A 40,656-nucleotide genomic window follows, 5' to 3' on the forward strand; every position below is an offset into this window, starting at 1 on the left:
CGACAAGGTGATCCAGGAGGGCAAGGAGCTCGTCATCATCGCCGAGGACGTCGAGGGTGAGGCTCTCGCGACCCTCGTTCTCAACAAGATCCGCGGCATCTTCAAGTCGGTCGCCGTCAAGGCTCCCGGCTTCGGTGACCGTCGCAAGGCGCAGCTCCAGGACATCGCCATCCTCACCGGCGGCCAGGTCATCACGGAGGAGGTCGGCCTCAAGCTCGAGAACGCCACCACCGACCTGCTCGGCAAGGCGCGCAAGGTCATCGTCACCAAGGACGAGACCACGATCGTCGAGGGTGCGGGCGAGTCGGCGCAGATCGAGGGTCGCGTGACCCAGATCAAGCGCGAGATCGAGAACACCGACAGCGACTACGACCGCGAGAAGCTGCAGGAGCGCCTCGCAAAGCTCGCCGGCGGCGTCGCCGTCATCAAGGCGGGTGCGGCCACCGAGGTCGAGCTCAAGGAGCGCAAGCACCGCATCGAGGACGCCGTTCGCAACGCGAAGGCCGCCGTCGAGGAGGGCATCGTCCCCGGTGGCGGTGTCGCCCTCATCCAGGCCGGCAAGCGTGCGTTCGAGAAGCTCGCACTCACGGGCGACGAGGCGACGGGTGCCAACATCGTCAAGGTCGCCATCGAAGCGCCCCTGAAGCAGATCGCCCTCAACGCCGGCCTCGAGCCGGGTGTCGTCGCCAACAAGGTGTCGGAGCTTCCCGTCGGCCAGGGCCTGAACGCCGCGACCGGTGAGTACGTCGACATGTTCGCCGCGGGCATCATCGACCCGGCCAAGGTGACGCGCTCGGCGCTGCAGAACGCCGCGTCGATCGCGGGTCTGTTCCTCACCACCGAGGTCGTCGTCGCCGACAAGCCCGAGAAGGCCGCCGCTCCCGCGGGCGACCCCACGGGTGGCATGGACTTCTGAGTCCGGATCTCCACGGAAAGGCCCCTCTTCGGAGGGGCCTTTCTGCGTGGAGCGGTGCTCAGTCGGGCGGGCTCAGCGGAACATGCTCGCGGCGGCGCTCTCGGTCTGCGCGTACTGTGCGCCGGCGTGCCCCAGCGCGGTGCCGATGTCTCCGAGCGCGCTCTCCAGCTCGGTCTGTGCGGCCCGCCACCGATCGACCAACCCTTGGAAGGCAACGGCCGCGCTGCCCGTCCACGCACCCTGGAGCTGGGTGAGTTGGCCGAGCATCGCGGCGGTCTCTGACTGCAGGCGATCGGCGGTGGTGCGAATCGCCCCGGTGGCACTGAGTACGGCTTCCGAGTCCACACTGAACGCGGTCATGGTGACGTCCTTTCGTCGGTGTGGGTTCACGCTAGCCAGCGGTGGGCAGGCCCGAGATGGCCCGGAGCGCGGGTGTGCACTATGCGGTCGCGGAGGGGCTCCGGGGAGGAAGCCTCGAGCGGAGCTCGCAGCCTCGGTGCCTCAGGAGTCGATGTGCAGCCGAGGCAGGGGCTGCGTCTCGATGAAGAGATGCTCCGCGGCGTCGCGGCGCTGCGCGAGCGGGAACGCGACGCGGAAGGTGGCACCCCCGCCGGGCGTCTCGCTGACCACGATCGATCCGTGCAGCGCGTCGACCACCGACGCCACGATCGACAGACCCAGGCCGGAGCCGCCCGTCTCACGCGTGCGCGAGGTGTCGGCGCGCCAGAACCGCTGGAAGATCTTCTCCCGCAGCTGCGGAGCGATGCCTTCGCCGTGATCGATGACCGAGATCCATCCCATTCCACCGGGTTCGTCGACGCCCACGGCGAGCTCGATGGGCGAGCCCGCCGGCGTGTACCGGCGCGCGTTGCCGAGCAGGTTCGCGACGACCTGACGGATGCGGTTCTCGTCGCCCAGGACGATGGGTTCCCGCTCGGAGGGCAGGGGCATCGCAGGGGCGGGGGAAGGTGCCGTGACCGTCTCGCCGTCGGCGCGCGGCCGGCGTCGCAGCAGTGCACCGATCGCCGCGGTCGGGGGCCGTCGACGCGTCGGGGCGCTGGCCGTCGGCGGCGCGGATGCCGGACGCCGCACCGCCGGGCGTGGGTCGTCGTCGATGAACGAGACGGTCCGTTCCGGCGAGGTCGCGCGCGCATCCAGCACCGCGTCGCGGGCGATCGGGCGCAGGTCTACGGGAGCGACGACGATGTCACGGCGCTCGTCGAGGCGGGCGAGGGCGAGCAGGTCTTCGACGAGGCCGCCCATGCGGATGGCCTCTTTCTCGATGCGTTCCATCGATTGCGCCGTCTGCTCGTCGCCCGAGATGGCGCCCATCCGGTACAGCTCCGCGTATCCGCGCACGGTCACCAGGGGTGTGCGCAATTCATGACTGGCGTCGCCGATGAAGCGTCGCATCTGCAGCACGGTGGCGTCGCGCTGGCCGAGCGCCTGATCCACGCGGTCGAGCATGGCGTTGATCGCCGTCTTGAGCTTGCCGACTTCGGTGCCGGGAGCGATGTCGCCCATGCGCTGGCCGAAGTCGCCCCGCGCGATGGACATCGCCGTCTGCTCCACCTGCCCGAGGCTCCGGAACGCCAGCGTGACGAGCCAGCGGGTGAGCAGGGCGCTCACCAGGATCGTCATGAGCGCCAGAATCGTGTAGATGCCGACGAAGCTCGCCACCGTCTGATTCACGGGCGTCAACGGCAGGGCGAGCAGCTGGACGTTGTTCTCGCGTGCTCCCGGGATCTGCAGGATGTCGACGGCGGCATGGAAGGTCGTCTTGCCGTCGGCCGAGGTGAGATCGAACGGAGTCGTTCCCTGCATGAGGGTGCTGTCGAGACCGAACGTGGTCGGGAACACCGGCGGATTGTCGGACGGCGGGCCTCCGGTGGCCAGCCTCGTGCCGTCGGGCCCGTAGACGGCGATGTAGAAGGATGTCAGCGGCGGATAGTCGGCGGGCTCGAATTTGGCGACCCCGTCGACGACCGCGACGTTGAGCAGACTGCTGGCCTGATCGAGCGTCACCGTCTGGCTGATCGACTGGTCGCGCTCGGAGATCTGGGCGTTGCGCAGGAACACCGCCGTACCGAACCCGGCGACGAGCAGTCCGCCGGTCAGCACGGCCACGGTGACGCCCGTGACCTTGGCCCGCAGGCTGATGCCGCGCCACCACGAGGTGAGGCGGTCGTTCTTCTTCGCGTGTGCCGCGTACACGCCGTCCGCCGTCATCGTCCCGCGATCAGGCGGTCTTGCCGGCCTTCAGCATGTAGCCGAAGCCGCGCTTGGTCTGGATGAGCGGCTCCGAGGAGTACGGGTCGATCTTGCGGCGCAGGTACGAGATGTAGCTTTCCACGATGCCGGCGTCGCCGTTGAAGTCGTACTCCCAGACGTGATCGAGGATCTGCGCCTTGCTGAGCACCCGGTTGGGGTTGAGCATGAGGTAGCGCAGGAGCTTGAACTCGGTGGGGGACAGGTCGATCGAGACGTCTCCCACCGTGACGTCGTGCGTGTCCTGGTCCATGGTCAGCTCGCCGGCGCGGATGGTCGACTCCTCGTTGGCCTGCATGGTGCGTCGGAGAATCGCCTGGAGTCGCGCGACGATCTCGTCGAGGGAGAAGGGCTTGGTGACGTAGTCGTCGCCACCGGCGTTCAGCCCTTCGATCTTGTCCTCGGTCTCGTCCTTCGCCGTGAGGAAGAGGATGGGGGCCGTGTACCCTGCGCCGCGGAGGCGCTTGGTGACGCTGAACCCGTTCATGTCGGGGAGCATCACGTCGAGGATGATGAGGTCTGGTTCCTCTTCGAGCACGGCCGAGATGGTCTGCGCGCCGTTCGCGACGGCGCGCACCTGGTAGCCGGCGAACCTGAGGCTCGTGACCAGCAGGTCCCGGATGTTCGGTTCGTCGTCCACGACGAGGATGCGCGGTGCGGTCATAGCCCCATCCTGGCATCGCAACCCTTCCCTTTGCTGGATATCGGAGAAGATGGATGGATGACGACGCCCGCGCCGCAGGTCCCCGTCCCCCCGTCGGCACCGCTGTTCGCTCCCGCGATGCCGCCCGTCCCGCCCACGATCGTCCGGACGGCCCGCGCCCTCCCGGTCGACGCCGTGATCGGTGGTCTCGCCTTCCACCGCCTGAACTTCGCGCGCCGTCGGTCGGGATGGTGGACCCCGCTGGTGACCGGCATCCTGGGCCTCGCGATCTACCTCGGGTTGCTGGTGGTCGTCATGGTCGTCATCGGCATCGCGCTCTTCCGCGACCCGGAGCGCCTGGACGACCTCGCACGCCTCGGTCAGTCGGGCGGCGTCGACATGGGCGACCCGCTCATGGTCGCGATCCTGCTCGGCACGATCGCCCTCATGCTTCCGGCCTACATCCTCGCGTCACTGATCGTGAACGGACGCCGGGTCGGGCTCGTCTCCTCGGCCGCGGGACGGCTGCGCTGGCGCTGGATGCTGCTGTGCGGTGCGCTCGCCGTCGGCGTGTCGGTCGTGCTGACCGCGGTGGGCTTTCTCCTTCCCGGCGCAATGGAGGAGCCCGGGATGCCCGTCTCGACCTCGACCTGGCCGATCACGCTCGTGGTCGTGCTGCTGCTCGTTCCCGTGCAGGCGGCGGCGGAGGAGTACATCTTCCGCGGTTACCTCATGCAGAGCATCGGACGCTGGCTGCGGCATCCGGCGTTCGCGATCCTCCTGCCGGTGCCGCTGTTCGTCCTCGGCCACGGCTACGACCTGCTCGGCCAGATCGGCGTCGGGCTGTTCGCCGTCGCTGCCGGCTGGCTCACGTGGCGCACCGGAGGACTGGAGGCGGCGATCGCCCTGCACGTCGTGAACAACCTCTCGGCGTTCCTGCTCTCGCTCGCCTCCGGCTCCAGCCCCACCAAGAGCACGACGGGACTGGTCAGCTTTCTGTGGTCGTTCCTGCTGATCGCCGGGTACGTCGCGCTCGTCGAGTGGATGCTGGCGCGTCGGCCGCTGCCGCGCACGCTCGTCCTGCCGCCACCGGCTCCGGTGTGGTGAGCTACGCGGCGGCGATGCCCTCGGCATCCAGGATCGTGTAGCTGTAGCCCTGCTCGGCGAGGAAGCGCTGCCGGTTCTGGGCGAAGTCCTGGTCGACGGTGTCGCGTGCGATGAGCGTGTAGAAGCTCGCCGTGTGCCCGTTCGACTTGGGACGAAGCAGCCGGCCGAGCCGCTGCGCCTCCTCCTGACGTGAGCCGAACGACCCCGACACCTGGATCGCGACCGAGGCGTCGGGCAGATCGATCGAGAAGTTCGCGACTTTCGAGACGACGAGGACAGGCAGGCGCGCCTCGCGGAAGGCGGCGAACAGCTCCTCGCGCTCGTCCACGGGCGTCGCTCCGGTGATCTTCGGTGCGTCCAGAGCCTCGGACAGCACGTCGATCTGATCGAGATACTGGCCGATGACGAGGATTTGCTCTCCCGCGTGACGGGCGACGAGATCCTTCACCACACCGATCTTCGCGTGAGCCGTGGCGGCGAGACGGTAGCGTTCGTCGTCGGCGGATGCCGCGTATTCCATGCGGTCGGAGGGCGGGAGGTCGACGCGCACCTCGTAGCAGACGGCCGGAGAGATGAAGCCCTGGGCCTCGATCTCCTTCCACGGGGCGTCGAAGCGCTTGGGGCCGATGAGGCTGAACACGTCCCCCTCGCGGCCGTCCTCCCGGACGAGCGTCGCGGTCAGTCCGAGGCGGCGACGTGCCTGCAGATCGGCGGTGAGCTTGAAAACCGGAGCGGGAAGCAGATGCACCTCGTCGTAGACGATGAGGCCCCAATCCAGCGCGTCCAGCAACGCCAGGTGCGCGTACTGGCCTTTCCGCTTGGCCGTGAGGATCTGATAGGTCGCGATGGTGACCGGCTTGATCTCCTTGGTCTGACCCGAGTACTCGCCGATCTCCTCCGGGGTCAGCGTGGTGCGCTTGAGCAGCTCGTCGCGCCACTGGCGCGCGCTGACGGTGTTGGTGACGAGGATGAGGGTCGTCGTCTTCGTCGCGGCCATCGCCGCAGCGCCCACGAGCGTTTTGCCGGCGCCGCAGGGGAGCACGACGACACCCGAGCCGCCCTCGCTGAAGATGTCGACGGCGTGGCGCTGGTACGGACGCAAGGTCCACCCGTCCTCGTGCAGGTCGATCTCGTGCGGGGTGCCGGGGGTGTAGCCGGCGTGATCCTCCGCCGGCCACCCGATCTTCAGCAGCTCCTGCTTGATGTGACCGCGCGCCCAGGCGTCGATCACGTAGGTGTCGGGGGAGGGGTGGCCGATCAGCAGCGGCTGAATGCGCTTGTTCTTGGCCATCTCGGCGAGAACGGCGGGATCGGAGCCCCGCAGCACGAGCGCGCCCTCGGCATCCCGCTCGATGACCAGACGCCCGTAGCGGTTGACGGTCTCGCGGATGTCGATCGACACCGAGGCGGGCACCGGGAAGCGGGACCAGCGGTCGAGCGTGGCGAGCATGTCGTCGGCGCTGTGGCCGGCGGCGCGTGCGTTCCAGAGCCCCAGCCGGGTGACCCGGTAGGTGTGGATGTGCTCGGGTGCGCGCTCGAGCTCGGCGAAGATCGCGAGCTCGTGCCGCGCTGTCTCCGCCTGGGGGTGAGCGACTTCGAGCAGCACGGTGCGGTCGCTTTGCACGATGAGGGGGCCGTCAGCCATAGCGTCCCAGTCTACCGACCTCGCAGCGGCGGGGGCTCGCGTCGCCAGCCGTGCGTGCGCGGGGGCCCGGTCAGAGGGGGCGGATGCCGCTGATGCTGGATACCGGCAGGGTGCGCTCCACATCGACCGCCCGGTCGAGTCCCCGCAGGCGTCCGCCGCCGAGGCCGGTCGCCTCGATCGTGAACTCGCGCTCGGTGCCGTCGGGCATGCGGACGGCGACGACGATGGTGGCGCGCGCCTTGACCGCGTGATCCAGTTCGCGGCCGAGCCAGGCCGCGTCGGCATCGTCAGCGGGCGCGGCGCGCAGCCGTGCGAGGAGCGCGGCATACGTGTCGCGCGCGGGCGCGGGCTGCGACGGCGACGGTGCCAGGCGGTGGCGGTCGAGTCGTCGGCGCTCGCCGTCGGCATCCACCGCGACGACCGGATATCGGGCGTCGGCGATCATCCAGAACGCCGTGTCGGCCCCGCTGCGGGTCACGAGGCCGTCGCCGTCCGGCACGAGCCCGAGGGGACGAAGAGCCTGATCGACGGCGAGGGTGCGCAGCAGCGCCTCGTCGTCGCTCCAGACCCGGGTGCGGCCCTCGTCGTCGGGACCGACGCGGACCATGCCGTGCGTGCGAGAGGTGCGTTCGATCTCGTACGCCAGCGGCTGGGGCAGGCCGGTGAGCGAAAGCTCGGTGAGAAAGGCGCGCAGCGACTCGGCGCTCTCGCCCGCCGTGAGGGCGTCGGCGATGCTCTCGGTCGTGAAGCGGTAGCTCGACGCCTGCGCGCGCGACTCCCGCCGCGCCATCGACCGCAGCCGCATGTCGAGGTGCGGCGACAGCGGCCCGGGCGCGATGGCGGTCAGATCGTTCTGCAGGTACACCCGGTCGACCTCGCTGGGCAGCAGCCGCGCGAGGGTGTCGAGGGCGGCGGCCGGGAACGGCGATCCCGCGCCGTCGAGGAATGCACCCCGCGCCCACGAGGTGGGGCGCCCAGCGTCGTCGAGGACGCCCCAGCGTCGCAGGAGCCCACGAAGATCCGCCGCTGTCTCTGGCCAGAGCACGTCCCACGGGTAGGCCTGCGCCCACGCGGCGGGCGCGATCCAGCCGCCGGTCGGTCGCCGCAGTCCGCGCGGCAGCCCTTCGAGGAACGCGGTGGCGACGGCGCTCCACCGTGCGATCGTGTCGGAGTGCAGCCACTGAACACCCGCGGGCGTCACGAGCCAGCTCTTGTCCTGACCCGACAGCAGACCCGTCCGCTCGGCGATCTTGACGAGGTCATCGGCGGTGGCGCCGTCGTCGACGATCCCGTCCTCCATCAGTCGGCGGCGGTCGGCGGCCCCGAGCGCTCCGGAACCGATGCGGCCGAACGGGTGCGTGAGCGCAGCATGCAGGATGTCGCCGAGTGAGCCGAGCGAGGAGAGCGCCCGCTCGGCGGCAGCGGCGTCGTCCGGCCGTGCCGCGGCATCCGGGTCCTCGGCTTCGTCGACGTCGGCCGCGGGCGTCGATGCCGCGGTGAGGGCCGTCAGTGCGGACGACACCGCCTCGTACATCGTTCCCTGCTCGTCGACGAGCGCCAGCTGCTGCAGCCGCGAGCGGGCAGCGTCGTCCGTGTCGAGGGCGGCGTCGGCGAGGGCGGAGATCTCGCCCGAGGTCAGGCCCCGCAGGGCGCGCTCGATCGACGAGGGCTCCAGAAGCGCCTCGGCCGCGTCGAAGGCGTCGTTCCATACGACGGTCGGCGACACCTGTCGCGCCGCGAACAGGGCCGTCAGGGCGTCGTCGCTGCGCTGCACGAGATGCTGTGCGAGAGCGCGCGCGTCCGACCCGGTCACGTCAGCGGCCCTTGCCGACCCGGGCCTTCCGCACGAAGGTCATGATGAGCACTGCCATGAGCAGGATGAACGCGACGATCGGCGCGATATAGACGAGCGTGCCGACAAGCGGCCACATGCCCTGCCCGAAGTCGTCGTGCTTCATGCCGGCGGCGGAGCCGATCATGATCGCGACGAAGCAGATCACCGACAGCAGCAGCAGGCCCAGGGACATGAACGCGAGGACGCGGTCGATGCGGCGGACGGGCAGATCGTCGGCCGAGCCCGGTGTGCGTGAGGACGAAGATGGCATCGGGATCACCCTACTGCGTCCCCGCCTCCGGCGTGACGGTGCCGTAGGCTGGAAGAGGGCACGATGCCCACCACGTGCCCTCACGGCACATGTCACCATGTCACCGCGCCCGTAGGGCGCCGACGAGCGAGGTTTGTGCGATGCCCACCGGCAAGGTCAGGTTCTACGACGACGAGAAGGGGTTCGGCTTCATCACCACCGATGACGGCCAGGACGTCTTCCTGCACGCCACGGCCCTCCCCGCGGGCACGGAGGGACTGAAGGCCGGGACGCGCCTCGACTTCGGCGTGGCCGACGGCAAGCGCGGGCTGCAGGCGCTGGCGGTGCGGGTGCTCGACGCTCCCGTCAGCCTCGCCAAGCGCAACCGCATGAAGCCCGACGACATGGCCGTCGTGGTCGAAGACCTCGTCAAGCTGCTCGACAAGGTGGGCGGCGACTTGCGCCACGGTCATTACCCGAACGCGGGACAGGGCAAGAAGGTCGCCGCGATCCTGCGTAAGGTCGCCGATGAACTCGACGCCTGAGTCGGTCGACTCCGGCGCGGATGCCGAGGGCGAGGCGCCGGCGCTCGTCGCCGACGACCGCCTGCTCGCGGCCCACGACCTGGCACTGTCCGCGCTGCGCGAGATCACGCCGGCGGCGACGATCGGCGACCCCGCCGGATACACGCTCGAGGCCGACGGCGTCGTGTCGTTGCGCTTCGCCACGACGATGGAGGGCTATCCCGGCTGGTTCTGGACGGTGAGTCTCGCTGTCGTCGACGACGCCGAGCCGACCGTGCTCGAGGCCGAGCTCCTTCCGGGCGAGGGTGCGCTCCTGGCTCCGGAGTGGGTGCCGTGGGCGGTGCGTCTGGCCGAGTACCAGGCCGCGCAGGCGGCGCTCGCCGCCGAGCGCGGCGTCGAGGCCGAGGACGCTGCCGACGCCGATGACGAGTCGGACGATGATCTCGACGACGACGACCTCGACGACGTGGACGATCTGGATGCCGCCGACTTCGACGACGACGGCTCGCCGATTCTGCACGCCGGCGACGTCGACGGCGTCGACATCGACGTGCTGGACGACGACACCGAGGACGACGACGCCGACGACGAGGACGACGATACCGACGAGGATTAGCGGCGTTTCGACTCGCGCCGGCGGCGCGCGCTCAACGACCGGGTGTCAGAACGCGACGGTGAACCGCGCGGACTGCAAGACCTCCTCGCGCGACGCCGCGATCCTCGCCGTCATGGACGGCTTGCAGGTGCAGTGGCTGCTCGAGCCCGATGCGCTCGATCTCGGGACGGCCTCCGAGTTCGCGATCGAGGCCATCGTCTCGGCCGTCCTCGATCCGCGACCGTCGCCGCTGGCCTGAGCCGGCGGCGCGGCCCTGCGGGCCTCAGGCCTGCATGTGCTCGATGGTGTAGTCGATCGCCTTGATGAGCTGGCGGACGTCGTCCGGCTCGATCGAGACGAACGTCGCGATGCGCAGCTGGTTGCGGCCGAGCTTGCGGTACGGCTCGGTGTCGACGATGCCGTTGGCGCGCAGGCTCGCCGCGACGGCCGCGGCATCCACCGTCTCGTCGAAGTCGACGGTGACCACGACGGGGGAGCGGTCGGCGGGATCGGCGACGAACGGGGTGGCCACCGCGGAGCCTTCGGCCCACTGATACAGGGCCTGCGACGACTCCGCCGTGCGGCCCGCCGCCCAGCCGAGGCCACCGTTGCCGTTGATCCACTCGAGCTGCTTGTCGAGCAGCACGAGAGTGGCGACCGCCGGGGTGTTCAGCGTCTGGTTGAGTCGCGAGTTGTCGAGAGCGTTCTTCAGGCTGAGGAACTCGGGGATGTAGCGACCGGATGCCGCGACGCGCTCGATGCGCTCGATCGCGGCGGGGGAGACCGCCGCGAACCACAGTCCGCCGTCGGAGCCGAGGTTCTTCTGCGGGGCGAAGTAGTAGACATCGGTCTGCGAGACGGCGACGTTGATGCCGCCGGCCGCGCTCGTCGCATCGATCACCGTGAGGGCACCCTCGTCACCGGAGACACGGGAGATGGGTGCCGCGACGCCGGTGGAGGTCTCGTTGTGCGGCCAGGCGTACACGTCGATGCCCTCGACCGCCTCGGCGACCGTGCGCGTTCCGGCATCCGCCTTGCGCACGTCGGGCGCGTCGAGCCACGGCGCGGCGGCAGCAGCCGCGAACTTGCCGCCGAACTCGCCGAAGACGAGGTTCTGCGCTCGACGTTCGATGAGACCGAACGCGGCCGCGTCCCAGAATGCCGTCGAGCCGCCGTTGCCGAGGATGATCTCGTAGCCGTCGGGAAGACGCAGCAGGTCGCTGAGGCCCATCCGCACCTGGCCGACGAGGTTCTTGATCGGAGCCTGTCGGTGCGAGGTTCCCATCAGCACCGCACCGGGGCCCGCCAGGGCAGCGAGCTGCTCCGGCCGGATCTTGGACGGGCCGCAACCGAAGCGACCGTCGGCGGGCAGGATCTCGCGGGGCAGCGTGACGTGGGCCATGCTCCCGATTCTAGGGTCAGCGCCGCCGGCGCCCCGCCGCGTCGCCGTAAGAAACGGATAGGCTGAGAACACACCCACGAACGTGCACGAGGCCTGCCCATGACGGATCTGATCGACACCACCGAGATGTACCTGCGTACCATCCTCGAGCTCGAGGAGGAAGGCATCGTCCCCCTGCGTGCGCGCATCTCGGAGCGTCTCGGCCACTCCGGTCCGACGGTGTCGCAGACGATCGGGCGCATGGAGCGCGACGGTCTGGTCGTGGTCTCCGACGACCGCTCGCTGGAGCTCACGACGCCCGGGCGGCAGAAGGCCGTCGACGTCATGCGCAAGCACCGCCTCGCGGAGCGACTGCTCAGTGACGTGATCGGTCTCGACTGGGCGTACGTGCACGAAGAGGCCTGCCGCTGGGAGCACGTGATGAGCGAGCTCGTCGAGCGTCGCCTCATCGAGCTGCTGGGCCATCCCACCGAGTCGCCCTACGGCAACCCGATCCCGGGCCTCGACCAGCTGGGCGACGTGCCGGCCCGCACCTTCGATGACGGCGTGGTGGGTCTCGTGCGCCTGCTGAATGAGACCGGCGGCCCGGTGCACGGCACCGTTCGGCGCCTCGCTGAGCCGGTGCAGGTCGACCCCGAACTCCTCGAGCAGCTGCGCGACGCCGGCGTCATGCCGGGAGGCGTCGGCGACTTCCGGTTCAGTGAGGGCTACGTCCTCGTGCAGATGGCGGACAAGGCGGATGGGCTGGAGCTGCCGGTCGAGGTCGCCTCGCACATCTTCCTCGTCGATGCCGTGCCCCACGCCTGAGCGTCACCCGGGAAGCGCCTGGGCATGAACACCTGTGCGTGACTTATTCGTTACCTTCCGGTAGCCTCGAAAAGTCCACGTGGCGAGAAGCCCGCCACGGACCTCCGCACGAGTTGCCTCATCGGTTCGTCGTTCGCGCGGTGACACCCGTACATCTGTGCCCTGACACCGAGTGCCGACGAACCAGCATCCCGTCCCGGACGGGGTCGCAGAGGCGCCGGAGGACAATTGGCTGAACAGTACGACCCGTCGCGGGAGATGCCCGAATCCGAAGCGACGACACCGACCCGGCGTAGCCGCGCGCAGCGCGGCGCGTTGACCCGCTCCACAGGCTCCGCCCCCGCTGTGCGAGGAACGGCTGTCTCGACGGCCGCCGCGACGCGCCGCTCACGCCGCACAGGCCATCCGGTCCGCAGCCTCATCACGGTCGCCGCCGTCGGCGGTCTGATCGCCACCGTCGCGATCGCGCCGGCCTTCGCCGCCTCGACCTCGAGCCCCGCCGAAGCGGTCACGCTGCAGCAGGTGGCCGCGGAGAACGCGCAGTCGCTCGTGATCGCGTCCGAAGCGACGCCGGCGGCCCTGGCCCGCGACAGCTATTCGGCGACGACGCCCGAAGAGATCCAGACCAAGAAGAACGAGGATGCCGCCAAAGCCGCGGCAGCTGCCCGCATCGCGGCGGCATCCACCGCGTCCGCCGATGCTTCGGTCTACTCCGGCTCGCTCGCCGAGACGATCGCTCCGGCCGGCTCGGTCGTGCGTCCCCTTCCTTTCTTCAACCACTTCGGTGAGCCGTACCCGGGCCACAAGGGCACCGACTACATGGTCGACCGCTACACCCCGATCTACGCGATCGCCGACGGCGTCGTGGTCGAGTCGAGCGAGGACGGTCCCGGATGGGGCGTCTACGTCAAGATCGCCCACAACATCGGCGGCAACACGGTGACCTCGCTGTACGCGCACATGTCGTACGGCACCCGTCGCGTGGTCGTCGGCGACACCGTGCGCGCCGGACAGATCATCGGTCAGGTCGGTGACACGGGCCGCGCGTTCGGCACCCACCTGCACCTCGAGATCTACGTCAACGGGTCGTGGACCAACGCCGAGGACTTCCTCGTCGCGAACGTCCGCTGACGCTGTCTGCGTCGACACGCGGCATTCGTTCACCTCTGATTCGCCCCGGCGGGCTCTGCGTGCATTAGCCTGATCCCGACGCTCGCACAGCCGAGGGGGAGCCGCATGGACACAGGATCTCGCATTCGAACCGTGAATGCGGTGGGCCGCTATGTCCTTCGGCATCGTGTGCACGACTGCCGCGACATTCGTCGTGGGTTCAAGGCGCTGTCTTCATGACAGCGCCTTTTTTCGTGCCTGCGCCGCCGTGCCTGCGCCGCGTCGACAACGGAGAGCCGTCGAAGCCATCGACGGCCGTTCGAGAGGAACGCGCATGCGCACACTGGTGCTGAACGCCGGATACGAACCCCTGGCCGTCGTCTCGTTCAAGAGAGCCCTTGTGCTCGTCATGAACGAGAAGGCGACCGTCATCGAACGCATGGACGGCAACCCCGTCTGGGGGATCCGGGGATCCTGCGACCGTCCGGCCGTCATCGTCCTCACGCGCTACGTGCGCGTGCCGGGGGCTCGGCGGGTGCCGGTCACGCGTCGCGGCGTGCTTCGCCGTGACGCCCACCGGTGCGCCTACTGCGGCAAGGGCGCCACCACGATCGACCACGTCCTGCCGCGTTCACGTGGCGGCGCCGACTCGTGGGAGAACCTGGTGGCCGCGTGTCTGCGCTGCAACAACATGAAGGGCGATCGGACCCCGCAGGAGATGGGGTGGGAGCTGCGGTGGGCACCGCAGCCGCCGCGCGGACCGCAGTGGACGGTGCGCGGCACCGAACGCTCTGAGCCGGCGTGGGAGCCGTACCTGTCGCTCGCCGCGTGACAGGCGTGCCCGCCCGCCACGCGGCGGCGGTCAGCCGGGCAGCGTCGTGAGGGTCCAGCCTGCAGCCTCGCGCGTGTAGGCGATGCGGCGGCTCGCGGCGAGCGGGTTGGAGACCCAGAACACCAGGCGGTGCGGGGTGACCGCGAATCCGGCCCACGCCTCGGGCGGCGTGAAGGAGGGGTCGTCGGGACCGCCGTGAGCCCGCAGGAACTCATCCCAGCGGGCGCGCCGTTCGGCCAGCGGCAGCTGCGCGAACGCGTCGGTGTTCTGCCAGGCGAGCTGCTGGAGGTAGGCAGAGCGCCGGCGGTAGGCCTCGTCGGACTCGGCGCGCGACGAGCGCGCCGCCGTACCCTGCACGACCAGCTGGCGTGTGAACGCGGGCCACAGGATCGTCAGCGCGACGCCGGGCTGGGCGGCGAGTTCGGCGGCCTTACGGCTGAGAGCGTCGGTGTGGAAGAAGAACCGTTCGCCGTCGAAGTCGCTCAGCATGGTCGTGCGGGCATCGGGCAGCCCGTCGAGGCCGATCGTCGACACGGTCATCAGCAGACGGTCCTCGCCGGGACCGGGAAGCCAGGCCCCGGCGAGGGCCAGGGGATCGTCGACGGGGGTGTCGGACTGCACCGGGTCGCTGTCGTGATCGATCACGACGGGCGCGGGCGGGATGCCGGGAGTGTATGACGCCGTCACCCGAACACGAACCCGTCGATCTCGGCGAGCGCCTCGCACACGAAGTCGACGCCGCGCTCGTAGAGCTCCTTGCCGTGCGCGGCGTTCGCGCCGGTCGCGTCGCCGATAACGCCTTCCGGGCCGAAGTCGTCGCTCGTCCAGCCGAACATCACCGGCTTGCGGTTGAAGCCGATGTGGGTGAGGCCGGCGATGTGCTCGGGGATGTTGCGCGCCGGCATCTCGGGGGCCACGAGGTGCGGCGCCAGGTGCATGACCAGGGAGGTCTCCGAGAAGCCGCCGTGGATGCCCTGGCCCTTCTCGTCGGGGCGTCCGTCCAGGCCGTCGCCGGCCCCGGCGGCGGTCGCGGGCATCGAGAACGTGCGCAGGCCGAAGCGGCGGCGCAGCTCGCGGTTCGCCCATCCGAGCAGCATGACGTTGCCGCCGTGACCGTTGACGAACACGACGGTCTTGGCGGGGGTCATCGCGATGGATCGACCGATGTCCACCAGCGTGTCCAGCACCGTGGTGCCCTCGAGCCAGACGGTCCCGGGCGCCCAGTGGTGCTCGTCGGACTTCGCGTAGCTGATCGTCGGCAGCACCCATGCGTCGATCCCGTCGGCGGCAACGCGTTCGACCGCCGCGGTGGCGATCGTCTCGGCGACCAGGGCGTCGGTGCGCAGCGGCAGATGGGGCCCGTGGTGCTCGATCGCACCGATGGGCACGACAGCGATCGAACGCTCCGTGAGTGCAGCCGTGAGCGCCGGACCGGACAGATCGGCCCAGTGGCGGGAGGTCGGGGTGAACGGGGGCGTGAACGCGGCGGTCATCGGATCGATCCCTTCACCGGACCGGTGTAGTCCGGGTTGAGCTTGCCGGGGTTCAGCAGGCCCCGGGGGTCGGTGGTGCGGGCGAGGGCGACCGTCTCGGGCAGGCGGAAGTCCACGTTCCACTGGTGCGGGCTGTGCACGCCGACGCCGAGGGCGGTGAGCGCTGCGATGCCGTCGACGACCTGCTCCGGGCTCTCGTACACGCCGGCGAGCATGCCGATCGGACGCAGCGCGGTCGCTTCGATGTGCAGGTGCGCACCGGGATAGACGGCCATGACCTCATCGTGGCGATCGATGAGCGCGTCGCCGCCCACCTCGACGTGGAAGTAGACGCCCGGTTCGGACTTCTGCAGCCACTCGATCGGATGGTTGTAGCTGAGCACCGAGATCGCGGCCGACACCTGGGGGCCCTCGCGCACGTCTTCGATGCGTCCGCCGGCGCCGGTGATGATCATCGACGCCTCTTCGACGAGGCTCGCATCGATGATCGTCCGCAGCGAGCTGCGGCCCTCGGGGAAGGCCGGGTCGGGCGGCAGCTGGGCGCTCACGTGCGGGTCATCGGCGGAGACGAGGCGCGGCGTCGGGGTGAGCGCCGCGAGGCGCTGCAGCACCGACATCGAGCCGGTGAAGTCGTCGAAGGACGCGTAGAGCCCGCGCCAGTCGTTCATCGGCTCCAGCCGCACCGTGGCGCGCGCGATGATGCCGGCCGTGCCGTAGTTGTGGACGTACCCGAGCGCCTCATCGCCCTCCACCCGGACGAGCTCGCCCTCGGATGCCGGGGTCACGACGTCCAGCGCGAGGACGAAACCCTCGTGGTTGGCGCCATGCGCGATCGAGCCGGTGCCGCCGGATCCGCCGGAGAGGAACCCGCCGAGGGTCGAATGGACGGTGGAGGGGTACATCCACAGCTGCTGGCCGTGCTGGCGAGCGGCGAGCTCGAGGGTCGCCATCGGTGCTCCCGCCTCCGCGGTGATCCAGCCGTCGCCCACCTCGACGACGGCCCGTGCGCGCGAGGTGTCCAGGACGAGTCCGCCCGGCATGGGGATCGCCTGACCGTAGTTGCCCGTGCCCTTGCCGCGCGGGGTCACCGGCGCGCCGTGGGCGACGGCGATGCGGACGGTCTCGGCGATCTGAGCGGCATCGGCGGGAAACGCGACCAGGTCGGCCACCCCGAGCGGCAGCTGCTCGGCGATGATCGGCGACATGCGCGCGCCGTCGACCGACGCCTTCTCGCGCTGACGCGGGTCGCTGGAGACGCCGCGGGGCCCGAGCGCGGTGGCCAGCTCCGCTTCGAGGGCGGCGTAGTCGGGGGCGGAAGCGGCGCCGGTCGCCGCGGGATCGAGGACGTCGGTAGGGGTCGCGCCGGTCATCTCGGTTTCCTTTCGTGTGTCATAGTCTTCAGTCATGTCGGATGCCGTCTCCTCGCGCCGTGGCGCCAAGGGCGACGACGGGCCCGCGTCCGCGTCGCGTGCGCTGGGCGCTCGGATCCGGGCGCTGCGCCAGAGCCGCGGGATGACGCTCACCCAGGTCGCGGTGCAGGCGGAGCTGTCGCACTCGTTCCTGAGCCAGGTCGAGCGCGGGCTGGAACGGATGAGCATGACGTCGCTGTTCCGCGTCGCGCAGGCGTTGGGCACGACCCAGCAGGCGCTGCTGACCGACGACGCCGACGCGGCGCCGCGAGGGGCGGGCAGCTTCCACGTCTTCCGGGCGAGCGAAGCGACGCCGCTGGATGCCGGGGGCAGCCCGATGCGGGTCCTCGCCCGCGACCATCCGCGCTTCGTGCCGATGGTGATGTCGGGAACCTTCACCGATGATCTGTGGTGGGTGCACGACGAGGAGGAGTTCGTCTACGTGCTCCAGGGCCGCCTCGTGGTGGTGCTGGACACCGACGAGTTCGCCCTCGAAGCCGGGGACGCGGTGTATTACCAGGGCGGCATACGTCACCGGTGGCGCACCGAACCGGGCGAGAGCGTGCAGGTCCTCACCGTGAAGGAAGGCAGCGCCGGCGCGCACTGACCGGCCGATCACGATCCGCCTCCGAGTTCCCGTGCGACCGTGGCGAGGTCGGCGGCGTACGCGGCCTCGCCTCCGGGGCGGGCTCCGCCGGCGATGACCACACCGCCGACGGCGCCCGTGGCGAGCAGCGCGCGCCCGTACGCAACAGCCAGACGAATGCCCTCCGCGCGCACGTCCCGCGCGGCGAAGAGGCGGTCGATGAAGCCGGAGGGCAGCTTCGCGGCGTGGAAGGACGCGAGCAGCTCTGCGCCCTCACGGTCGACGACGAGGGGCACGCCCGCGAGCACGGGCACGTCCGCGCCGGCCGCACGGCACAGCGCGACGAAGGCGGCGACCTCCTCGGCATCCCCGGCGTACTGCGTGAGACACATCCGTCCCCCGGCGCGCTGCTTCTCGGCGACGCGTGCGCCGCGTTCGGCGACGGGCGGGGCGGCGGGCGACTCGGCGAACGAGGGGAGAAGCCCGAGGGAGGCGGCCCGAGGCAGCGTCGTGGTGGATTCGAGGTCGAAGACGGGGCGGGCATCGGGCCGGTCGCCTGTCTGCGTGTGGTCGCCCGTGACGCAGTGCACCCCGGCGACGCCCAGCGCGCGTAGCGACAGCAGTTCGCGCTCCAGGGCGGTGCGGTTGCGGTCGCGGGCGTTGAATCCCATCCACACCCGCAGTCCGGTCGCGCCGATCAGCGCCGCACGGTACGACGGGGGGAACTGCACGCGGGAGCGTCCGGCGTCGCCGGAGAGGACGGCGTCGACGCTGCCGGCGAGCGCCTCGGCGGTCGGTCTCACGGCATCGGCGCGCAGGGCACGCACCGGAAAGCCGGTGAACACGAGCGGCCGGCGCGCGGCGATCTCGACCAGCTCGCGCCCGGCGGGCGTCGCCGGCCTGGAGGGGTGCTCGGAGACGGCGTCCGAAGGTGTCTCCTCGGTGGCCGGGCTCGTCCAGCGCACCGGGAGGTCGCGGGTCAGGAACACGCACGGGGTCGGGTGCACCTCGCACGTCCCGTCGGCGTTGACGCCGCCGCAGGGGCCGTAGGCCATCGACTTCGGGCACCCGGCGATGCGGCTGGCCGCTGCCGCGGGGGTCGCCGTCGCGACGCTCATGCGGTGCCCGCCGTCTCGGTGGCGATCGCGTCGGTGGCGATCGCGGTCCGCAGTCGCGCGGCCGCCGATGCCAACGCGTCGACCGCAGTGAGTTCTGCGGCATCCGCCGCCCCCGCGGTCGGAGCGGAGGCGGCAGCGGCGATCGCCGACAGGTGGATGCCGACGACGCCGGGGATCGCGAGCGCGCGGCGCGCCCAGGCGACCGCCGCGGCGATACCGGCGTCCACCGGGTCGTCGGCGCCGGCCACCGCCGTGACGAGCTCGTCCGGCAGGCCGACCCCGGGAAGCGCGGCCAGTCGTCGGGCCGTCGCGACGGACGTGAGCACCGGCACCGACACGAGTACCGGCACGGGGGCCGCCGTGGTCGCGAGGGCGGCGGTGAAGCGGCGGATCTCGGCGAGGTCGCCGCAGAGGTTCAGGATGCCGAGTTCCGCCCCGGCCTGCGCTTTGCGGGCGAGACGGACGGGCCGGTAGTCGACGGGCGGTGCGGAGGGCTGTTCGGCGACCGCGACGAAGAGCCCGGCCCGGCGGGCGAGAGCCGTCAGACGTGTCGCGTCGAGATCGAAGACCGGCTGCGCCTGCGGCAGGGCGGTGGAGGCCGGGTGGTCACCGGTCACGGCGAGCACGCCGGACACGCCCAGGTCGGCGAGGGCGGCGAGTTCTCCTTCGAGTGCGACCCGGTTGCGGTCGCGACAGGTGAGGCCGGCCACCACGCGCGATCCGGCGGCGGCGAGCAGGAGGGCCTTGTGGGTCAGGCTGAGCGCATCGCGTAGCCCCGGCGGCTCGCCGGCGATCACGGCGGTCAGCTCTCGCAGTCGCACGCCCGCCTCAGTGATGACGGCCGGGTCGGTGGAGCGCACCGGGAGGTCGGCCGTGATGACCGCATCGGCGTCGACGAGGGCCGCGAACGCCGTCGATGCTTCTCCCCGCGGGGAGACCGGCAGCGCGTCGCCGCTCGCGCGGGCCGCGTTCGGAGCATCCACTTCGGCGGCGGAGAACTCCAGATCGTGCAGTACCGCGGGGTCGTCGACGAATGAGCATCGGATGCCGGGCACTTCGCAGCCGCCGTCGATCGCGACACCGCCGCAGGGCCCGTGGACCATGCGCTTCGGGCAGCGCCGTGTTGCTTCGCGCAGGCGCAGGGGAGCGGTCACGGGTGCTCCTCTCGCGTTCGCGGATCGGTCCGGCGATGTTGGTGTCGCCAACAATGCCACTGTAGGAGCGCGCCGTTTCGCCGGTGTTACGGTCACGTGTGCGTCGATGTCGCCGCGGAATCACGCGGCGCGCGGGGCTCTAGAGTGAGGCCCATGCCGACGTCCGCGCTCGCCGCCTCCCGCATCGACGACTGGCTGCAGCAGTTGTCTGCGCCCGTCCCCGATCCCGGCGGCGGTGCCGCCGCGGGGATCGTGATCGCCACCGGTGCCGCGCTGGTCGCGATGGCCGCCGGCTACGCGCCGGCCGAGGCTGCGGCGGAGATCGCGGCCGCGGCGACCCGGGTGCGCGGCGATGCGCTCACCGCCGCGGAGCACGACGGGCGGATGTCGGGCCGGCTCGTCGCGGCCTTCCGACGCTCCATCGACGACCCCGAGCGCGGCGAGGCGCTGCGCACCGCCACCGTCGCTGCCGCGGACGCCGGCGCCGACCTGGTCGCACTCGCGGCATCCCTCGAGGGGCCCCTCCTCTGGCTGGAACGCTTCGGCGAGGATCGCCTGGCCCCCGATGTCGCCGTCGCCGCGCGGATGCTCGCCTGCGGCATCCGCTCGACTGCCGTGAACATCCGGGGAAACACGACCAGCGCCGCCGCCGCGGGAGTCGACGCCGTGACCCTCGAGCGCCTGCGTGATGCGTGGGATCAGGCGACGCACGCCGCCGGCGGCCTGGACGCGGTGGCAGAACGCGTGACCGCGGCGCTCTGAGAACACGGCGATGCCCTGACCCCCGCGGGGGAGTCAGGGCATCGCCGGTGAGGACGGTCAGTTCATCTTGATCGACGTGTCGATGAACTGGTTCGTGTAGAGCGCGGACGGATCGATCGCCGACGCGGCGGCCTGCGAGATGCTGCCGGCCGTGACGAGGAAGGGCGTGAAGTCCTTCACGATCGACGCCATGCGGGCGGGGTCGAACTGCCCGAACACGCCCGATGCCTTGTCGTTGGCGACGAGGCCCAGCTTCTTCTGCTGCTCGACGGAGAACTGCGCGACGCCCTCGGAGTAGGTCCAACCCGTGTCGTACTTCTCGACGAGGTCCAGGATCACGGCGTTGCCGTGCTCGGGGGAGTTGAGGAAGTCGATCTGCGACTGCTGCATGATCGGGACGAGCTTCTTCAGGCAGTCGGCCTTGTCGGTGACGTCGGCCTTTCGCACCGCGAGCGGCTCGGGGTAGATGTTGTAGCCCAGCTCGGACAGCAGCTGGTAGCCGACGTCCTTGCCCCACTGCGAGATCTCGTTCTTGTAGATGTAGGGCTCAGCGGTCGCGAAGCCCTGCTGCAGGATCTTCGGGTCGGAGACGAAGCGCTGCGGGGTGCCCTCGTAGCTCGTGTCGATCTGCGACGTCGTGATGATGCCCTGCGAGAGCAGGAGGTTCGGGATCACGTCGCCGGAGGTGACGATCGGGTCGCCGGCCGAGGCGGCCTCCTTGATCGTCGTGGCGCCGTTGTGGCTGGCCGGGTCCCACATGAGGATCTGCGGGCTGAAGGTCAGCTGCGAGGTCACGGCCACGGTGGGCTGGTCGGCGTTCGCGACGATCGCCGCGTCGGTGTTGACGGCGCCGATGAGGATGTCGGTGTCGAGGTACATGAGCGCCGGGACGGGCTGGAAATTGACCGCGGGGCCGCCGGAGCGCACCTCGATCTTGACGCCGGTGTCGGTGCCGTTGACGACGAGCGGGCCGGTGACCGTCTTCTTCTCGGTGTCGACGGTGTAGCCGTCGCCGACGAGGTTGTACATGGCGCCGTGCTCGGACTCGGGCTGCCAGTCCTGCTGCATGACGACGGTCGCCGGGCAGACGCTCGCGAGGTCGAGCGGGCCGCCCTTCTCGGCGACGTTCGCCGCCGAGGTGGTCGCCGGAGCCGCGGCGTCGGTGCTGGAACATCCCGCGACGGCGGCGACGGTGGCGGCGAGCGCTCCGATCGCGACGGTGCGTGCGATCACGCGGCGGGAGAGAAAGGCGGGCTGTGACACGGTGTCCTCCTGGAAGGCTTCGGGTGCGGTGTGGACAGACGGGTGGTGCGTGTTCGTGGTGCAGGGAGGGAAAGAAGAGGTGGTTCAGCGGGTGGCGACGCCGAACAGTCGACCGACGACGACGCGGTCCAGCGCGGCGAAGATCGAGAAGACGATCACGCCGAACAGTGCCGTGAAGATGATCGCGAGGAACAGCGGCTCCATGTTCAGACGCAGCGTGTAGGTGCGCAGCAGTCCGCCGATGCCCTGGCTGCCCTGCTGGAAGAAGAAGTCGCCGACGATCGCGCCGATGACGGCGAGGCCGGCCGACTGCCGCAGGCCCGTGAAGATCGACGGGATGGCGGCGGGCAGCATGAGCTTCGTCATCCGCTGCCACTTGGTGGCCTTCTGCAGCGTGAACAGGTCGTGGGCGGCGGGCGTGGCCGACTGCAGGCCGAACAACGTGTTGGAGATCATCGGGAACACCGCGATGATGACGCAGACCACGATGCGGGCGGGCAGTCCATAGCCCATCCAGATGCCGATCAGCGGGGTGAGGGCGAGGATCGGGATCGTCTGCAGGATGACGGCGTACGGGTAGAGGATCTTCTCGGCGAGGGTCCACTGCGACATGACGATCGCCCACCCCATGCCGATCGCGACGGCGATCGCGAGGCCGATGAGGGCGACGGTGATGGTCTGACCCAGTGCGGCGATCATCGGGCCGATCACCTTGTCGTTGCCGATCGTCTCGGCCAGCACCTGGTGGGGAGGCGGCAGCAGGAAGCGACGGCTCTCGCTGAGCAGCAGGTACGACACGGCGTACCAGATCGCGATGATGCCGATCAGGGCCGCGACGATCGGGAACGCACGCGACCAGGTGCGGCGGGCGACGCTCGCCGCACCGCTCGGGCGGGCCGGACGGGCGGCCATGGTCGCGGTCGCCGTCTCGGCGGATGCCGCGGCATCCCCGACGGACGCGGAGGATGCCGACTCGGCGAGCGATGCCGGGGCCTTCAGGGCGAGGTTCTGGCTCACGAGTGCGCCTCCAAAGCGTGCGAGAGGTGTCCGACGATGCGCCCGAACTCGGGTTCGTAGCGCAGCTCGGGGGATCGGGGATAGGACCAGGGCAGCTCGATGTCGTCGACGATGCGGCCGGGCCGTCCGCTCATCACGAGCACGCGGCTCGACAGGTAGACGGCTTCGGAGATCGAGTGCGTGATGAACATCGCGGCGAAGCCCTTGAGCTGGAACAGGCGCTGCAGTTCGGTCTGCATCTTCAGGCGGGTGATCTCGTCGAGGGCGCCGAACGGCTCGTCGAAGAGGGCCAGCTGCGGCTCGGCGACCAGCGCGCGGGCGATCGAGACGCGCATGCGCATGCCGCCGGACAGCGCACGCGGATGCTGGTTCTCGAAGCCCTTCAGGCCGACCAGTTCGAGGGCTTCGGCGGCGCGGCGGCGCCGCTCGGCTGCTCCCACGCCGGCGAGCTCGCCGACCAGCTCGACGTTGCGCTGGGCTGTGCGCCACTCGAGCAGCGTCGCCTCCTGGAAGACGAAGCTGGTCGTGTCGGCGCGGACGTCGACTGCTCCCTCGGTGGCGTCGTCGAGGCCGGCGGCCAGGCGCAGCAGGGTCGACTTTCCGCAGCCGGATGGGCCGACCACCGACACGAACTCGCCGGGACGGACGTCGATCGACACGCCCTCGAGGGCGCGGGTGCCGGTGGCGAACACCTTGGCGACGTCGGTGAAGGCGAGTGTCGGTGCGGTGGTGGGGTCCACCGCTGTCGCGGCGGTGGCCGGCGCGACAGCGGATTCGATGGTGGTGCTCATAGCAGGGCTCCCTCGGAGGTCGGGGCGGAGGGCGGGGTGGGCAGGGCGCGCAAGTCGAGCACGCTGCTGACCACGCGGCGGCGGACGGCGATCACGCGCCCGTCACGGATGACGATGCGGTCGGGGGCGCGCTCGGCGAGCGCCTCCGCGATGTGCGCGGCGCGCACGAGCACGACGTCGGCGACGTCGCCGACGCGTCCTCGTGCCGGTGGCAGTCCGAATGCCGCGCGTCCGCCGTGGGAGCTGACGTGCCAGGCTTCGGCGGGCGTGAGGTGACCGGCGACGACGAGCTCGGAGGCGACATCGACCATGTCGGCGTTGCCGAGCGGGTTGAAGGGGTCCTGCACGTTGTCGCCGCCGGCGGCCAGTGTGATGCCGGCGGCAAGGATCTCGCGCAGCGGCGGGATGCCGCGGGGTGTGGCGACCGGGTGCTGCCAGCCCTGCAGGTAGAGGTTGGTCAGCGGGTTGGTGATGATCGAGACGCCGGCCTCGGCGACGGCGGCGAGGGTGCGGGCGCGCGTGGCGGCATCCTGCGTGGACAGGCTCACGCAATGACCCGCCGAACGGATCACACCGGCCGGCCAGTGGCGTGTGCGGGCGGCGAGCTCGGCGAGACCCGTGGATGCCGGATCGAGCGTCTCGTCGGTGTGCAGGGCGATGCCGAGGCCGAACTCTTCGGCGAAGGCGGCGTTGCGCTCCAGGTCGGCGCTCGGGTCTTCGGCGAGGTGGGGGAAGCCGCCGATGAGGTCGATGCCGAGGGCCACCGCCGCGCGCCCGAGGTCGTCGGGGCCGTCGGAGGCGCCGGGGCTGGCGACGATCTGCAGGTCGACGATGCCGGCGAACTCGTCGCGCAGCTCGATGAGGGCGCGCACCCCGCGGAGGGGGTCGTCGCCCAGGTGGTAGTTCGTGTGCGAGCGCACGGCTGTGACACCGGCGTGCAGCGCGGCCATTAGGTGCCGCCGGGCGCCGGCCTTGATGTCGGCGGAGGAGTGGTTCTCGCCGTGGTCGATCCAGCACGCGATCGCGTCGTCGAGCGATCCCTCCGGCTGGCCGAACGAGGTCCAGGTGTAGCCCTTGTCGAGGTGGGCGTGCAGATCCGCCAGGGGCGGCAGGGCGATCCAGCCGGTCGCGTCGACCGTCTCGCCGACGGTGTCGCCCGTGAGGTCCGACGCGTGCGTATCGACCACGACGCCTCCCGCGAAGGCCAGGTTGTCGCCGATCTCGCCGCACGGGGTGAGGCCCGTCAGGGCGGCGATGCGCTGGCCCGGCTCCAGGAGTTCGGCATCCATCTGATCGTCCTCCTCGGGGTCTGCGGTGTCGCGTGGTGTTGTTGGTATGGCCAACATCGGGTGAGAATCAGTAAACGCTCGACGTGTTTCCTGCCAGGCCTGTCGGGATTGCGGCCGTGTTAAATCCGCGCGAAGAGTGCGGCCGGTCGGCGCCCCCGCGCACAGGCGGCGCTGTGCGAGCGGAGAGAGTGGGAGCATGAGCTACTTCAGTGACGTCGAACGCGACCTCGTGGTCGCCGCCCGCACCGTGCTGGCCGACGGGGTCGTGGCGCTGGACCTCGTCGCGCACAATGGCCGCGACCTGCCGGTCTGGGAGCCCGGGTCGCACGTCGATCTGATCTTCTCCGACGCGCGCGTGCCCGCGGCCGAGCGCGTCGAGCGGCAGTACTCGCTCTGCGGCGACGCGGCCGATCGTTCCACCTGGCGCGTCGCGGTGCTGCGCGAAGACGAGGGGCGGGGCGGATCGGTGCGGGTGCACGAGGAGGTGCAGGTCGGTCAGCGCCTGCGTGTGCGCGGACCGCGCAACCACTTCGCCTACGAGATCGCTCCCGCCGTCACTCACCGCTTCGTCGCCGGCGGCATCGGGATCACACCGATCCTCAGCATGGTCCGCGCGGCGGCGCAGGCCGGCGCGGAGTGGACCCTCGATTACGCCGGACGATCGCTGTCGACGATGGCGTTCGTCGACGAGCTGCGCGCCCTCGACGACGGCGCGGGCCGGGTGCGCCTGTACCCTGCCGATCGCGGTGCGCGTCTCGACGTGGCCGGGGTGGTGGATGCCGCGGGCGATGGCGGTCCGGTCTACGCGTGCGGGCCCGCCCGGCTGATCGCCGCCCTCGAGGACGGCTTCGAGGCCGCCGGACGCGCCGCGGCGCTGCACGTCGAGCGGTTCGAAGCGATCGAATACGGCGAGCCGGTCTGGCCGGATCCGTTCGAGGTTGAGCTCGCCCTGTCGGGCGACATCGTCACCGTGCAGCCGGGGCAGTCGGTGCTGGAGGCGATCGAAGAGCACAGTCCCACGACGATGGTGCTCTCCAGCTGCCGGCGCGGGACGTGCGGCACCTGCGAGGTGCCCGTGCTGGAGGGCGAGATCGAGCACCGCGACTCCGTGCTCACGCCGCTGGAGCGTGAGCAGAGCGCGGTCATGATGGTGTGCGTCTCGCGCGCAGCGTGCCCACGGATCGTGCTCGACGCCTGAGTCGATGTCTGAGTCGCGGCGCGGCGTTCAGCGGCCGACGCGCTCCCGGAGGGCGGCGGTGAGGGCGTCTTCGTCGGCGGTGACGAGCCGGTAGTCGCGGACGACGACGCGTCCCGCGACCACGACATGACGGGGCCGGCGCCCCGGGTGGGCCCAGAGCAGGCCCGCGACCGGGTCGGCCACTCCGGCGTCGGCGACCCCGGAGACGTCCCAGACGCAGAAGTCGCCCACCGCGCCCGGGGTCAGGATGCCGAGGTCGGCGCGACCGAGGCCGCTCGCGCCACCGGAGGTGGCCATGGCGAGCACATCGCGGGCCGGCAGGGCGGTGCCGACCAGGCCCGACACCTGCATCGCCAGGCGCGCGTCGGCGAGCAGGTGCCCGGCGTCGTTGGAGCCGCCGCCGGAGGTGCCTAGTCCCACGGTGATGCCGGCCTCCTGCAGGCGGCGCACCGGCGCGATGCCCCAGCCCATCGGCACGTCGCAGCCCGGGGCGTGGGTTGCGGTGATGCCGGCGGCGGCGAGCCGCGCGATCTCTTCGTCGGTGACGTCGCACAGGTGCGCGATCGTCACCCCGGACTCGAGCCAGCCCCATTCCTCGAGGAGGTCCAGGGGGCGCCGCCCGTAGCGGGCCAGGGCGATCTCGGTGTCGACCTGCTCGTTCGCCTGCGTGCGCCGGCGCAGACCGTAGCGCCGGGCGACCTCGCCCAGCGCGCGGAAGGTCTCCTCGCTGTCGGAGTGCACGCCGGCGGGGCCGACGGCGAGCTGCAGCATGCCGTCGGCGCTCGTGCCGCCGGGAGAGGACGCCGCAGCCTCGGGGAGTAGGGCACGCACGATCGCGTCCGCGCTCGCTGCCGCGGCATCCGGTGCATCGCGCGCCGAGCCGCGCACGAACACGAGCCGGGCGCCGAGCGCCGCGGAGGCGGCGGCGATCGCGCGGGCGATGTCCACGGTGTCGCCGACCGGGTCGTCGCTTCTGGCCGGGTCGGGCCAGTTGAGCTGATGGTCGGCGACCGTCGTCACCCCGCTCAGCAGTGACTCGGCCACGCCGACGCCGGCGGTCGCGCCGACCAGGGATGCGTCGATATGGGCGTCCGTGTAGGCGGCGGCCATGGCCGGCAGCCACTCGCGCATCGGCACCCCGCGGGTGCCCGGGAGGGTGCGAAAGCCCGACTGCAGCAGGTGGTGGTGCGCGTTGACGAGGCCGGGGGTGACGATCCCGCCGTCTGCGTCGAGGGTGTCGATGCTCTCCTCCGGCGAGGGCGCGGATGCCGTGCTCGCGACCCGTCCGCGTCGGATCACGAGGTCGCCGCCGCGGTCGCGGGCGGGGTCGTCGAAGCGTTCCACGATGCGCGCGGCGCCGGTGAGGATGAGCGATCCGGTCATGCCGTCCGTCCTATCAGCCGCATGTTTCGGGCAGATGTGCGGGCCGACGCGCAATGTCCGAACCCGTTCCTATCTTCGAGACAAGCACATTGAACTAGTCGAATACATGTTCTAATCTGTCGAAGTGAGGCCGATCGTGGGGACCGTTGCTGCCGCGGATGTCGCGGGCACCGTGAGCACCCTGCGCGCTCAGATGGAGCGTATGCAGGGGCGTCGCCTCGACGCGCCCGTGCTCCCCGTCGCCCCGGCGCTGGCGGAGCTGCTGCCCGGCGGCGGACTGCGAACGGGGGGAGCCTACGCGCTCGGGCGGTCGATGGCGCTGCTGTTCGCCCTGCTCGCCGAGCCCTCGCAGGCCGGGTCGTGGTGCGCCGTGGTCGGCATGCCGCACGTGGGCGTCGAAGCGGCTCGCGCCGCCGGGGTCGATCTGTCGCGGCTCGTGCTCGTGCCCGACCCGGGAGAGCGGTGGCTGGCCGTCGCCTCGACCCTCGCCGACGTGCTGTCGGTGGTCGCGGTACGCCCGCCGTCGCGGGCGAAGGATAGCGAGGTGGCCCGGCTGGCCGCCCGCATGCGCGAGCGGGAGGCGGTGCTGCTCGTGCAGGGACCGTGGCCGCAGACCGAGGCGATGATCGATGTGTCCGATCCGTCGTGGTCGGGCCTCGGCGAGGGGCACGGCATCCTGTCGGGGCGCGAGCTGACGGTCACCGTGACCAGCCGCCGTGCGCCGGTTCCGCGCTCGCGGCGCCTGATGCTGCCCGACGATCGGGGGCGCCTGGGCGGCGGGTCTCAGCCCGCCCGCACGCGCCTTCCCGAACCCCTGCCGATGAGACGGGCGGTGTGAGATGGGTGTCGTCCCTGCGGGCACCCCGCCGCGGAGCCTCGTCGTCTGGGTGCCCGACTGGCCGATCGTCGCGACCACCCGCGACGGCGATGAGCCCCTCGACGCCGCGGAGCCGATCGCCGTGTTCGAGAAGGGCGCGGTCGTCGCCTGTTCCGCGGCGGCGCGCGCCGCGGGTGTGCGCCGCCGCATGCGCCGCCGCGATGCCCAGGCGCGCTGCCCGCAGCTGACGGTGGTGGATGCCGACGCCGTGCGCGATCACCGCGCGTTCGCCCCCCTGATCGCGGCGATCGAGGAGGTCGCGCCGAACGTGCAGGTGATGCAGCCCGGGCTGTGCGCGCTGCGCGCCCGGGGTCCGGCGCGCTACTTCGGCGGCGAGGCGGCCGCCGCCACCGTGCTGGCCGGGGCGATCGCCGCGCTGGGCATCGACGACGTGCGCGTGGGCATCGCCGACGGCACCTTCACGGCCGAACAGGCGGCACGCTCCGGCACCCGGCGCGAGGATCCGGTGCGGATCGTGCCCGCAGGCACCGCGGCGGACTTCCTCGCACCGCTGCCGGTCGTCGTGCTCGATGAGGAGCTGGCCTCGCTGTTCGGCCGGCTCGGTGTGCAGACGGTCGGCGAGGTCGCCGCGCTCGGCGCCGACCGCCTGGTCGAGCGCTTCGGCACCCGTGGCCACTGGCTGTACGCCCTGTCATCCGGCCGCGATCCCCGGCCGGTCACCGCCCGCACGCCCCCGCCCGAGCTGCACCGCGAGGTGGCGTTCGAGCCGCCGGTGGAGACCGCCGATCAGATCGCTTTCGCCCTGCGGGTTCCCGCCGCGGAGTTCGTCTCCCGTCTGGGTGCGCAGGGGCTGGTCTGCACCGAACTGCGCGTCGTGCTGACCGGCGATCGCGGCGAGCGCAGCGAACGGGTCTGGCTGCACCCGGGGGCGTTCGATGCGGCCGCCGTCGTCGACCGGGTGCGGTGGCAGCTCGCCGAGCAGGGGCCCGGCGCAGCGAAGAGCGTGGCGCCGTCGAGTCGCCTGGCCGGGCAGCTGCGCAGCGCCGTGGCGCGGGTGCGGATCGAACCCGAGGCGGTGGATGCCGCCGCGCACCACACCGCACGTCTGTTCGGATCGGGGCCCGAGGAGCGCGTGCACCGCGCGCTCTCGCGCGTGCAGGCGATGCTCGGCCATCAGGGCGTGCTGACGCCGGCCGTCGGCGGAGGGCGCTGGCTGGGCGAGCGGCAGCGCCTCGTGCCGTGGGGCGATGTCGCGGGCGACCTGCAGGCAGGAGAGCGGCCCTGGCCGGGGAGCCTTCCCGATCCGCTGCCCTCGGCGGTGTTCGCCGAGCCGGTTCCGGTGGCGGTGCTCGACGACGACGGCGACATGATCGCGGTCGATGCGCGTGGCGAGCCCACGGCGGCGCCGACCGTGATCGAGCTCGGAGGCAGACGCCGCGGCATCCGCACCTGGGCCGGGCCGTGGCCGGTCATCGAACGCGAGTGGGATCCGGCGCGGGCGCGGCGGGCGCATCGCTTCCAGATGGTCGACGACGCCCAGGGGGCGTGGCTGCTGGTGTGCGAGGAAGGGGTCTGGCAGATCGAGGGGAGGTACGACTGATGGGGTTCAACAATCCGTCGGTGCGCTGGTCCGAGATGGCGCGGCTGCTGGGGTCTCCCGATATCGGCGGCGACACGCAACCCGATGGCGGCGACGGCCCGGCCTTCTCGCGCAAGCGGGGAAAGTACGAGCCGCCCCCGATCGAACGTCCCGCGGATGCCGTGCCCTACGCCGAACTGCACGCGCATTCCTCGTTCTCCTTCCTCGACGGCGCCTCCTCACCGGCGGAACTGGCGGAAGAGGCCGAACGGCTGGGGTTGCACGCGCTCGCGATCACCGACCACGACGGGTTCTACGGCATCGCCCGCTTCGCCGAGGCGGCGGAGCACCTGCAGCTGAAGACCGTCTTCGGGGCGGAGCTGACGCTCGCCGCCGGAGGCGACGGGGACGTGAGCACGCCGCCGGCCGGATTGCTGAGCGGACCGAGTCCGGCCCGGTCGGGGGCGGCCGATCCGCTCGGATCGCACCTGCTCGTGCTGGCCCGTGGTGAGGAGGGCTATCACCGTCTCGCCGCGGCGATCACGCATGCCCAGCTCGCCGGCGGCGAGAAGGGGCGTCCCTGGTACGACCTCGACGACCTCGCCGATCGCAGCGGCGGCCACTGGGCGGTGCTCACCGGATGCCGCAAGGGCGCCGTGCGGCAGGCGCTCGCCGCCGATGGTGCCGATGCGGCCGCCTCGGCGCTCGACCGGCTCATCGCCCTGTTCGGCCCTGAGGCGGTCTTCGTCGAGCTGATCGACCACGGGGCGCCGACCGATACGCGCGACAACGACGTGCTGGCCGCACTCGCCGCCGCGCGGGGTCTGCCCGTGCTGGCCAGCAACAACGTGCACTATGCGGTTCCCGAACGTGTGCACCTGGCGGCGGCGGTCGCGGCGGTGCGGGCGAATCGGGGGCTGGACGAGCTCGACGGGTGGCTGCCGTCGCATGCGAGCGCCCACCTGCGCTCGGGCGCCGAGATGACACGGCGGTTCCGGCGCTATCCCGGCGCGGTCGCCCGCACGGTCACCCTCGCCGACGAGCTCGCCTTTCCGCTGCGCCGCGCCAAGCCCGCGCTGCCGAAGCTCCCCGTCCCCGAAGGGCACACGCCCATGTCGTGGCTGCGCCAGCTCGTTTGGGATGCGGTGCCGCACATGTACCCCGACCTCGACGGCGACGGGCGGGCGCGCATCGAGAAGGAGCTCGGCGTCATCGAGCAGAAGGACTTCCCCGGCTACTTCCTGATCGTGCACGGCATCGTGGCCGAGGCGCGTCGACGCGGCATCCTCTGTCAGGGGCGCGGGTCGGCCGCCAACAGTGCGGTCTGCTATCTGCTGGGTATCACCGCGATCGACTCGATCTTCTACAACCTGCCCTTCGAGCGCTTCCTGTCGGCGATGCGCGAGGAGGAGCCCGACATCGACGTCGACTTCGACTCGGATCGGCGCGAAGAGATCATCCAGTGGGTCTTCGACACCTACGGGCGCGAGCGCGCGGCGCAGGTCGCGAACGTCATCCAGTACCGGCCGAAGAACGCGGTGCGCGACATGGCCAAGGCGCTCGGGCACTCGCCCGGGCAGCAGGACGCCTGGTCGAAGCAGGTGGAGAGATGGGACGGCGCCGTCGCCGGCGCGCACGACATCCCCGACCGGGTGCTCGCCTACGCCGGCGAGCTGCTGAAGGCGCCTCGCCATCTCGGCATCCACTCCGGGGGCATGGTGCTCACCGAGCGGCCGGTGGGGGAGGTGGTGCCCATCGAGCATGCGCGGATGGAGAACCGCACCGTCATCCAGTGGGACAAGGACGACGCCGCCTGGATGGGGCTCGTGAAGTTCGACCTGCTGGGACTCGGCATGCTCGCCGCCCTGCAGTACTGCTTCGACCTCATCGCGGAGGCGACGGGCGAGACGTGGACGCTGCAGAGCATCCCGAAGGAGGAGGCGGCCGTCTACGACATGCTGTGCCGTGCGGATTCGATCGGGGTGTTCCAGGTCGAATCGCGCGCGCAGATGGGCCTGCTGCCCCGGCTGCAGCCGCGACGGTTCTACGACCTGGTGATCGAGATCGCGCTGATCCGGCCCGGGCCCATCCAGGGCGGCGCGGTGCACCCGTACGTGCGGCGCAAACTCGGGCTGGAAGAGCCGACGTACGCGCACGAGAAGCTGATCCCGGTGCTGGAGCGCACTCTCGGGGTGCCGGTGTTCCAGGAGCAGCTGATGCAGATGGGCATGGCCGTCGGCGACCTCACCGGTGAGGATGCCGATGTGCTGCGCCGGGCGATGGGCTCCAAGCGCGGCATCGAGCGCATCGAGTCGGTGCGTCAGAAGCTCTACGACGGCATGGCACGCAACGGTCTGGTGGGAGCCGTCGCCGACGACATCTACGCGAAGATCCAGGCGTTCGCGAACTTCGGCTTCGCCGAGAGCCACTCCCTGTCGTTCGCGCTGCTCGTCTACGCCTCGTCATGGCTCAAGCTGCACTATCCCGGTGCGTTCCTCGCGGCCCTGCTGCGTGCGCAGCCGATGGGGTTCTACTCGCCCGCGACCCTCACCGCCGACGCCCGCCGCCACGGCGTCGTCGTGCGTCGTCCCGACCTGCACGCCTCCGGGGTGGATGCCGGGCTCGAGCCCCTCGACGCCGACAGCAGCGGCCCCTCCCTGGCTGCAGGGGCTCCGGTCGTTGAGCGAGCGAGCGCAGCGAGCGAGTCGAAACGCGTCCCCACCGGCATCCCCTCCTGCACCGATCGTCACCAGCCGCCCGTGCCCCCGTTCGACATCGCCGCTCCCGATGCGTCGGCCGCCCACCGTCGCGACGCCGGCCACGCCGTGCGGCTGGGGCTTGCGGCGGTCACCGGGGTGGGAAAGCGGCTCGCGGAACGCATCGTCGCCACCCGCGACGCCGAGGGTCCGTTTCGCGACCTGCGCGATCTCGTGCGGCGCACGGGCGCCACCGCCGCGCAGGTAGAGGCGCTGGCGACGGCGGGGACGTTCGAGAGCATGGGCATCAGCCGGCGCGAGGGCATCTGGTTGGCCGGCGACGCGGCACAGGATCTGCCCGAGTTCCTGCCCGGCTCGCTCGTCGCCGTACAGCCGCCGCTGTTCGGCGACCCCTCGACGTACGACGTGCTGGCCGCCGATCTGTGGGCCACGGGCATCTCGACCGACGATCACCCTCTCACGCACTACCGCGCGCCGCTGGATGCCCGCGGCGTGCTCACCTCGCGAGAGCTCCGCACGCACGAGGTCGGCCGTCGGGTCGAGGTCGCGGGTCTGGTGACCCATCGGCAGCGGCCGGCGACGGCATCCGGCATCACCTTCATCAACCTCGAAGACGAGCACGGTCTCGTCAACGTCATCTGCTCGAAAGGCGTCTGGGATCGTTATCGCCGCGTGCTGCGCGACGCGCCCGCCCTCATCGCCCGCGGCATGCTGGAGCGCTCACCCGAGGGTGTCACCAACCTCGTCGCCGACGCCTTCGAAGACCTGCGCGTCGGCGTGCGCCACCGCTCCCGCGACTTCCGCTGATGTCACCGCCGCGCCGAGGCGTCAGGGGCGGCCGGCGTGCTGCTCGGTCTTGGCGAGCTGGTCGGCCAGGTCGTCGGGCGACAGGGCCGCTTCGCGGAACTCCGTCGTCAACGGCAGACGCAGGTGCAGGTCGGTGCACAGGCACAGCTCGACCGTGCCGTGGTCCAGCACGAAGTCGAGCACGTGGCCGCCGCGGGTGCGTCTGTCGTCGATGAAGTGCGCGTGGCATCCGGGAACGCCGATGCCCTGCTCGTACAGCGGGGTGCGGAAGGCCACGATCGTGCCGTCGACCTCGTCGAACTGCAGCACCGCATCGTCGTCGGTGGCCTCGGTCATCGGGCGGTACGGCTTCTGCTGACGGGTGACCGTGCGTGCCGTCACGCGGCGGAAGTGCCCCGTGATCCGCAGGGCGTACATGTAGTTGGCCGACGCGGTGATCGCGTCGATCGCGGCCGACGCCTCCGCGCGCGTGACGCCGTCGGGGAGCGTCCGCGTGATCGTGGGCACGAAGTCGGTCACCACCGCGTAAGGCGTGGCCGAGTCGGCGGATGCCGCGGCGGCGGTGCCATCGCCGCGCAGGCGGTACGCGACGCCGTCAACGACGACCATCTCGCCGTCGAGGGCGTTGAACGTGCCGATACCGAAATCGCCGTGGCCCAGCAGTTCGCCGACGGTCATGTCGTCTTCGTAGATGCCGTCCAGGAGCGCGGCCATGAGGCTCGTCTGGAACAGGGTGTGACGTTCGGCGCTCATGCGGGGTCCTTTCGGGAGGAGGGAAGGTGGATGCCGCGAGGCCGGAGTCTGCTCACAGCAGCACGTCGGCGAGCAGGTCGCCGCCCAGGCGGTGCAGATTGTCGCGGTAGTCGACGGGGACGTCGATCACCGAGGGGCCGGGTTCGGCGATGGCGGCGAGGATCGTCGGCACGAGGTCGTCGATGGATGTGACGCGGTGGCCGTGGGCGCCGAACGACTCCGCGAACGCGACCACGTCGTAGGCGCCGAGCTCGACCGCGGCGGTGCGCCCGTATTTCTCGACCTGCTGGAAGGCCACCATGTCGTAGGCCGAGTCGTTGAACACGATGTGCGTGAAGCTCGCCCCGACCCGCACGGCGGTCTCCAGTTCGACGGCGGAGTAGAGGAACCCGCCGTCGCCCGACACCGACACGACCGGTTCGCCCGCGTCGGCGAGGCTGGCCGCGATGGCCCACGGCAGGGCGACGCCGAGCGTCTGCTGCCCGTTGGAGAACATCAGCGAGCGGGGACGGTAGGTGCGGAAGTGGCGCGCCATGTAGAGGTAGTTCGAGCCGACGTCGCAGAGCACGGTGGCGGCATCGGGGAGGGCGGCGCGGATGCCGGCGACGACGGCGACGGGGTCGAGGCCGAAGGCGTCGTCGTGGTCGGGGTCGCCGAGGTCGGTGTTCTCGGCGAGGCGGGTGCGCTCGCGATCGACGATGCGGGCGGTTTCGGCATCGTGCGGGAGGGGAAGCCCCGCGGCATCCACGGCCAGGAGCAGGTCGACGAGGGTGGTCGCGAGGTCGCCGACGAGTTCCACCGTGGGCCGGTAGTCGTTGTCGATGTCGGCCGGCACGGTGTCGATGTGGACGATGCGGCGGTCCTTGCCGGCGTTCCATTCCGCGGGCACGAACTCGACGGGGTCGTAGCCCAGCGTCAGCACGAGGTCGGCGTGGTGCAACAGCACGTCGCCCGGCTGGTTGCGGGCGAAGCCCACGCGTCCGAGGTAGTGGTGTTCGAGCTCGCGCGAGATGATGCCGGCGGCCTGGAAGGTCTCCACGACCGGCAGCCCGGTGGCGCGTAGCAGCGAGTGAAGGGCGTCGACGGTTCGGGGATCGCCGCTGCGGGCACCGGCGAGGATCACGGGAAAGCGCGCCTCACGCAGCAGTGCGGCGGCGCGATCGACGGATGCCGAGGCCGCCCCGCCGGTGACGGCGGGCACGATCGCATCGCGGAAGCCGATCGTGGTCGTCGCCGTCGACACGTCGTAGGGGAGCACCACGGCGGCGGCGCCGCGGGGTTCGCGGGTCGCGGCGCGGAACGCGTTCACGATCGCCTCCGCGACGTTGTCGGCGGCGGTGACCTCGGCCGCCGAGACCGTCACGGTCTGCAGCATGCCGACGGCATCCATCGCCTGATGCGCCCGCTTGAGGTGCTGCGTGCGCGACACGGCACCGCAGATCGCGACGACCGGGTCGCCCTCGGTGGTCGCGGTGAGCAGCCCCGTCGCGAGGTTGGCGGTGCCGGGGCCGCTGGTGACCAGCACGACTCCCGGGATGCCGGTGAGCCGACCGACCGCGGCGGCCATGAAGACCGCGTTCTGCTCGGTGCGGCACGTGATGAGCTGCGGCGCCCCGGCGATGCCCTGCACCGCCGCGAGCGCGTCGAAGACGGGATCGATCTTGGCGCCGGGCACGCCGAACACCCACCGCACGCCGTGGGCCATGAGCACGTCGACGACGCGGTCGGCAGCGCGACGTCCCGCGGGTGGCGTCGGCAGGTGCGTGGCGGAGGGCGACGTGGGGGGAGTGGCGACCGTGGCGATACTCATGACTCCATGCTCCGTCGCCGGCGTCTGGCGAGGAAGACGGCGTCGATGATGCGAGTCATCTGATTCACAGATGATTTCCGTCGCGTCGACAAGCGCGGCATGATCGAGGTATGGATGTGCGCCACCTCTCCGTCTTCGTCGCCGTTGCCCGAGAGATGAGCTTCACGCGGGCGGCCGACAGCCTGCTGCTCGCGCAGTCGGCCGTGTCGACCACCGTGCGCGAGTTGGAACGTGAACTGGGCGTCGAGCTGTTCGACCGTTCTCATCGACAGATCCGACTCACCGGTGCCGGGGAGGAGTTGCTCACGCGTGCCCAGGCGGTGCTGGAGCAGATGCGCGAGATCGGCGAGGCGGTCTCGTCGGCGGCGACCGAGCTGCGGGGGGCCGTGACGATGGGGCTCATGACCGGCGTCGACCTCGTCGATGTGCCGGGGCTTCTCGGCCGTTATCACGAGCGGCATCCGGCCGTCTCGGTGCAGCTGCGGGCGACGGGGTTGGGCTCGTCGGGTCTGGTCGCCCAGCTCGAGCGCGGCGAGATCGACCTGGCTCTGCTCGCGGTCGTCGATGCGCTTCCGGCGAGCCTGCGGGGTGAGGTCGTCGCCGCATCGCCGTACGTGCTGGTCGTGCCGGGGACGCACCGGCTCGCGGATGCCGAGGGCGTCACGCTCGCGATGCTCGAGGGGGAGAGCTTCGTCGACCTGCCGCCGGGGTACGGGTCGCGGCGCATCGTCGACGATGCCTTCGCCCATGCCGGGGTGTCACGCCGTGTGCTCATCGAGGTCGCCGATCTTTCCACGGCCGCCGCGTATGTGCCACAGGGGCTGGGGTTGGCGATCGTGCCGCGTTTCGCGGCGCTGGCGGCCTCGTCGGGCTCGGGGCGTCCGTTCGCCGATCCGGCCCCGCGGATGCCGGTGCGCATCATGCCGCTCGATGACGCCGTTCCCGCCTTCGAGGTGTCTCTCGCGTGGTCGCGCCGTCGCCCCCTGACCGCCGCTGCGCAGGGCCTCGTCGACCTGCTGCGCACCGAACTGCTGCCGTAGCCCCTCAACGACCGGGGGTGAGCGGGACGGAACAGGACTCGACGGTCGTCCAACCCCGTGACGCGCACGAGCGGCGTAGCGTTGGGGGCATGGCGAACGTTGCAGACTTCTTCATCGACACCCTCAAGCGCGCCGGCGTCACCCGCATCTGGGGTCTTCCCGGCGACTCGCTCAACGCCTTCACCGATGCGCTGCGACGCGACGGCGGCGATGATGCGATCCGCTGGATGCACATGCGGCACGAAGAGGCCGCCGCCTTCGCCGCCGGCGCCGAGGCGGAGCTGACGGGCGAACTCGCCGTCGTCGCGGGCTCGTGCGGCCCTGGCAACCTGCACTTCATCAACGGTCTGTTCGACGCCAACCGCAACCGCGTGCCGCTGCTGGCGATCGCCTCGCACATCCCGTCGGCCGAGATCGGCAGCACCTACTTCCAGGAGACACACCCGCAGGAGCTCTTCCGCGAGTGCAGCGTCTACACCGAGCTGGTGAGCGACCCGGCGCAGCTGCCGTGGGTGCTGGAGATCGCCATGCGCGCCGCGGTCGAAAAGCGCGGGGTTGCGGTCGTCGTCGTGCCCGGTGACGTGTTCTTCGCCGACGCTCCCGATCGGCGGCCGACGGCTCCGATCCGCGCCGCCGGCTCGACGGTGCTGCCCTCGGCATCCGCTCTGGCCGCCGCCGCGACCGCACTCAACGACGCCAAGAAGGTGACGATCCTCGCCGGGTCGGGCGTCGCGGGCGCGCATGACGAGGTGCTCGCCCTCGCCGAGACGCTGCAGGCGCCGATCGTGCACGCCCTGCGCGGCAAGGAGCACATCGAGTGGGACAACCCCTACGACGTGGGGATGACGGGGCTGCTGGGCTTCTCGTCGGGGTACAAGGCGATGGAGTCGTGCGACACCCTGCTGATGCTCGGCACCGACTTTCCGTACCGGCAGTTCTTCCCGTCGAAGGCGACCGTGATCCAGGTCGACATCCGCGGCGAGCAGCTGGGGCGGCGCACGCCCATCGACGTGGGATTGGTCGGCGGTGTGAAGGAGACGGCGAACGCGCTGCTGCCGCTGCTGCAGGGTGACCGGTCGTCGAAGCACCTGGACGAGAGTGTCGCCCACTACCGCAAGACGCGCGAGCGGCTCGATGACCTGGCCGTCGACGACGGCAAGGCTCCGGTACGGCCGGAGTACGTCGCGCGGGTGCTGGACGAGCTCGCCGACGAGGATGCCGTGTTCACCGCCGACGTCGGAAGCCCCGTGATCTGGGCCGCCCGCTATCTGCACATGAACGGAAAGCGCCGGCTGATCGGCTCGTTCGCACACGGGTCGATGGCCAACGCGATGCCGCAGGCGCTCGGGGTGCAGGGCGTCGACCGCTCGCGCCAGGTGATCGCGCTCGCCGGCGACGGCGGGCTGGCGATGCTCCTCGGCGACCTGCTGTCGATCCGCCAGAACGATCTGCCGGTGAAGATCGTCGTGTTCAACAACTCGTCGCTCAACTTCGTCGAGCTCGAGATGAAGGCGGCGGGCATCGTCAACTTCGGCACGGGGCTCGACAATCCGAGCTTCGCGGCGATCGCCGAGGCGATGGGCATCACCGGCATCCGCGTGGAGAAGGGCAGCGAGCTGCGCGGAGCGATCGCGCAGGCGCTCGCGACCGACGGGCCGGTGCTGGTCGACGTGGTCACGGCGCGTCAGGAGCTGGCGATGCCGCCGTCGATCACGCTCGCCCAGGCGAAGGGGTTCTCACTCTGGGCGCTGCGCACCGTGCTGTCGGGGCGCGGTGACGAGCTCATCGACCTCGCCGACACGAATGTCTGGCGTCGCCTGTTCCACTGACGCGGCCTGCCCCGGCGCCCGTCGGGCCAGGCGGTGGCGGCGCTCGATCGCCTGGCCCGCGTAGCTCGCGCCGACGATGAGTGCCGCCCCGGCGACGCCGACGGGGCCGATCGCCTCGCCGCCGGCCGCGACGCCGACGACGAGCGCCCAGACGGGTTCGGTGCCCATGAGGATGCTCGCGCGCGCGGCCGACGTGCGCCGCACCGCCCAGAGTTGCACGGCGAAGGCGAACACCGAGCAGAGCAGTCCGAGAAACAGCACGTCGGCGAGGGCCGCGGCATCCAGTCGCGCGACCGCGACCGGCAGGGAAGGCCCCGCGATCGCCGAGAACACGACGCTGCCGACCATCAGCTGCACGACGACCACGCCGAGCGAGCTGTCGCGGCGCCCGCGGGTGAGGTGGCCGCTGGCGGTCACGTGCACGGCGCGCACCACCGCCGCGGCGATGAGGAGGGCGTCGCCGGCGGTCGGCAGGTGGATGCCGTCGCCGGAGACGAGCAGCGCGACGCCGACGACGGCGGCCACCGCGGCGACGAAGTACGAGCGCGGCAGCCACACGCGCGACGCGATGCCCTCCAGCGCCGGCGTCATGACGAGGGCGAGGCTGATGAGCAGGCCCGCGTTGGTGGCGGAGGTGAGGCTCACGCCCCAGGTCTCCAGCCCGATGACGGCGGCCTGCGTACCGCCCAGGGCTACGGCGATGATGAGGCCGCGCCCCCGGGGGAGGCGCTGTCGGGTGAGGGCGCAGAGGATGCCGGCGCCGGCGGCGGCGACGAGGAAGCGCAGCGCATTCGCCGAGGCGACGCCCGTGAGGGCGATGAGGTCTTTGGCGACGAGGAAGCTGGCTCCCCAGGCGGCGGCGACCGCGAGGAGGGCGAGGTCGACGAGCAGGTCGGAGCGGCGGGTCATGCGCTCAGCGTGACAGCCACGGTCGTGAAGAGCATCGGGCAATGTCTTCATCAATGTGTTAGAGATTGCTTATGGATCCGATGCGCCTGCGCCTGCTGCGCGAGCTGGATGATCGCGGCAGCGTCTCGGCGGTCGCGTCGGCGCTGCACGTGAGCGCTTCGGCGGTGTCGCAGCAGCTGGCGATTTTGCAGGCGGACGTTCCCGTGCCGCTCACCGTGAAGCAGGGTCGTCGGCTGGTGCTGACCGACGCCGGGCGCGCGCTCGCGGCGGCCGGCGCCCGCGTCGACGAGGCGCTCGTGCTCGCCCGAGAGAGCGTCGGAGCGTTCCTCGCCCACGATGCCGCGCCGGTGCGCGTGTCGGCGTTCCACAGTGCGGGCGTCGCGCTGTTCGCACCGCTGCTGGCGGCGCTCGACGGCGCACCGGTCACGCTCACCGACGAGGACGTTGCGCGCGAGGAGTTTCCCGGACTCGTGGCCGCGCACGACCTCGTCATCGCACACCGGCTCGCGCACGACCCGGATTGGCCGCGAGAGCGGGTGGTGGTCACGCCGCTGTTCGTCGAACCGCTGGATGTCGCGCTGCCGGTGGCGCACCCCCTGGCATCCGCCGATCGGATCGATCCCGTGGCCCTCCGCGGACAGACGTGGATCTCGACGCACGAGGGTTTTCCGCTCACCGGCGTGCTGCAGGCGATCGCCGCGCTGAGCGGTGAGCCGCCGGTCATCGCCCACCGGGTGAACGAGTTCCTCGTCGCGGCGCAGATCGTCCGCGCCGGGGCGGCGATCGCCGTCATGCCGCGGTTCACGGCGCGCGCCTTGGCGACCGACGGCATGGTGCTGCGACCGCTGGCCGGGGTCACCCTCAACCGTCACGTGGACGTGCTGGCCCGCCCCGACGCGCTGGCGCGCGCGGCCGTGCGCCGTGTGCGGGCTGCGCTGGTGGATGTCGCCGCCGACCTCGCGCGGTGACCCCCCAGGC

General features: G+C 71.2%; 36 protein-coding genes and 1 pseudogene. 17 read left to right on the forward strand and 20 right to left on the reverse strand.

Annotated features, from left to right (window positions below; all coding sequences use genetic code 11):
- Positions 1–916 (forward strand): chaperonin GroEL (gene groEL / locus BGN98_RS12655; RefSeq protein ID WP_288121590.1); only part of this gene is annotated, 916 nt, incomplete at its 5' end.
- A 72-nt stretch (positions 917–988) separates the two neighbouring features.
- Here groEL and BGN98_RS12660 read toward each other — a convergent pair.
- The 3 genes from BGN98_RS12660 to BGN98_RS12670 all read right to left on the reverse strand — a co-directional run bounded on the left by BGN98_RS12660 (position 989) and on the right by BGN98_RS12670 (position 3,848).
- Positions 989–1,276 (reverse strand): WXG100 family type VII secretion target, encoded by a 288-nt coding sequence (locus BGN98_RS12660; protein ID WP_288121591.1) that lies wholly within the window; start codon positions 1,274–1,276, stop codon positions 989–991.
- A 141-nt stretch (positions 1,277–1,417) separates the two neighbouring features.
- Entirely contained in the window at positions 1,418–3,145 is a 1,728-nt protein-coding gene (locus BGN98_RS12665) for a sensor histidine kinase (RefSeq protein ID WP_288121592.1), read from the reverse strand.
- Between the two features lie 10 nt (positions 3,146–3,155).
- A complete protein-coding gene (locus BGN98_RS12670; RefSeq protein ID WP_288121593.1) occupies positions 3,156–3,848 on the reverse strand; it encodes a response regulator transcription factor in 693 nt (230 codons plus the stop codon).
- 57 nt (positions 3,849–3,905) lie between these two features.
- Between BGN98_RS12670 and BGN98_RS12675 the strand changes: the two genes are divergently transcribed.
- On the forward strand, positions 3,906–4,934 hold the full coding sequence (locus tag BGN98_RS12675) for a CPBP family intramembrane glutamic endopeptidase (RefSeq protein WP_288121594.1): 1,029 nt from the start codon (positions 3,906–3,908) through the stop codon (positions 4,932–4,934).
- 1 nt (position 4,935) lies between these two features.
- Here the strand turns inward: BGN98_RS12675 and BGN98_RS12680 are convergent, their stop codons facing one another.
- From BGN98_RS12680 to BGN98_RS12690, 3 genes are all read right to left on the reverse strand, one after another.
- Positions 4,936–6,579 carry a DNA repair helicase XPB gene (locus BGN98_RS12680; RefSeq protein ID WP_061682334.1) on the reverse strand — a complete coding sequence of 548 codons (1,644 nt, stop codon included), beginning with the start codon at positions 6,577–6,579 and terminating at the stop codon, positions 4,936–4,938.
- A gap of 70 nt (positions 6,580–6,649) precedes the next feature.
- Positions 6,650–8,392: a helicase-associated domain-containing protein gene (locus tag BGN98_RS12685; protein ID WP_288121595.1), complete on the reverse strand. Its 1,743-nt coding sequence runs from the start codon at positions 8,390–8,392 to the stop codon at positions 6,650–6,652.
- A gap of 1 nt (position 8,393) precedes the next feature.
- On the reverse strand, positions 8,394–8,684 hold the full coding sequence (locus tag BGN98_RS12690; RefSeq protein WP_036286425.1) for a hypothetical protein: 291 nt from the start codon (positions 8,682–8,684) through the stop codon (positions 8,394–8,396).
- A 140-nt stretch (positions 8,685–8,824) separates the two neighbouring features.
- Here BGN98_RS12690 and BGN98_RS12695 point away from each other — a divergent pair, with 140 nt between their 5' ends.
- From BGN98_RS12695 to BGN98_RS12705, 3 genes and pseudogenes are all read left to right on the forward strand, one after another.
- Positions 8,825–9,208 (forward strand): cold-shock protein, encoded by a 384-nt coding sequence (locus tag BGN98_RS12695; protein ID WP_060959180.1) that lies wholly within the window; start codon positions 8,825–8,827, stop codon positions 9,206–9,208.
- A complete protein-coding gene (locus BGN98_RS12700) occupies positions 9,192–9,803 on the forward strand; it encodes a DUF3027 domain-containing protein (RefSeq protein ID WP_288121596.1) in 612 nt (203 codons plus the stop codon). Before BGN98_RS12695 ends, BGN98_RS12700 begins: the two co-directional genes overlap by 17 nt.
- A gap of 94 nt (positions 9,804–9,897) precedes the next feature.
- Positions 9,898–10,041 (forward strand): annotated as a pseudogene (locus BGN98_RS12705) (TetR family transcriptional regulator); the annotation flags it as partial.
- Between the two features lie 24 nt (positions 10,042–10,065).
- Here the strand turns inward: BGN98_RS12705 and serC are convergent.
- Positions 10,066–11,184, reverse strand: a complete 1,119-nt coding sequence (serC, locus tag BGN98_RS12710; RefSeq protein WP_288121597.1) for a phosphoserine transaminase — start codon at positions 11,182–11,184, stop codon at positions 10,066–10,068.
- Positions 11,185–11,283: 99 nt separating this feature from the next.
- On the opposite strand from serC, the gene BGN98_RS12715 reads away from it, so the two are divergent.
- From BGN98_RS12715 to BGN98_RS12725, 3 genes are all read left to right on the forward strand, one after another.
- On the forward strand, positions 11,284–11,991 hold the full coding sequence (locus BGN98_RS12715) for an iron-dependent transcriptional repressor DtxR (RefSeq protein WP_288121598.1): 708 nt from the start codon (positions 11,284–11,286) through the stop codon (positions 11,989–11,991).
- A gap of 345 nt (positions 11,992–12,336) precedes the next feature.
- Complete coding sequence (locus BGN98_RS12720; RefSeq protein ID WP_288121599.1) at positions 12,337–13,122, forward strand: M23 family metallopeptidase; 786 nt, start codon at positions 12,337–12,339, stop codon at positions 13,120–13,122.
- A gap of 313 nt (positions 13,123–13,435) precedes the next feature.
- Positions 13,436–13,933 carry an HNH endonuclease gene (locus tag BGN98_RS12725; protein ID WP_005051039.1) on the forward strand — a complete coding sequence of 166 codons (498 nt, stop codon included), beginning with the start codon at positions 13,436–13,438 and terminating at the stop codon, positions 13,931–13,933.
- A gap of 30 nt (positions 13,934–13,963) precedes the next feature.
- On the opposite strand, the gene BGN98_RS12730 is transcribed toward BGN98_RS12725, so the two are convergent.
- From BGN98_RS12730 to BGN98_RS12740, 3 genes are read right to left on the reverse strand one after another with little or no spacing between them, the layout of a single operon-like run.
- Positions 13,964–14,620, reverse strand: coding sequence for a pyridoxamine 5'-phosphate oxidase family protein (locus BGN98_RS12730; protein ID WP_288121600.1), 657 nt, complete (start codon positions 14,618–14,620; stop codon positions 13,964–13,966).
- Positions 14,617–15,426: a creatininase family protein gene (locus BGN98_RS12735; RefSeq protein ID WP_005051033.1), complete on the reverse strand. Its 810-nt coding sequence runs from the start codon at positions 15,424–15,426 to the stop codon at positions 14,617–14,619. The genes BGN98_RS12730 and BGN98_RS12735 overlap by 4 nt, the downstream gene beginning before the upstream one ends.
- On the reverse strand, positions 15,423–16,796 hold the full coding sequence (locus BGN98_RS12740) for an FAD-binding oxidoreductase (RefSeq protein WP_288121601.1): 1,374 nt from the start codon (positions 16,794–16,796) through the stop codon (positions 15,423–15,425). Before BGN98_RS12740 ends, BGN98_RS12735 begins: the two co-directional genes overlap by 4 nt.
- A 34-nt stretch (positions 16,797–16,830) precedes the next feature.
- Here BGN98_RS12740 and BGN98_RS12745 point away from each other — a divergent pair, with 34 nt between their 5' ends.
- Positions 16,831–17,442 (forward strand): helix-turn-helix domain-containing protein, encoded by a 612-nt coding sequence (locus BGN98_RS12745; RefSeq protein WP_288121602.1) that lies wholly within the window; start codon positions 16,831–16,833, stop codon positions 17,440–17,442.
- A gap of 8 nt (positions 17,443–17,450) precedes the next feature.
- Here BGN98_RS12745 and BGN98_RS12750 read toward each other — a convergent pair whose 3' ends face one another.
- Together BGN98_RS12750 and BGN98_RS12755 are read right to left on the reverse strand one after the other, a co-directional pair.
- A complete protein-coding gene (locus tag BGN98_RS12750) occupies positions 17,451–18,539 on the reverse strand; it encodes a methylenetetrahydrofolate reductase C-terminal domain-containing protein (protein WP_288121603.1) in 1,089 nt (362 codons plus the stop codon).
- Positions 18,536–19,693, reverse strand: a complete 1,158-nt coding sequence (locus tag BGN98_RS12755) for a methylenetetrahydrofolate reductase C-terminal domain-containing protein (RefSeq protein ID WP_288121604.1) — start codon at positions 19,691–19,693, stop codon at positions 18,536–18,538. The genes BGN98_RS12750 and BGN98_RS12755 overlap by 4 nt, the downstream gene beginning before the upstream one ends.
- Positions 19,694–19,846: 153 nt before the next feature.
- Between BGN98_RS12755 and BGN98_RS12760 the strand changes: the two genes are divergently transcribed.
- On the forward strand, positions 19,847–20,455 hold the full coding sequence (locus BGN98_RS12760) for a cyclodeaminase/cyclohydrolase family protein (protein WP_288121605.1): 609 nt from the start codon (positions 19,847–19,849) through the stop codon (positions 20,453–20,455).
- Between the two features lie 57 nt (positions 20,456–20,512).
- Here the strand turns inward: BGN98_RS12760 and BGN98_RS12765 are convergent, their stop codons facing one another.
- The 4 genes from BGN98_RS12765 to BGN98_RS12780 form a co-directional block, all read right to left on the reverse strand.
- A complete protein-coding gene (locus tag BGN98_RS12765) occupies positions 20,513–21,718 on the reverse strand; it encodes a hypothetical protein (RefSeq protein WP_005051019.1) in 1,206 nt (401 codons plus the stop codon).
- Between the two features lie 84 nt (positions 21,719–21,802).
- Positions 21,803–22,735: an ABC transporter permease gene (locus BGN98_RS12770; protein WP_016464524.1), complete on the reverse strand. Its 933-nt coding sequence runs from the start codon at positions 22,733–22,735 to the stop codon at positions 21,803–21,805.
- Complete coding sequence (locus tag BGN98_RS12775; RefSeq protein WP_005051015.1) at positions 22,732–23,526, reverse strand: ABC transporter ATP-binding protein; 795 nt, start codon at positions 23,524–23,526, stop codon at positions 22,732–22,734. The genes BGN98_RS12770 and BGN98_RS12775 overlap by 4 nt, the downstream gene beginning before the upstream one ends.
- Positions 23,523–24,815 carry an amidohydrolase family protein gene (locus BGN98_RS12780; protein ID WP_288121606.1) on the reverse strand — a complete coding sequence of 431 codons (1,293 nt, stop codon included), beginning with the start codon at positions 24,813–24,815 and terminating at the stop codon, positions 23,523–23,525. The genes BGN98_RS12775 and BGN98_RS12780 overlap by 4 nt, the downstream gene beginning before the upstream one ends.
- A gap of 196 nt (positions 24,816–25,011) precedes the next feature.
- Here BGN98_RS12780 and BGN98_RS12785 point away from each other — a divergent pair, with 196 nt between their 5' ends.
- Positions 25,012–26,013: a PDR/VanB family oxidoreductase gene (locus tag BGN98_RS12785; RefSeq protein WP_288121607.1), complete on the forward strand. Its 1,002-nt coding sequence runs from the start codon at positions 25,012–25,014 to the stop codon at positions 26,011–26,013.
- A gap of 27 nt (positions 26,014–26,040) precedes the next feature.
- Here the strand turns inward: BGN98_RS12785 and BGN98_RS12790 are convergent, their stop codons facing one another.
- Positions 26,041–27,396 (reverse strand): amidohydrolase family protein, encoded by a 1,356-nt coding sequence (locus BGN98_RS12790; protein ID WP_005051009.1) that lies wholly within the window; start codon positions 27,394–27,396, stop codon positions 26,041–26,043.
- Between the two features lie 136 nt (positions 27,397–27,532).
- Here BGN98_RS12790 and imuA' point away from each other — a divergent pair, with 136 nt between their 5' ends.
- The 3 genes from imuA' to BGN98_RS12805 are packed head-to-tail and all read left to right on the forward strand — an operon-like array spanning position 27,533 to position 33,337.
- Positions 27,533–28,234, forward strand: coding sequence for a DnaE2-dependent mutagenesis accessory factor ImuA' (gene imuA' / locus BGN98_RS12795; protein WP_288121615.1), 702 nt, complete (start codon positions 27,533–27,535; stop codon positions 28,232–28,234).
- A gap of 1 nt (position 28,235) precedes the next feature.
- Complete coding sequence (locus BGN98_RS12800) at positions 28,236–29,834, forward strand: Y-family DNA polymerase (RefSeq protein ID WP_016464530.1); 1,599 nt, start codon at positions 28,236–28,238, stop codon at positions 29,832–29,834.
- A complete protein-coding gene (locus BGN98_RS12805) occupies positions 29,834–33,337 on the forward strand; it encodes an error-prone DNA polymerase (protein WP_288121608.1) in 3,504 nt (1,167 codons plus the stop codon). The genes BGN98_RS12800 and BGN98_RS12805 overlap by 1 nt, the downstream gene beginning before the upstream one ends.
- A 21-nt stretch (positions 33,338–33,358) precedes the next feature.
- On the opposite strand, the gene budA is transcribed toward BGN98_RS12805, so the two are convergent.
- Positions 33,359–34,090 (reverse strand): acetolactate decarboxylase, encoded by a 732-nt coding sequence (gene budA, locus BGN98_RS12810; protein WP_288121609.1) that lies wholly within the window; start codon positions 34,088–34,090, stop codon positions 33,359–33,361.
- 52 nt (positions 34,091–34,142) lie between these two features.
- A complete protein-coding gene (alsS, locus tag BGN98_RS12815; protein ID WP_288121610.1) occupies positions 34,143–35,900 on the reverse strand; it encodes an acetolactate synthase AlsS in 1,758 nt (585 codons plus the stop codon).
- 110 nt (positions 35,901–36,010) lie between these two features.
- Between alsS and BGN98_RS12820 the strand changes: the two genes are divergently transcribed.
- The gene (locus tag BGN98_RS12820) at positions 36,011–36,940 is read left to right on the forward strand and encodes a LysR family transcriptional regulator (RefSeq protein ID WP_288121611.1); all 930 of its coding nucleotides are present in this window, start codon (positions 36,011–36,013) and stop codon (positions 36,938–36,940) included.
- A gap of 89 nt (positions 36,941–37,029) precedes the next feature.
- Positions 37,030–38,769: a ubiquinone-dependent pyruvate dehydrogenase gene (poxB, locus tag BGN98_RS12825; RefSeq protein WP_288121612.1), complete on the forward strand. Its 1,740-nt coding sequence runs from the start codon at positions 37,030–37,032 to the stop codon at positions 38,767–38,769.
- On the opposite strand, the gene BGN98_RS12830 is transcribed toward poxB, so the two are convergent.
- The gene (locus tag BGN98_RS12830; RefSeq protein ID WP_288121613.1) at positions 38,677–39,678 is read right to left on the reverse strand and encodes a DMT family transporter; all 1,002 of its coding nucleotides are present in this window, start codon (positions 39,676–39,678) and stop codon (positions 38,677–38,679) included. The genes poxB and BGN98_RS12830 overlap by 93 nt on opposite strands.
- A 71-nt stretch (positions 39,679–39,749) precedes the next feature.
- Here BGN98_RS12830 and BGN98_RS12835 point away from each other — a divergent pair, with 71 nt between their 5' ends.
- The gene (locus BGN98_RS12835) at positions 39,750–40,646 is read left to right on the forward strand and encodes a LysR family transcriptional regulator (protein ID WP_288121614.1); all 897 of its coding nucleotides are present in this window, start codon (positions 39,750–39,752) and stop codon (positions 40,644–40,646) included.
- Positions 40,647–40,656 lie beyond the last annotated feature (10 nt).

This window comes from Microbacterium sp. 69-7 (genome assembly GCF_001897985.1).
In the GTDB taxonomy this organism is placed as follows: Bacteria; Actinomycetota; Actinomycetes; order Actinomycetales; family Microbacteriaceae; genus Microbacterium; species Microbacterium laevaniformans.

Coding starts and splice junctions, on each gene's coding strand:
- BGN98_RS12660 (WP_288121591.1), bottom strand. CDS start 1,276: ATGACCGCGTTCAGTGTGGACTCGGAAGCCGTACTCAGTGCCACCGGG.
- BGN98_RS12665 (WP_288121592.1), bottom strand. CDS start 3,145: ATGACGGCGGACGGCGTGTACGCGGCACACGCGAAGAAGAACGACCGC.
- BGN98_RS12670 (WP_288121593.1), bottom strand. CDS start 3,848: ATGACCGCACCGCGCATCCTCGTCGTGGACGACGAACCGAACATCCGG.
- BGN98_RS12675 (WP_288121594.1), top strand. CDS start 3,906: ATGACGACGCCCGCGCCGCAGGTCCCCGTCCCCCCGTCGGCACCGCTG.
- BGN98_RS12680 (WP_061682334.1), bottom strand. CDS start 6,579: ATGGCTGACGGCCCCCTCATCGTGCAAAGCGACCGCACCGTGCTGCTC.
- BGN98_RS12690 (WP_036286425.1), bottom strand. CDS start 8,684: ATGCCATCTTCGTCCTCACGCACACCGGGCTCGGCCGACGATCTGCCC.
- BGN98_RS12695 (WP_060959180.1), top strand. CDS start 8,825: ATGCCCACCGGCAAGGTCAGGTTCTACGACGACGAGAAGGGGTTCGGC.
- BGN98_RS12700 (WP_288121596.1), top strand. CDS start 9,192: ATGAACTCGACGCCTGAGTCGGTCGACTCCGGCGCGGATGCCGAGGGC.
- serC (WP_288121597.1), bottom strand. CDS start 11,184: ATGGCCCACGTCACGCTGCCCCGCGAGATCCTGCCCGCCGACGGTCGC.
- BGN98_RS12715 (WP_288121598.1), top strand. CDS start 11,284: ATGACGGATCTGATCGACACCACCGAGATGTACCTGCGTACCATCCTC.
- BGN98_RS12725 (WP_005051039.1), top strand. CDS start 13,436: ATGCGCACACTGGTGCTGAACGCCGGATACGAACCCCTGGCCGTCGTC.
- BGN98_RS12735 (WP_005051033.1), bottom strand. CDS start 15,426: ATGACCGCCGCGTTCACGCCCCCGTTCACCCCGACCTCCCGCCACTGG.
- BGN98_RS12740 (WP_288121601.1), bottom strand. CDS start 16,796: ATGACCGGCGCGACCCCTACCGACGTCCTCGATCCCGCGGCGACCGGC.
- BGN98_RS12745 (WP_288121602.1), top strand. CDS start 16,831: ATGTCGGATGCCGTCTCCTCGCGCCGTGGCGCCAAGGGCGACGACGGG.
- BGN98_RS12750 (WP_288121603.1), bottom strand. CDS start 18,539: ATGAGCGTCGCGACGGCGACCCCCGCGGCAGCGGCCAGCCGCATCGCC.
- BGN98_RS12760 (WP_288121605.1), top strand. CDS start 19,847: ATGCCGACGTCCGCGCTCGCCGCCTCCCGCATCGACGACTGGCTGCAG.
- BGN98_RS12775 (WP_005051015.1), bottom strand. CDS start 23,526: ATGAGCACCACCATCGAATCCGCTGTCGCGCCGGCCACCGCCGCGACA.
- BGN98_RS12780 (WP_288121606.1), bottom strand. CDS start 24,815: ATGGATGCCGAACTCCTGGAGCCGGGCCAGCGCATCGCCGCCCTGACG.
- BGN98_RS12785 (WP_288121607.1), top strand. CDS start 25,012: ATGAGCTACTTCAGTGACGTCGAACGCGACCTCGTGGTCGCCGCCCGC.
- BGN98_RS12790 (WP_005051009.1), bottom strand. CDS start 27,396: ATGACCGGATCGCTCATCCTCACCGGCGCCGCGCGCATCGTGGAACGC.
- BGN98_RS12800 (WP_016464530.1), top strand. CDS start 28,236: ATGGGTGTCGTCCCTGCGGGCACCCCGCCGCGGAGCCTCGTCGTCTGG.
- BGN98_RS12805 (WP_288121608.1), top strand. CDS start 29,834: ATGGGGTTCAACAATCCGTCGGTGCGCTGGTCCGAGATGGCGCGGCTG.
- budA (WP_288121609.1), bottom strand. CDS start 34,090: ATGAGCGCCGAACGTCACACCCTGTTCCAGACGAGCCTCATGGCCGCG.
- alsS (WP_288121610.1), bottom strand. CDS start 35,900: ATGAGTATCGCCACGGTCGCCACTCCCCCCACGTCGCCCTCCGCCACG.
- BGN98_RS12820 (WP_288121611.1), top strand. CDS start 36,011: ATGGATGTGCGCCACCTCTCCGTCTTCGTCGCCGTTGCCCGAGAGATG.
- poxB (WP_288121612.1), top strand. CDS start 37,030: ATGGCGAACGTTGCAGACTTCTTCATCGACACCCTCAAGCGCGCCGGC.
- BGN98_RS12830 (WP_288121613.1), bottom strand. CDS start 39,678: ATGACCCGCCGCTCCGACCTGCTCGTCGACCTCGCCCTCCTCGCGGTC.
- BGN98_RS12835 (WP_288121614.1), top strand. CDS start 39,750: ATGGATCCGATGCGCCTGCGCCTGCTGCGCGAGCTGGATGATCGCGGC.